Raw genomic sequence first — 57,671 nt, 5'->3', positions numbered from 1 at the left:
TTCCGCACCGATGATGGCGGCCTGAATTGGTCACGCACCAGTGAAGACCGCAACCTCAGGCAACGAGCCTGGTATTACACCCGCATCTATGCACATCCCAAAAATCTGGATGAAGTCTTTGTCGTCAATGTAGACTTTTTGCGATCTACCGACGGAGGCAGAACTTTCAAAGGAATACCAACGCCACACGGAGATCATCACGATCTGTGGATCGATCCGCAGGAGCCGAGTCGCATGATCGTGGCAGATGATGGCGGCGCTCAGGTCACCACCAATGCTGGTGCCGCCTGGAGTACTTATCAGAATCAGCCCACGGCACAGTTTTATCGAGTGACAACGGACAATCACTTCCCCTACCGCATTTATGGTGCACAGCAGGATAACTCGACGGTTCGCATTGCCAGCCGGAGTGATGGATTCAGCATCACCGACAATGATTGGGAATCAACCGCGGGTGGCGAAAGCGGGCACATCGCAGTCAATCCAGATAACCCTGATATCGTGTATGGCGGTTCTTACGGCGGATTTCTGACTCGGGTGAATCACAAAACCAAGGAAGTCCGCATGATCAACGTCTGGCCTGACAATCCCATCGGGCATGGCGCTGCCGATTTGAAATACCGGTTCCAGTGGAATTTCCCAATATTCTTCTCCCCTCACGATTCCAAGACTCTTTATGCAGCAGGCAATGTGCTGTTTAAGACGACCAACGAAGGACAGACCTGGCAGGCCATCAGCCCTGATCTCACTCGCAACGATAAATCGAAGCAAGGCCCCTCGGGTGGACCCATCACCAAAGATAACACCTCAGTTGAATACTACTGCACCATTTTTGCAGCATTGGAATCACCACATGAGAAAGGCGTTCTGTGGGCAGGCACCGATGATGGCGTGCTGCAACTTTCTCGCGATGCTGGCAAATCGTGGAGCAAGGTAACTCCTCCTGATCTTCCCGAATGGAGCCAGATCAACAGCATTGAAATACATCCCACCGAAAAAGGTGGTTTGTATGTGGCTGCCACCCGTTACAAACTCGATGATTTCAAACCGTATCTCTACAAGACAACTGATTATGGCAAAACCTGGACTCGTATCGTCAATGGGATCAAGGATGATCATTTCACGCGAGTCATTCGTGCTGACAGCAAGCGTGCTGGGCTTCTCTATGCAGGCACAGAATCAGGCATGTATGTTTCCTTTGATGATGGTGCAAGCTGGCAGTCGTTTCAGTTAAACCTGCCTATTGTGCCGATTACCGATCTGGCTCTTAAGAATGATGACCTTGTTGTCGCAACACAAGGGCGTTCATTCTGGGTGCTCGATGATCTGACTCCACTGCATCAGCATTCCAATGATATCGCTGACAAGGGAATTCATCTGCTTAAGCCCCGCCCTGCCCTGCGTTTACCCGGTGGTGGTGGGTTTGGTGGTGATGACGGTCCACCCCAGGCTCGGCTGGCTGGTCAGAATCCACCTTCCGGTGCTGTCATCTATTACTATCTCAAAGACAAACCTGATGAAAAGAAGGCCGTCACCGTTGAAATCCTTGATCAGTCTGGCGCACTGATCCGGAAGTACAGCACCACTGCAGAAAAGCCAGCAGAGAAAATACAGGTAAAGGCAGGCATGAATCGCTTTGTCTGGAATCTGCGCTATGCTGATGCAGAAGGGTTTACCGGAATGATCATCTGGGGAAGTTTAACTGGCCCCAAAGCGCCGCCTGGCAAGTATCAGGTTCGCATCAAGACCGGCGATCTCGAACAAACCACTGCGTTCGAGGTGAAGCCTGATCCACGCAGTTCTGCCAGTCAGGAAGATTACCTGGCACAGTTCCAATATCTACTGGAAGTGCGTGACAAGCTGACAGAAACACATACCGGTATCAAGCAACTGCGTGATATCCGCGAGCAGATTTCCGGCATCAACAAACGCATCAAGGATAAGCCTGATGTCAGCAACATTCTCGAACTGGGCAAAGTCATTGAAAAGCGTTTGACTGCCATTGAAGAAACGCTTTATCAGACCAAAGCGAAAAGCTCGCAGGACTTGCTCAATTTCCCTATTCGTCTGAACAACAAGCTGGCAGCCCTCGCCGGTAATGCGGGGTTCGGCGACAATCGACCAACTGACTCCACCATCGAGTATAAAAAGGAAATCGTTCGACAGATTGATGCCGAACTCTCATCGCTGAAGCAGGTCATCACCGATGACGTCAAACGGTACAATGAACTGCTGGAGCAGAAGAAAATCCCCGGAATCTTTTCAGATTCGGCTGACAAGAAACCCGCAGGTAAGTAATTTCCAACCGCATTCATTCGACGGAGTTCCACCATGAACATGTTACGACGCAGATTACTTCAAACCAGCCTGGCTGGTGTCCTCGCTGGTTCGATCAACTTACCGCTGATGTCGGCACCAACAAGAAAAGTGCGTCTGAAGAAAGCTGTAAAATTCAGCATGATCAAAGCCCCAAGCATTATGGAGCGTTTTGAACTGGCCAAAAAATGCGGGTTCATGGGTGTCGAGATTGATTCTCCCAATGAACTGGATCGCACGGAAATGGTGCAGGCGCGGGATAAAACCGGCATTGTCATTCATGGCACCATCGATTCGGTTCACTGGAACAAGCGACTGTCTGACCCCAATCCTGAGGTAAGAGCCCAGGGCTTGGAAGCTCTCAAAATAGCGATGAATGATGCAAAATTTTATGAAGCTGACACCTGTCTGCTCGTTCCGGGTGCAGTGAAGAACAAGGAAACGGAAAACTTTGATCAGTGCTGGGAGCGCTCGACGGCGGAAATCAAAAAAGTGCTCCCCCTGGCGGAAAAGCTGAACATCAAAATAGCCATCGAAGTGGTATGGAACGACTTCCTGACAACCCCGGAAATGCTTATCAAATACGTGGATCAATTCCAGTCTCCCTGGGTGGGAGCTTACTTTGATGCATCCAACATGATGAAGTATGGCGTGCCATCTGAAGAATGGATTCGCAAACTAGGCAAGCGCATGCTGAAGCTCGATTTCAAAGGTTATCACCATGATCGCAAATGGGTCAAGATCGGTGAGGGCAGTGAGAACTGGCCAGCCATCCTCCAGGCCTGCGAAGAAGTAGGCTACAACAGTTGGGCCACGGCAGAAGTTCCAGGTGGCGGTAAAAAAGAGCTGATGGATATCAGCCGAAGGATGGACAAGATTCTCGAACTGACTTAGCGCTGTTTAAGCCAGGCTATGATCAGCGATGCGCCGATGAGAATGACTATCACGGCCAGCATGATGTAGTGAATGATACCAGCCTGAGCAGAATCGAGTGGATGGTAGGGGCGATCATTAGCGATCAGTGCCTTCAGATCTGCATCCTTGCAAAAAGGCTTCAGGTATTCCAGCAAATCTGATGTAGAATTAATGCGCTTATCACGTTGCAATTCGAGCATGCGGATGAGAATTTTTCGCAACGGACTTTTCGTATCAGCCCGAATGGCGCTGACGGTCACATCGGGTCGTTGTAGCCACTGGTAAGCAACAACATTACCCGTTCGCCAGTCTCGGGGGGCTTTGCCTGTCAGAAGGGTAAACAACGTTCCGCCTAAACTGTAAATGTCGGCACGGGCATCAACCGTTCTGCTGTCTTCCAGTTGTTCCGGTGCAATGTAATCGGGTGTGCCTACAGTCTGGTGAGCAACGGTAATGTTAATATCCTGGTGACTACTCTGCACACCATCCCAGATACGTGCCAGCCCCCAGTCGAGCAGTTTCACCTGCCCGGTAGGTGTGACCATGATGTTGGATGGCTTAATATCCCGGTGAATGACATTCTTGCTGTGTGCGTGCTCCAGGCCTGATGCCACCTGGTAGACGATTTCACAGGCATCGGGTACACGGAAAATACCCTGCCGGGTAATCAACCTGTCCAGGCTGATGCCTTCCACGCATTCCATCACCAGGTAAGGTGTCTCACCCGCCAGGTCAGCATCATACAAAGAGACAAGATTGGGATGATTGAGCTTGGTGAGAAGTTCCATCTCACGCCTGAATCTCTGGAAACTCTGAGCATCCATGGCCTGCAGTACTTTGATGGCGACAAATTGCCCAGTCACTTGATCCATAGCCCGGTAGACAGTTCCCATACTGCCGGAACCGAGCATATTGATGATGTTAAACCGCGGATGATTGGCCAGCACCAGGGGCAATTCAGCCAGTGCCGCCGTCGCATCCAACGGAATGATCGGTTTACTTCCGGTATCGAGGGTGTCCTGTGCGATATTGTAAGTATCGGAAACCGGATCACTCTCGACATTCATTCGTTGCAAGATGTCCTGACAGCCATGGCAGATGCGCAGGTGATTCCTGATCAGAGCCATTTCTGCCTGATCCAGCTTGTTCGCAACAAACGAACGAAGTTGGTCGCGACTGGGATGAGTGAGATCAGCGAACATGGCCTGCATGGAAAAGACCAAAGGCGACAGGTCTGCCTTAGTTTAGCTCCGAAACTGCTGTTTGTAGCGAAAAGCTGGAAAAACACATGCGGGTTTAGAGAACAGTAACCACTTTTATCACTCTGTGGCTTGAAAGTAATCGGAATTCCAGACTTAATGAAGCGGCCATTTAGCTATAAACATTCGCAAATTTATAAATATGTACACTATTTAACTGTATTTTGTTCATTTTCGAAAAATTCCTTTAACTGTACACTTGTACCGTTTCGATAGGTGCTGGTAGAGTAGATTCTCTGTGCTAAGAGTTCGTGAGGATCATTCGCATCAGGGGAGCTTCCTCATGTCGCTGCGTTACCTGTTCATTGATATGAACGCCTATTTTGCTTCAGTGGAGCAGCATGATAACCCTTCGCTGCGTGGCAAGCCAGTAGCTGTTGCTCCGGTTCTGGCTGAAACGAGTTGCTGCATAGCTGCCAGTTACGAAGCCAAGAAGCGGGGTGTGAAAACCGGAACCGGAATACGTGAAGCCAGACAGTTGTGTCCGGAAATCATCGTCGTACAGGCCCAACCACGACGGTATGTTGAGCTTCACCATCAGATTGTGGATGCTGTAGAGAAGGTTGTGCATGTCGATAAGGTCATGTCGATAGATGAGATGGCGTGTCGACTTCTGGGAGAAGAGCGTGAACCAGGCAAAGCCCGCAACCTGGCCCTGGAAATCAAGGGAACCATTCGGCAAACCCTGGGAGAGACGCTGCGTTGTTCCATCGGGATCGGGCCCAATGTCATGCTGGCCAAAGTCGCTGCTGACATGCAGAAGCCCGACGGTTTGACCATGATCGAAAAACAGGAACTTCCCGGCATGCTGGAGTCACTGCACCTGGAAGATTTACCCGGCATCGGCAGACGGATGCGTAAGCGGCTGAACAAGCAGGGGCTGGTTTCCATTCGGCAACTCTGCCAGTTATCCAAGCGGGAGTTGTGCCTGCTGTGGGGAAGCAGCGTGCTGGGCAGTCGATGGTATTATGCACTCCGAGGCGAAGATATTGAAGAGGTACCGACACGACGAAGTTCGGTAGGCCATTCCCATGTGCTGCCTCCGCAACTTCGGTGCGACACCGATGCTTGGGCGGTTCTGCAGCGCATGTTGTACAAGGCAGCGATGCGGCTACGGCATGATCATCTCAAAGCCCAGTCAATTACCGTTCATCTCGATTTCCTGGGACAGGATGGTTGGGGGTTGCGTCGCCGCATTGATCCCACGGCTGATACCCCTACTCTGCTCAAGCTACTGCATCATCTTTACTGGCGCAAGCCTGCTGGAAAAATTCTGAAAGTAGGCGTGGTTCTGGGTGATGTAGTTGATGCACGACAGATTCCCGAACACCTGTTCCCGCAGGATCGCAATCTGCTGGCTCTTTCCAAAACCATGGACGAAGTGAATCAGAAATTTGGCATTCAAGGTGCTTACTTTGGTGGCCTGCACAACGTGTTGCAACGAGCACCGATGCGGATTGCGTTTAACCGTATTCCCAATGTAGCCCTGGAAGCACTCAGTGAAGATTCCCCTGCTCCACCACCGGTGAAGTCGCTGTTTCCCTACAGCAGTGGCGGAGCCTGGGGAAGCCCGCCCGGAGGAGTTCCGAATCGAAAATAGTACTCAGCATATAGAATGAGAAAGTTATCCATACGGCTAGATATTTGATCATGAGTGCATCCGTACCTCCTGCTTCTCCCTATTCATCTCGCCAACGTAAAAAGCCCGTTCATGTACTCTGGAAACTGCTGTTTTCGATCTTGTTCGGATTACTGCTGCTGGAAATCGGATTGCGTTTGCAGCAGAAACTGGGGCCCTGGTTTGATCTGAACATGGCTGAGATACATCCGGGCATTGTTTCTGAAGAATTGAATCATCGTCCCGAACATCTGGCCACCTGGCCTTACGATGAAAATGGAATCATCCAGTATAGTTTTGATCGCATTCCGAAATCGGCCCAGGATGATCGTCGTGCCTGGAGAATGCTGTTCATGGGTGATTCGTTCATGCAGGGCTATGGCAAGGAAGCAGAGATACCCTGGCAAATCTGGTCACGTTATCGGGATGCTGGCATTCCCATGATTCCCTTTAATGCCGGGTACTATTCCTATTCGCCCAGTATCTTTGTGGTGCAGGCCAGGAAGATTCTTCCCGTGGTGAAGCCTGATATGGTGGTGGTCGTAATTGACAACACCGATATGGGAGATGATGCCTTCCGCTATCGCAACCTGGTCGAGCGTGATGAACAGGGAAAAATAGTCCGAGTGCGTTCCACACCCGGCTATGCTTTCTTCATCCAGGGATTTCTGGATGCCAAGCAGCACTGGCTCTACACCTGCCGACTGGTGCATAAACTGTATCACACCCGTTTTGCATATCCCAAAATGGATGCAGGCAAAACCAATCGCATTTCCGACCAGGTCTGTGAATCCATCAGCGATCAATCTGAAAATGTGAACGAAAAATACCGCGATGCAGTTCTGCTGTTTGAAAACAATCTGCGAGAATTGGCAGATGTCTTGATCCAGCAGGTTGGAACAGGGCAGCGCGTGCTGTGGGTGTGTCATCCTAATCCGTTTCATCTACAGGGTACCAAAGAAAAACCGACACCTAATCAACTGGTATTTCATGCAGTTGAGAAAATTGCCAGGGAAAAGAATCTGCACTACTACAATGCAACCGATGATTTGCGGAAGGCATTAGGCAACAATTATGAACAGTATTATTTGAAAGGCGATCCTGTCTATCACTTCAATCAACAGGGCGTACCGCTGTATGCTCAACAGATTTTCGAGCATCTTCCGGCGGATTGGAAAGTGCAAAAGAAGGAATGATGATACCTGCAAGAGTTCTGCCACACAGGTCAAGATCATTATTCTTCATTTTCATAGCCAGACTCGTTTCCTCATCGAGCTATCGACGATGTTTTGTAAGAAGCACCTGCTGTAAAAGGAAGGATTTACAAAATCCCCAGCAGGAACAGTTTACCTGACCGAAAAGGTTTCACCAGTCTAGTTTGTCGTAACTACCGTACAGGTCTGACACTACGGCAAATAAATCGGTGCGCCTGGCAGCAACTGAAGTAGCTTGGCCTTCCGTTTGCGGGAAGAATGGTGTTGACTGTGTGCCTTGCGCACTCCAGGGATTGGAACAGCTCATGATTCTTCGCCAGTTTAACATCATTCTCGGCCTGTTGGTGGTGTGGAACGTCTTTGTTCAACCCGCCTATGGTGCTGGTGAATTTGTCACAGCCAATTTTGTGGTCAACGCGCCGAATCAGCAGATCGCCCAGAAAGTGGGCGAGTATGCAGAACGCTGGCGACGAGAAAAAGCCATGGAGTGGCTGGGCCGCGAGATGCCACCCTGGGGCAAGAAATGCCCACTAACAGTTCAAGTTACCCCCAGTGGCTCCTCAGGCGAAACGACATTTGCTTTTGATAACGGCGCGATTCTCGATCAACGTATGCTGGTTTCAGGTTCGCTGGAGCGCATTGTCAACAGTGTGCTGCCTCACGAAATCACACATACCGTCTTTGCCTACAAGTTCCGCCAGCCTCTGCCCCGCTGGGCCGATGAAGGTGGTTCGGTGCTTTCGGAAGATGATCATGAACGCAAAAAACATGATGATCTGATTCGTCGTTACCTGGCACAGGGAAATCAGGCATATCGCCTGCGAACCCTGATGACCATGATGACCTATCCGCGAACCGGTGAAGATGTCATTACGCTGTATGCCGAAGGATACTCGGTGGTTCGATTCCTGGTCGAGTCAAGTAACAAAAGAGCTTTTCTTGATTTCCTTGCCGATGGCATCCAGCCACAGATAGGTTGGGACCGCGCATTAAATAAGCATTATGGGTTACGCAATATCGAACAACTCGAACAAGTCTGGCTGAAATGGATGCTCTCCTGGTGCAACCCGCAAGCACTGCTCCAGGATCATCCTGGCAAGTCCACCACACTGGTTGCCAGCAACAACAGCAATAATTCCAGCCAATCCCAGGCTGCCCGTGTTGATACGCGAAATAATGTGTCAGCAGTCAGCGGCACTCGAACAGGTACCAGCGCAGTCATTCGTGGCAATAATCCAGGTGACGAGTTGAGCAGCAGCACACCAGCACAAACAGCAGTTTCACTGGATCGTCCGTGGTCACCTGTTGACGCAACACCGTCAATGCCAACTTCTGCCCCCCCTGGCTGGAAACCACTGCGTGCCAATCTAGGTCAGCCGATACCTCATTAAACTGCGCTGCTATGCGACAAGATGCAGTTCAATGAACTTCGAGCTTTTATGATTCTCAATGAAAAGTTTCAGTAGTGGTGGTAACCTCGCGTGCCTTGAGCTAAAGTAAGAACATCTCAGGCTTCACGATTTGGAAGTTGCCATGCAACAGAAACCAGTACCCCGCGGCCCGATGGCCGGACCATCCTACCAGCCTCCTTCGGCCCCCCCCACGCCAGGGGGTGTTCGAGTAGGTGGAGGCGAACAACCGCGTCTGCAGACATCACAGCAATATCTGCGAACTCCCATCGTCCGATATTCAAGCCGGATGCGAGTTGGAAAACTGCATCCACTGAAAATTACACTGACTTCCGTCAGTGGTGAAGCAGAAGCTTTCAAACCGCAAACACTTTCAGGCGGATTTGATCCACCTATCGTGGTACAGTTAACAGTCCCTGGAGCACTTGTCACTCCGCCCCATGTCATCATGGCTATTTCAGGTGGAGAAGCACATTTCGTTGTTCAGCCTCTCATGACAGGTAAGCTGCTTGGCGCCAAGGTGGAGTTTCTTTCACAAGGCCGCAAGGTAAGTGAAATCGCACTGCCGATGAAAGCCAATCGTGGCACATTGGCTAAGCTTCTGGTTGTTTTTGCATTACTGTTGCCATTCCTGATCCATTATCTTCCCGTTCCGACCTTCACGGATAAGCCAGAAATCAAAGCCCCGCCACTTCAGTCAATCTTGCGTGGCAGACGTCCGCCACCATCCACAGCACCTGTGAAGACTGCTCCCGAAAAGAATACAAACGAAAGCCCTGAGAAGAATAAGTCACCCGAAAAACAACCGGCAAAGAACGATAAGGAAAAAACTGCTTTTCAGTTTCCCTCTGCAGCCTATCTAACCATGCTGCTCATAAATCAGGAGTCTGAAAAAAATGCAGATAAAAAGGAACAACCCCCTCCTGAAAAAAATGCTCCAACCGAAACTGCCGGAACGCGACCAACTTCGAGCAGTGGAACAACTCTCAGCGGAGGGAGTCAAAACCTTCCAGAATCTGAAGCAAAGCCAAACGCTGAAGCTCCTGCCGGTATCGTGCGAAGGGGTGAAGACGCCATCTGGGCCTGGACTCGCAACCTGCTGGAGCAAGCAGGCTATCCCACCAAGCTGGTAAAAACAGAATCTCTCAATGCTTTCGGAACCATGCTGACCGCCCAGCGGGAATATGAGATAACGGGCGATTGCAGACAGGAGTGGGGCACTCAGCGTTTGATGGCTATTGCCATGTACTACCTGGAACCTGTCAACCGGTTACTCTACCGCTTTTTCATCGACTTTCCCAAAGGCTGGGCGTTTGGAGATCTCATTCTGCCACTGTTCTTTCTAGCCCTGGCAGCGATCATCTGGATGTTCACGAGTCCAAATAAACGGAAACTCAAAGGCCCTGTAATGGATATCCGCCTGGCAGGATGATGTCATGTCTTTTTCAATCAACACCAGCCTGCGGGCTGGTGTTTTCGTTTTACTTTCAACTCATACGTTAGATAGCTTCCAGTATTACAGACACCTGTTACCATTTTTGATTGCTAGAATAGTGAAATGAGTATTCACCACGATGAACGCATCCTGATTTTTGATTTCGGAGCCCAATATGTGCAGTTAATTGCACGACGGGTAAGGGAACTTCATGTCTTCGCTCAGATTGTTCGTGCTGACCTGCCTGCATCACGCGTAAAAGAACTGGCGCCGACGGGAATCATTCTCTCTGGTAGCCCCCATAGTGTTTACGATCAAGGTGCACCGACGTGCGATCCAGCCATCTTTGATCTGGGCATTCCCATTCTCGGATTGTGCTATGGGATGCAATTAACCTGTCATTTGCTGGGTGGACAGGTCAAGCCAGCCAAAGAACGGGAGTTTGGGCGAGCTCATCTGCAGATACAGAAAACTGATCATCCACTGATGGCCGGCCTGCCCCAGGAAACTACCGTCTGGATGAGTCATGGCGATCAGGTGATTGATGCCGGTGGGTTGTTCACTCCACTGGCCTCCACCTCCACGTGCCCGATTGCAGCAGTGCAACACCAAACCAAACCGGTCTATGGTTTGCAATTTCATCCCGAAGTAAGTCACACACCACTGGGCAGCATCCTGCTGAAGAACTTCTTATATCAGATATGTGGATGCACCGGTCAATGGAAAATGCAGTCATTTGTCCGTGAAACCATTGATGAATTGAAAACACGCATTGGAAATGACCGAGTCATCTGCGGGTTATCAGGTGGTGTTGATTCTGCAGTAGTCGCTGCACTCTTGATCAAGGCTGCCGGCACACAGGTGGCTTGCATCTTTGTGAACAACGGCCTGCTGCGTGCCGGTGAAGTGGAATCCGTTCGCGAGACTTTTGAAAATCATTTCAAAGCTGATCTGCATGTTGTCGATGCCAGAGAACAATTCTTGAATGCCTTGAAAGGTGTGACCGATCCGCAACAGAAACGTAAGCTGATCGGACATATCTTTATCGATGTCTTCCAAAAGGAAGCTAAAAATATACAAGGCGCCAGATTCCTGGCACAGGGCACCCTTTACCCGGATGTCATCGAAAGTGGTGCAGCAGCAGACGGTCCAGCAGCTACCATAAAAACCCACCACAATGTAGGCGGATTGCCTGAACAATTAGGGTTTGAACTGATTGAACCACTTCGCGATTTGTTCAAGGATGAAGTCCGTGCCATGGGACTTGAACTTGGATTGCCTGAATCCATGGTCTGGAGGCATCCATTCCCTGGTCCAGGGCTGGCGGTTCGCTGCCTGGGCGCAGTCGAAGAAGCAAAGTTGAATATCCTTCGCCAGGCAGATGCCATCTTTCTGGATGAACTGCACAAGGCCCACTTGTATCGTGAAGTCTCACAGGCCTTTGCGGTACTGCTGCCGGTACAAACCGTTGGTGTGATGGGAGATGGACGAACGTATGACAGCGTCGTTGCCTTGCGTGCGGTCAAAACAGATGATTTCATGACAGCAGACTGGGCACATTTACCGCATGAATTTCTCAGCAAAGTATCTACACGCATCATCAACGAAGTACGCGGAGTGAACCGCGTGGCTTACGATATCAGCAGCAAGCCACCGGCCACCATTGAATGGGAATAACATGGATTTTGGATCGTGGGCAGCCTGGGCTAATGCTCTTGTCGCCATTGTCGGGTTGGGCGGCATCTTCTACCAGACGCGCCGCGCCCGGCAACTGAATTCTGCCAATCTCCTGCTGGCCCTGGAATCGAAGTTTGGTGAGCCAGGCATGATCCTGGCTCGCAAGGAATTTGCCATTCGGATCAATGAGCATCTGCATTCCACTGAAAATGCCTTGTCGGGCTATCACCCGGTACTCGCCTTTTACGATATGCTTGCTTCACAAGTGAACCGGGGAGTTCTCGACGAAAAACTGATCTGGCATCGTTTCGGCTGGCGCGTCATTCGCTGCTGGCTCGCCATCTCCATGAATCCCCGGCATCAGCATCAACAGTTACCTGCGCCGGGCAGCCTGATGGATCGCATGCGATCCATGGAAAATGAACCTACCATTTACGATATGTTCGAATGGCTGGGCAACCGGTTTGTAGCGAAAGATACTAAAATCAACCGAGGTGGCAAAAAACCTGATAAAGAGCTGCAATTGCAGATGGTCATGCAATACATCAAGCAGGAATCATCCCTGGTCGTTGGATATCATCCGTGATGCAGACATCAGGAATCCCCGTGTTGTCTCCACTGCAGGTATTGGCCAAGTATACCAATATCTGCCGAACTGCTCTGATTGAAAGACTGGCATATCGGGGCGATTTTTTCTTCGGCACCCTGCTCCGTTTCCTGCCGATGTTAACCACGATTCTGCTGTGGACAGCCATTTACAGGGGAGCAGGCACCGAGAAATTATCTGACTTTCGCTTCAATGAAATGATTGCCTACCTGCTGCTGGTGCATGTCAGCAGGATGTTCTCCTCCATGCCTGGCCTCTCGAATGGCATCGCGAGAGACATCAGACAGGGTGACCTCAAGAAATATCTCGTTCAGCCTCTGGATATGATTGGCTGGTTGCTGGCATACCGCATTGCTCACAAAATTGCCTACATCATTACTGCGGTTCCACCGTATGCCATCATCTTTGGATTAGCGTACAGCTACTTCGATACTGGTCCGTGGGGCTGGCAGTTGTGTGCCTACGTGTTTGCACTCCTCCTGGGATTTGCCATTGGGTTCTTCTTTGAAATCTGCATGGGTTGCATCGGTTTCTGGATGCTGGAAGTTTCCTCTCTGCTTTACATCATCAACACCATCAATTTCTTCGTTTCGGGACATATGTTCCCACTCGATTTGTTACCCACGGGTTGGGCTGAAGGATTAAAACTGTTGCCTTTCCAATACCTGGCATACTTTCCAGCCATGGTTTTCCTCAACAAAATTGAAGGTTGGGACCTGATTCGAGGATTACTCATCGGCACGGGTTGGGCCGTTGGCTGCATGATTTTCGCCCGCATTTTCTACCTACGAGGCTTGAAGAGATACAGTGCTTTTGGTGGGTAATCGCCGTTCAATTTCGACGAACATGTGTTTAAATGGCAGTGTCAATGCAAGCGATAGACCACGGTTAACGTCAGAATCGCAAGTCTTTAATTATCAATGACTTATGTATTCAATAAACGCAGGAATTATCTTCGTTTATCATCGTCTAATCAGCTTGTTTGGATAGAATATGGTGTGCTTCAATGAAGCTGCTAGTAACTCAAATATGCGACCAGAAAAGGGTGAGTAATGGCTGAAGTGCCTCCAGTTTCTAACGGTCAAGTTTACGATGAAAGCAATATTCAAGTTCTGAAGAATGCAGCCCATATCCGGCAGAATCCGGGTATGTACATTGGGGCTTCATCTGAAGCAGGCATGCACCATCTCTTTTATGAAGTCATTCATAATTCCATTGATGAAGCTATGGCGGGATATTGCAAGAACATCAGCGTATCCATCCATGTCGATGGCAGCATCAGCATTGAAGACGATGGCCGAGGCATCCCTGTTAACATTCACCCGGAGTACAACAGGCCAACGCTTGAACTGGTCATGTGCGAAGTAGGCGCGGGTGGCAAGTTCAACAAGGACAGCTACAAGATTTCGGGTGGCTTGCATGGAATGGGCATCAAAGCCGTCAATGCACTTTCCGAATGGACCACAGTTCAAGTCCGCCGTAACGACAAATTGTATCAGCAGGATTACGAACGCGGTGTACCCAGCACTCCCATTCAGGAACTGGGCGCTACACAGGGAACTGGTACGAAAATCACCTTCCGTCCTGATCCTGAACCACCTTTCTTCCCGAATTGCGAATTCAACTACGATACGATCGAAAGCCGCCTGCGAGAACTGGCATTTCTCAACCCCGGGCTTTGCATCAAGCTGAAAGATGAACGGGTGGAAGGGCGTGAAGAATCATTCCTCTATGAAGGTGGCATCGTTGATTATCTCGCCTGGATGAACCGTACGGATGACGCTCTGCATCCGGCAGTATACGTCAATGATTCACGCGATGGCGTAGATGTACAGGCTGCGCTGCAGTACATCACCGCTGAAGCAGAACGTATTCGAGGCTATTCCAACAACATCCATAACTCTGGCGGTGGCACACATGTCTCAGGCTTGCGTACGGCGCTAACACGTACTATTGGCAACTATGCTTCCAAGCAGGGTATGGTTAAGGAAAGCATGAACCTTCAAGGTGATGATTTTCGCGAAGGGCTGACCGCCATCATCAACCTCCGTGCCCCTCATCCGCAGTACAACAACCAGGCAAAGGAAAAACTGACCACAGCAGAAATTGAAGGAATCGTGGCCAGCGTGGTAGGAGAAAAACTGGGCAGGTTCCTGGAAGAAAACCCCGCCATCGCCAAGAAGATCGTACAAAAAGTAATCCTGGCTGCTGAGGCACGTGAAGCTGCAGCCAAAGCCCGGCAGTTGGTTCGCAAAACCAAAAACATTCTGAACAGTGGCGGCCTGCCTGGCAAGCTGATGGATTGTCGCAGCAAAAACCGCGATGAATGTGAGATATTCCTCGTGGAAGGTGACTCGGCAGGTGGCTCAGCAGATGGTGGTCGCGACAGTTATTACCAGGCTGTACTTCCACTTCGTGGAAAAATTCTCAACGTTGAAAAAGCCCGTATCGACAAAATGCTGGCCAACGAAGAAATCTGCAACATTATTGCCGCTGTCGGTACCGACATTGGCCAGGCGGAAGACACCTCCAAACGCAACTATGGCAAGATTATCCTGCTCACCGATGCCGATGTTGACGGCAGCCACATTCGCACCCTGATACTGACGTTTCTGTACCGCCAGATGCCCCTCATGGTGAGCGAAGGACATATTTATCTTGCCCAGCCACCACTCTATCGCGTGATTCAGAAAAAACAGACACGCTACGTTCAAACCAAGGAAATGATGGATAGAGAGTTATTGGATCGAGGTGTTAATGGTACCTCGCTGAAAATCGAAAACAGCAAATCACTGGCGGGCGAACAGTTGAAACCGCTCCTTAGCGTGCTTCATGCACTGGAAACTCCCGTCAACACGCTGGAACGCAAAGGCGTAACGCTTCCCCAATTGCTGAAACATGCACAACAAGGTGTTCTGCCTTCGTGTCGGGTGTTCTTCGGCGGCAAGGAAAGCTGGTTCAAGACTTTACCAGAGGCAGAAGCCTATATCCAGGCCGAGACAGCTGCGAAGCCTGACCTTCCCGCTGCTGAACTCCAGGAACTGCATGAAGTGAAAGCATTGATGCGACATGCCGAAAAGTTGAAAGATTTTGGTCTGGGCATTGATTGTCTGATTACCCCGCCAGCGGTTGCCGGCGTTGAGCCTCCTCCACGATATTCTCTGGAAAATGGCGACATTACACGCTCGCTGACCGATCTGCGATTCATGCCGGAACAGATTCGCCTGTTTGGTGAAAAAGGCATGTCGATCACGCGGTTCAAGGGATTGGGAGAAATGAACCCAGAAGAACTCTGGGATACCACGCTTGATCCGGAAAAGCGAACGCTACTGAAGGTCAAGCTGGAAGATGCCATCAAGGCGGATGAAATGTTCCGCATTCTGATGGGCGACAAGGTGGAACCCCGACGGGAGTTCATCGAACGGCATGCTTTAGAGGTTCGTAATCTGGATGTGTAACGTTCTGATGCAACTTTAGCAGCAATTGAAATTCAACTCAAACAACGGTATGATTTTGTATCAGCTTACTCGGAATTGGCGTATGCAGCAGCTTATCCGCTTTCCCAATCAATATGACGTCATCCGTGAAGAAATGGCAAGGTTCAACCAGTTTTCGGTGGATCGCAAGTTTGAAATACTGGCCGACATGATTCAAACGGGACTTGAGCTTATTGAATTGTCGCCAAACAAGCACATCGAAGAACAAGCCCGTGAAAAGAACGAACTGGCATGGCAACAGGCGCATCAACGCCTGTTCAACAGCAAGAAGAGCCATTGGCATGACGATTTCAGCCAAACTGTTTGATGCACTGGATATCCAGTGTGCAGCCTTTGAGAAACGAAAGATAAAATATGCACTGATTGGCGGGGTCGCCCTCAGTTACCTTGGACACGCACGTTTCACCAAGGATATTGATTTCATTGTGCAGATCCCGCAGATTTCACTCCCGGGTTTGCTTGATGAATTGAATCAGCAAGGTTTTGAACTTGATCAATCCCAAGCCATCCGAGCCTGGACACAGGACAAAGTGTTAGTGCTCCATTTTGATGGTTATCGAATCGATTGGCTGAACCCTCCTTTGGCGTTGTACCAACATGTAATCGAAACTGCCAAGGAAGTGATATGGAAGAGCAAGCCCATCTCTGTGGCAACGCCGGAATCCATGGTCCTGCTCAAACTCATTGCATTTCGGGATAATGATAAATCTGATATTCAGGCACTGATTGCCGGTTTCAGCGAAAAACTCAACCTTTCCTACATAGAATCTGAATGGCAAACAATAGGCGATCTCTCCGACCCGCCAATGCAGTGGTTCAAAGAACACTACCAACAGATCACCACGCGTTCCAAATAGACTCGCGTTGACCCTTTTTACCATTCACGGTATCTTCCCCACGTTACTTGAACGTGAGGGATCACACCATGCGCGGATTACGGAAAACGGCTGCACTGCTGCTGTTATTGAGTATCACTTCTCTGAATTATGCCCAGGATAAAGTCCTGCTGAAAAACGAAATGAAGCCAGGTGATGGCTGGCATCTGGCCCTCGACATGAAACTCACTGGCAAGATCAAACTGCGCGATGGCGACAAGGTAGTAGGGCTTGACCTCAAGGCTGGCGCCAAGCACGAATTTGAAGAACGAGTGCTGACCGTCAGTGAAGGCAAGCCCACCAGTGTTGGCCGGTTTTATAATACTGCCAAAGCCGATATCACCCTGCAAGACAAATCGCTGACCAAAACGCTACGCAGCGATCGCCGCTTCATCGCTGCCCATACCAGTGTAGACAGCCCCACCATAACCTACTCACCGGTTGGGCCACTGACCGATGAAGAACTGGAAATTACTGCTGAGCATCTCGATGTGCTGGCTCTGCATGGCCTGTTACCCAATAAGGAAGTAGCAATTGGCGAGAAGTGGGATGTTTCCATCCCTGTTGCCCAGTCGCTGGCTGGTGTGGATGCGGTGATTTCCAGCAAGTTGGAATGCAAACTGGAAAAGATCGAACGAAACCATGCTGTCGTAACATTGACTGGCGAACTCGAAGGAATCCTGAAAGGTGCAACTCTGAAGGCATCACTGGCTGCAGGACTGGTTTACAGTCTGGAAACCAAAAAGTTCACTGGATGCACCTGGCGATACCGTGAAAACAAGGATCAGGGGCCTCTCAATCCCGCTTGCGAAATCGAAACCGAAGTGACAGCCACCTGGAAGCATGGTCTGGCTCTCACGGAAGTGACGGATGGCAAGGCAGCCACCATTGCTGCTCAGCCACCAGCAGCGCTCTTGATGCTGGAGTTCCGCGATGCCAACAATCGGTTTGCGTTCCACTATGATCGCCAGTGGGGCGTTGTCTCCAAGAATGAGAAACAAGTTGTCATGCGTCTGCTGGATCGTGGCGAATTGATCGCTCAGATGAACTTGAATCCCTATCAGCAGATGAAACCGGGTGAGCACATGAGTCTCGATGAAATCGAGAAACTCATCCAGCAGGCTCCGGGATACCAGCTTGAGAAAGTCATTGAGAAGGCCAACGTGGATGCTGCCCCAGGCTTCTGGATTGGCAAGGTCTCCACCACGGGAACTGCCAGTGATCTGCCGATGCAGCAAGTGGTGTATGCAGTAGCTGGGCCGCGAGGCGACCAGGTATTGTTGTCCTTTACAGTGGAAACCGAGCAGGCAGCAAAACTGGCTGGTCGTGATCTGTCGCTGGTGAAGACGGTCAGCCTGCCCACGCTACAGACAACGGGCGGCACTAAGTGATCGACGCAAATTCATTCAAACACGAACAAGGCTCATCGAACCATGATGAGCCTTGTTTCTTTTTATTTCGCCAGCGAGTAGCAGACGATTTCCTTGTCGTTTCTGACAAAGATGCAGCGGTAGGCAAATGCAGGATGCGTCCAGACGATATCTCTGCCATTAGCTACCTGCGTAGGTTCGAGCAGGTTGCATTTGCCGATTTCTTCGTATCCGTTTGGTGACAACCGTGCAATGATCAGGTTGCCTTTCTCGTTGAAGATGAAGAACTGCTTTGATTCCTCGTGAAAAACCAGGAAAGCATTGGCCCAACGAGCCATGCGTCCTGCTTCAGCAGCTTTCATCGATTCCCAAACCCTTTCACCGGTATCGACCTTGAGACAACGCAACTGGCCATGACTGCAGATGCCGTAAATGTGACCATCCATGATAAAGGGCGTTGGCATGATGGAATGCAAGCCATCGGTGCGAACTTCACTGTTGCTCTTGCCCTTCCAGAGTAGTGATGCTTTCGGCTTTTCCCCCGGTTCAATTTTCAGCATCATCGGGCCGTTGTAGAATGCCGTAATAAACAGGCGGTCTCCGGGTAAGGCTTTTGGCATCGGCACGCTTAATCCAGCTTGAATCTTGAAAGGCTGAGTCCAATAGACATCGCCGGTCTCCGGATTCATGCCATTCACCGATTCCGGATGCCAGATGATGAGTTGCCTGACTCCACCCAGGGTGTAAATCACCGGCGGGCAATACCCTGGTTCTGCAGCGGTCAACGCTCGCCAGAGTTCCTTACCGGTATCATTATTGAAAGCAACTGCGACACTATCCTTGCCACCCACGATACAGATGAGCTTATTGCCATCGAGCAAAGGTGATGCAGACCAACCCCACATCGGACTTTTCACGCCGTACTCTTTCGGGAATGATTTTGACCAGAGTACTGTGCCCTTTTCGGCATCCAGGCAGAGCAGATCACCCATGGCTCCGAGTGAGTATACCTTCTTATCCTTTACGATCGGCGTGCAACGAGGCCCGGCAGCATAGCTGATATCGTACGTGCAATCATACTCGTGCTTCCAAAGCTCTTTGCCAGTGGCAGCATCCAAGCAGCGAATGGCTTCCTTGCCGGGTAAACCAACTCGTGAAAAATCACTCTTAGGCTTAGTGGTACCAGACTTGAGCGAACGATCATTGATGTAGACTTTGCCATCGGTAACAGCTGGACCGGCGTAGCCACTACCGACAGGAACACGCCACCTGGCTTTCAAGCCTGACTCAGGGAACCGTTCGATGATTCCAGTATCACGCCAGATGGCATCACGCTGTGGCCCCAGCCATTGGGGCCAATCCTGGCCTTCCAGCGTGCCAACCAGCATTATGGAGCAAAGCAATGTAAACATGTTGCCTCTCGTTAGATATCGAATTGCAGATTGTCGTTGGGTTGATTCTTCGTGCGAATGCGAAGCGATGGCTCGCCGATGATCACGCTGGAATAAGGCGCCACGGAATGGGACAACCGGACATTGGAACCGATGATGCTGTGATGCCCCACTGTCGTATCGCCACCCAGGACTGAAGCATTTGCATAAACTATGACATGGTCTTCGAGCGTTGGATGCCGCTTGGTAGTGCGAATCAGATTGCCCGCATCATCACGGGGGAAGTTGTAGGCACCCAGGGTTACACCCTGATAGAGCGTAACGTTCTGGCCTATGATGCAGGTGGCGCCAATGACAACACCGGTACCATGATCGATGAAAAACCGGGGACCTATCGAGGCTGCAGGATGGATGTCAATGCCCGTCTGGCTGTGGGAGTATTCTGCCATCATGCGGGGGATCAGAGGTACTTTCAACTGCAGTAGCGCATGCGAAAGACGGTATACCGTAATCGCATAGAGGCCCGGATAACAGAAGACAATCTCAGCGGTACTCGTTGCAGCCGGGTCACCATCCATAGCTGCCTGCACATCCTGCTCCAGTGATTTTCGAATAGCAGGCAATTTGCTCAGATACTGGTGTGCCCGCTGTTTGGCAATCTGTTCCACATCCTCTGAAGACTCCGGGCAATGAGGATCGTGCCGCAGTGCCCGACTGATTTGCCTGGATAAACGATCATGAAGGCCATCCAGCAAATCACCAACGTGATATGTGATATTGCCGAGGTGCAGGTTCTGTCGACGCGTATAGCCTGGATACACCAGTTCGAACAAGTCGTCGAGTACGCCACGAATCGCCTCCCGGCTGGGCATGGGATGCTGCCCCAGATGGCTGGCAATACCTGATGCGGAATAGGTTTCCACCAGCTTGGCGGTCAGCAGCGGCAACGGGTCCGGCGTGGTCATAGTGTTACTCCCGGGATTACTCTCTTCATTCTATGTGACTCTTCCTTCGATTGATATCATGAGGGAAAGTTGCCTCCACAGGAATTGGATATGCAGGTACTCCTTACTGCTGAGCAAATTCAGAAACGCATTGAGCAGATGGCACAGGAAATCGCCCTCGATTTCGGATCAGAACCCATCACCCTCATTGGAATACTTAACGGCAGCCTGATGTTCATGGCAGACCTGCTGCGAGCGTTAAAAGTACCCACCCGTATCGGGTTCCTGCGAGCTTCCAGCTATCGAGGCTCCACTACCAGGCCGGGACATCTGGAAATCCTTCCTGGATTAGTTCCCGATGTCAATGGGCGACATGTTATCCTGCTTGATGATATTCTGGATACCGCACGGACGTTGTCTGGCGTCGTCTCATTCCTGCGTGGCCAGGAGCCTGCTTCGTTGAAAGTCGCTGTGCTGCTCCGCAAACGGGGCAGGCAGGAAATCCCGTTTGAACCCGATTACACCGGCTTCGAAATACCTGATGCTTTCGTGATTGGCTACGGCCTCGATTTCAATGATGATTATCGCCAGTTGCCTTACATCGGTATTCTGGATGAGACCAAATTGCATCTAGCTCATCATCCTGAAGTAATCACCGAAGCGGTGATGGAAAATGCATTCAAAAGCTGAAAGGTAACCATGCCTGCTGCATTGGCTAATCTTCATGGTGTTATTCAACCACTTGCGGAAGCAAAAGTTTCCGTCCTTGATCGAGGCTTTCTCTTTGGTGATGCGGTATATGAAGGCCTGCACGTTGTTGATGGTAAACCTCGCTTTCTTGATCTGCACATGGCAAGGCTGGAACGAAGTCTATCGGAATTGAGGATCGGCCCAATAGATTTATCGCGATTGCGACAACGCATCAAAGATACCATTGCCGCGGGGCCATTCGACGAAGCGTTTCTTTATATTCAGATTACACGTGGCGCTGGCCCTACACGGTCACATGCCTTTCCGCCTTCTGGTACAGTGCCTACCGAGTTTCTGTTTGTTGAATCGTTCAAAGATCCCTACGGCGAGTTGCGACACACGGGTATTGCAGTAGTCACTCAGCCTGACTTGCGCTGGCACCGTTGTGATGTGAAGAGTACGAATCTGCTTGGCAACGTGCTGGCATTTCAGGCAGGTAAAGAACAAGGGGCCTCAGAAGCTATTTTGGTAAGGCCTGATGGCACTATAACAGAAGGCACCCGGTCCAGTCTGTTTGGAGTGGTGGATGGCATTATTCGCACCGGTCCGTTATCGCCCGACATTCTCCCCGGTGTCACACGCATGGTTACCGTGCAGCTTATTCACCAACTCAAGTTGCCTGTAACAGAAAAACACCTGCATATTACGGAAGTGGACAGATTGCAGGAGCTGTTTTTGACGGGAACTACTGCGGAAATATTGCCCATCAGTTCCATCAATGGAAAACAGGTTGGAAATGGTAAGCCTGGTGCCTTTACTTTGGCCCTGCAAAGAGCATTCATAGACTTCGTTAACCGGCAAAGTTAATCCAGAGGTCTCTATTTCACTCCGGCTTGCAGAAAATGGCAAATTCGGCTATCCAGATAATGTGATTCGTCACAGGAGATAGCGAATGCCCCGGGAGAATGGCTCAACCTACCCACCTGGATGGGTGATGGTGATCGGCAGCCTGCTGATTATTTTCCATTTGTTTTGTGCTTTGCACACTTCGTTGTTTACTTCCAGTGGCCCCTGGCCTACTCCCAATGGCAATATGCAGGCATTACCACCCCAGTTTGCAATCAGCATTGGGCGTTTCAGTGTGAATGGCATCAATCTACTGGAACAATATCAGCGTTTGTTGAGGATTTACAGCAGTTTTCGTTTCAGTTCCATTCGGCAGGAAACGCTCGAAATCAGTTTTGAAGGCATATTCAGAGATGCTGCTGGTAATGTCATCAGCAAGAAGAGTTTTCCCGATCCTGAAGCACCGTCCTCCATTCGATATCGACAAGTTCAGCTTGCACAGCAACTGGGTAATGATGAGCCTTTGCCACCACCACAAAGTGTTGTCATCGCAGCACCTGGAAAGACTCTGGAGAATGTTCGCTGGTGGCACCCGGATGGGGATAACCGCATGGTGCTGAAATCTGACAACCCCAATGCGGTTCCTCGCAATCAGAATTTCATGACGCCTTCAGCCTCACAGTATCTGATTGCCAAATCGTTTGCACGGTTCCTGGGACGGCAATATGAACAACCCAAAGTAGAGCTGGTGCGTTACTGGTACGAACCGGTGCTGCCCATGGTGCTGGTAGAGGATGAAGCACCTACTGCAGATGTTCTCAGAAGGTTTCAATCGAGCTATGGAGTGCTCCCCCAGTGAACGAATCAACAGCTTGGTATTCAGCCTGGGTCAGATTCTGGTTTGCCCGACGCGAACTGCTGGGGCTTCATGCTCTGCGCGTCTTCTTTGGAATTCTCGTTCTGTGCTGGTTGCTTCCCTTTTCGGGCTACCTCACCGACTTTTTCAGCTATCACGGATGGTTTGATCAGCAGGCCTTCACCGAGGCAGGCAGAACTGCTTCAGACATGGTTGACAGACAGAACTGGTCGCTGCTCTACGTACTTCCAGACAGTCCCGGAGCCTTATCGGCTTTCTATTGGGGCAGCATTGTCGTGGTCGCCTTGTTCACACTCGGATTCTTTACCAGGATCACCAGTGTGCTCACGTGGCTTATCGTCGTTTCGTTTACTGCCAATCCGCTCATCGAAATTGATACGGATGTGTTATTCCGCATCGTCTCCTTTTATCTGATGATTGGATACCTCCTGCTGCATATCACTGATACGAATGGTTCCTGGCTGGAAAAACTGCTTGCTCCCACCACGTACTGGATCGGCCGTTCGCTGAAAGATTCAAAGTCTAACTGTAATGCAGCCAATCTGGCGCTGCGACTGATGCAGGTGCATTTCGCACTCGCCATCTGCATCATGGGTCTGCACAAACTGCAGATGGCAGAATGGTGGGCTGGCGTGGCATTCTGGTATCCGGCACATCGACCTTCCACGCTGACACTCGAAGCCATCAACGACCTGAGGAGCCGGGCATCAAGCTATCTAAGCATGATCTCGTTAGCGGCGTATGTGGTACTGGCGTGGCAGATTTTCTTTCCGACTTTTGCCTGGAAAACGGGAGTATTTCGTTGGCTTTTGTTGGGCGGTGCAGTTGTCGGATGCGTAGGACTCATGATCATCTACCCGATTCCATTGTTGGGACCGATTTTTCTACTTATTTGCCTTTGTTATCTGACCGATGCAGAATGGAATCGGCTGCTTTCACCCTTGCTGCGTTTGGTGAAATGAACATTATGGTCAATAATACTGTTAGAGTGTAATTCACGAATGAAACAAAACTTGTCCAGGAGCGGATTCGCCATGCGACAGGCTGGCTACGTGCTTACGGTTCTACTGGTCGTTCTGGCATTCAGTTCAACGGGATGCCCCCCTGCTCCACCACCGGTGAATACCGCAACTGCCCCCACCACTACCGGGCCGGTGACTGATCCTCTGGAAAAACGCATGTATGAAGCGATCCAGATGATCGCCAAGCGGGAGCTTGATCCCTCCCATGGTTTCTGGACAGTTTTCCACGGTATTCTGGGTCTGGGGCCTGACCTGATGCTGAATGACAAGAAAGCAGGCAAGAAGGTCAAGGCGCTTGATTACATCCGCATGGGTGGCGAGATGCCTGGCTTACGTTTTGATATCCGTTCCCAGGGGCTTGATGTTTATACTGCAGCAGCACCCGACATGTTTTTCGCCCAAGGCCACCAGGACCAGTTTGTGGCGGAGATGGCACAGTGGGGAGTACCATTGTCGCTTCCCTTCAAGGTGTACGATAAAGACTACAAGTTTTCAGACTTTGTCAATTACTCCAAGTTCCGTGCCAGTGTCACACGCAAACAGGAACTAGCCTGGGCCATTCTAATAGTCTCTGAATATGAAGGAACACAGGTATCATGGACCAATCAGTTCAATGAATCACTGACGCTGGAAGATATGGTTCGCTACGAACTCGATTCACCCATGGATCCTGATGAAGCAGTCAAGATTGGACAACTGCCTCTGGCGTGCGGCGGCACCCATCGCCTGTTTGGTCTGTCGTGGGCGTTGAATGTCCATCTGCAAAACGGCGGTAAGCTCACTGGCATCTGGAAACGCATAGACGACAAACTCAACACTTACAAGACTACTGTTAAGAACATCCGCAACGAAGATGGTTCTTTTTCTACCAATTATCTGGTAAAGAAGGGCAATGTGTCGGATATCGGCACGCGCATGTCAACCACAGGCCATACCTTCGAATGGCTTGCGCTGGCTGCCAGAGATTCGGAACTTCGAGAACCCTGGATGGAAGATGCGGCCAGCTACCTGACGAAACTGGTCTATGATGTTCAGCTTGATCCAGTGGAAGGTGGAGCGCTTTATCACGCAGTGCATGGACTTCTCATGTACTATGCACGGGTATATGGAACAGAAAAACTGGGCCCCTACGCTCCCTATATGCGACTGGCGCCAGGCAATAAACCTGTCGTTCGCAAAACATCCTGATCATGGTGCCGTTTTATTTTCAGGTGGTGTAGCCAGGCTGGTGGGATGCTTGAAATTCCAGCGATTATAGGCCAGCCAGATGGCTGATAAGATAACCACCGGAATGATGATCATCACAATCCATTTCCCGCTGACACCTTGTGGTGGCTTCACTTGGTTTTCCATTTCGTTCCTCGGCGGTTACTTCCGTTATCTTATTGTTTCTGCAGGCACAACAGCAGTATCGGGTTGCCTGGTGAATGCACCAATCTCGCTTCGGAGTGCTCCGAAAACCCATGCAGCAGCATGGTGGCAATGATAGCTTCTGTTGCCGGGTTGTAATTGATGTACAACTTTCCTCCCGATTTCATCACACGAATCACCTCGTCTGCATTGATTAGTTTCATTGCCAATGCTTCTGTCTCCATCATCACAACAACATCAAAGCGATTATCTGGAAGTGGCAGGGGCGATAGCTCATCACTGTAAAGTTCGACCTTCTCAGCAACACCTTCTCGCCTGACATTCTCTTCGGCATTGGTAATAGCCATGTCATTTTGGCTTGATGCATATCGTGGATCGATGCCTACTACCCGGCCTGTTGTTATTTTCTGTGCCAGACTGGAAACTATGAAGCCAAGACCCGAATACAGCACAAGAACCTGCTCTTCGCCTTTCAGCAAGACTGCATCAACGACCTCTTTTCTCATCCGGAAGAGTTTTAGTTGATAACGCTGCTTCAGGAATTCGAACATGGCAATTACGATTAAAGATGCAATGCATATGTACGGACAAACGATGGCAAACGATTCTGGTAATGAAGCTGAAACGCGCCAGCAAACTACGGAGATAATCCCGATGGCAAATGATGACCAGATAACCACTCTATGCCTGCGAGGGGTCGCCTGGCCATAATCGGGTATAAGATGTCGAGGGGAAGGAAGCATCATGAACTCTATTATGGCATCCAACTGTCTTATGGCTTACAATGGCATCGAACATCATAACGGAGAGCGACTGACATGATCCGCATATTCGCCTCGGTTTCCGCACTGACACTTATCACCTTGGCAGTTTATTGCTCTAGGCTTTTGATTGAATCTGAAGCAAGTCCAGTTGCAGAAAATAAGGTAAGTGGTGTACTTAAAGTCGGTTTCGCCAAGCGCGATATCACACCCAAGGTTGGCCCTGGTGAACCACCGGTCTACATGGCTGGGTTTGGGCAGAATAGAGTAGCGACAGGCATACAAGACCCTCTGTTTGCCCGTGCGGTTGTGCTAGATGATGGCACTTCCAAACTTGCCCTGGTCTCAGTTGATATCGTGGGCTTCTTTTATCCCAATGCCCTGAATGTTCGCGGCGCCCTACCTGGCTATGCCCACGTCGTTGTCAGCAGCACCCATAACCACGAAGGGCCAGATACGCTTGGCTTGTGGGGGCCTTCGCCTGTTAAGAATGGCATCAATCCTGCGTATCTGAAACTGGTTGAGCAGGAAGTAATTCAGGCTGTGAAGGAAGCTGAGAAATCGCTGGCTGAATCCCAAGCCCGTTTTGGTGTCTGCAAAGCGCCGGAACTACTGGTTGATAAACGTGAACCGTATTTGTTTCACGAAGATCTCTATGTACTCAAATTCGAAAATACCCAGGGACAGATCAACGGCTTGCTCGTCAACTGGCATTGCCATCCTGAAACCCTGGCTGACAAGAACACCAAAATCAGCGCCGATTACGTTGGCTACTGCTGTGAAGCCTTGCAAAAGAAGTATGGCTGCCCCGTGGCATACTTCACCGGCACCGTTGGTGGCTTGATGACTACGCTGGGCCTTAAGGTGCGTGATGAACAGGGAACACTGCTGCCTGCCAACTCGCTGGAGATGACCATCGAGTATGGCAAGCAATTGGCGAAAGTAGCTGAACGTGCTGTAGATGCTTCTGTGCCGGTATCTTTAACGCCATTGAAAATCGACCGTCAGGAGTTTTACATACCTCTCGCGAATCCGCTTTACAAGATGGGACGCACCCTGGGAGTCCTGGATCGCGACGCGTTCCGCTGGAACGATAATCCGCTGCAGGCGGGAGAAAAATTGCCTGCTCGTAACTCTACAGGCAACATTTGCATGGTGACCGAAACCAGCCTGATTACGCTAGGCGATGTGCAGATAGCTTGCATCCCTGGCGAAATCTATCCGGAACTGGTGTTTGGCAAAGTGCAGGATCCTGTTGATCCTGGTGCAGATTTCCCGCAGGCACCCGTCGAGCCATCAATCTATGGTAGCATGCAGGCCAGGCACAAAATGCTCTTCGGACTGGCAAATGACGAGCTTGGCTACATCATTCCCAAAAGGCAGTGGGATAGCAAGCCACCGTTCTGTTATGGCAGAAAGAAAGATCAGTACGGCGAAGAAAACAGTTGTGGCCCGGAAATGGCCCCCATTATCTGCGATATGTTTCGTCAATTATCTGCAGATAAAAAATAACAGGCAGCCTGAAGGCTGCCTGTATCTATTGTGAGTTAAACACTTTTTACCCAGGAATAGTACTCAACTCGTCTTCTGGCTCTGTGACTAATTCCTTGTAGGCACCCAGGAGTTTTTTTGTAACCGGGCCAGCTTTTCCAGTGCCAATGGTGCGACCATCAACGGTAGCTACTGGAACAATCTCTGCAGCGGTTCCAGTCAGGAAGCATTCGTCGGCAATGTAGACATCAAACCGGGACAAAGCACAGATGTGGACGGTAATGCCATGATGCCTGGCGAGTTTGATAACGCACCGGCGCGTAATGCCATCCAGGATGCCTGCATCAATCGATGGTGTATACAGCTCGCCGTCCTTTACGAGGAAGATGTTATCACCAGAACATTCTGATACTTCACCCTTATGGTTCAGCATCAAGGCTTCCTGGCAATTGCTGAGCGTTGCTTCCATGCGTGCCATGACGTTGTTCAGGTAATTCAACGATTTGACACGAGCATTCGTGGCAGCTGGATGATTCCGCATGGTTCCCACAGTAGCAACGTTCAAACCAATGTCGTAGCATTCCTTGGGATACAGGCTGATAGTATCAGCAATCACAATCAGGCATGGCTTTTCGCATTTGCGTGGATCAAGCCCCAAACCACCTTCGCCACGGGTGATAATGGGACGAAGGTATTCACATCCCGGGCTGTTCTTGACCGTATCGAGAATGGCTTTCGCGATATCACGTTGTGACCAGGGCAATTTAATGCCAATGGCTTTCGCGCTGTCGCAAAGTCGTTCCACGTGTGCTCGTAGTTTGAACACTTTTCCATGGTAGACGCGGATGCCTTCAAAAACTCCGTCGCCGTAGAGTAAGCCGTGATCATACACGGAAATCTTGGCATCTTTCTTGTCGTAGAATTTGCCGTCGATGTAGACCTTCATGGTGTCGCCCTTGCTTGTCAGTGAGTTCGATTCAGACTCTTCACTGACAGGCCTTCAGGCACTCATCAGTTTAAGTCTTTCTATTCCTGAAGAGGCATGATGTCCCCCCTCAGGTTCACTCTTGAGCTGACCTCGTATCATGTGCAACACTTTACCGCTCTGCTGGGCCATATCGCGGTTATGGGTCACCATGATGATGGTCAGCCCTTCCTCGCGATTGAGTTCCTGAAGAAGTCGCAAAACTTCTCCACCGGTATCCGCATCGAGATTGCCTGTTGGTTCATCCGCCAGGAGAATCTGCGGCTGGGAAATCAAGGCACGGGCAATGGCTGCACGCTGCATCTCGCCACCAGAAAGTTCGCGTGGTTTATGACGCAGGCGATGCCCCAGGCCAACACGCTCGAGCATGGCTTGGGCAGCTTTTTTCAGTGTCTTGCTTCGTCCCAGCCAACCCAATGCTGAATGCCTGATCATGGCAGGGATTGAGACGTTTTCGAGCACCGTCAATTCTGGCAGCAGGTGATAAAACTGGAAAATAAATCCAAACGTCGTGTTGCGAAGATGATCTCGATCATGCAATGACAGATTATCAATTCGTCTGCCTTCCAGCCTGATTTCACCAGCGTCCGGCTTATCGAGAGTTCCCAGGAGATGCAACAGAGTGCTCTTACCGGAACCGGATGTTCCCACAATGCTGACAAAGGAACCTTTCTCCACCGCCAGGTCAACACCCTGCAATACCGGAATATCGATCCGGTACTTGTGATAGCTTTTCTTCAATCCAACTGTTGAAAGATGTTCCACAGTTTCGCCTTCTCAAAAATTGTCTGGGTAGTCCGCAGTCTATTCAAACCGCAACGCCCGTACGGGATGCAGCATGGCAGCACGAATCGCAGGCAGCACGCTGGCAGCGGTTGCAATGGCAATGGCGCCGATGTTTACACCCAGCAGCATCCACGGGCTGATTTGCACGGGAATCTTGTCAAAGAAATAAAGATCGCGTGGAAACACTTCCTGGCCACTGAGCTTGGAAATGACACCTTCGATTTCATTGATGTAATTGGTGAACGCGATTCCACCAAGTGTGCCCAGCCCCGAGCCAACGATACCAAGTAGCAACCCGTAACTGACAAATATACCCATGATGCCCCAGTTGGAGGCGCCAAGCGATTTCAAAATGCCGATGTCGCGAGTCTTTTCCACGACGATCATGTAAAAGATCGCCAGGATGCCAAAGCCTGCCACAGCAATGATGAGGAACAATAACACGTTCAAAATCGACCGTTCCACTGCTATGGCCGAGATGACCGGGCCGCCGATTTCTTTCCAAGTCTTTACTTCGTAAAAGGTCTCAGGAAACAGCGTATGCAACTCTGCAAGAACCTGATTGATATCCCGATCATAATCAGTCAGTTTGATTTCGAGTGATGTTGCCCTGTTGTGCATGGTCTGCAGTTGCTGCAAATCTTCGAGCGTGACGAAAATGACCATGGAATCGATCATGCTCATGTCGCTGCGAAACAGATCGGTCACGACGAAGTCTGCTGTATGGAAAGTCTGCATCCGCGTTCCACCATCATGACCTTCAATATCATCTCTTGTCGAAAACGTGAGTTTGACGAGATCGCCTGGATGAAGAATGATCCTATCGGCAGCAGTGGGGTTATTGGGATCAGCGTTAACCGATTTGGGTGAACGAATGGTTGCCAACCCCCAGCCTGCCACTGCTCCGAACATCTTTGCAGGAGGGAGCTCTGGTGGCTTGCCTGCTGCTGGCGCCGGTGGCAACTGATTCTGCGGCTTATTCTCACCCTGAACCTGAATGATGCTCGATCCATTTGAAGTTTGTTCAGGAGGCATCATGCCGGGAGGCAAGGTTGGCGTTCGCCAGAAGTTCTGATGAAAATTCTGAAAGTCTTTGAGTGCATCGCCACGCAGATCAAAGCACTTTGACGGATCTTGCTTGTTATCAGGATGCATCAGCCAGTTGGCAAAGTCGCTGGTTGCCGCCCGCGTGATGGGATCAATGCCGATCACCTTGATTGGCTTCTTAATAACTATGTCGCTTCGATCCAGCTTGTACTGAGCTAACGCAAAGGCTTCAATCACTGGAGCGATTTCAGCAATTTTAGGTCCCATCCGTTGCCTGATCGTATTCATCTTGGCTTGGAGATCATGGAATCCGTAAATCGATCTGGATTTGACGACCAGATCAGACTGCAAGCCTCGAAATCGATTCAACAGTTTGGACGAAAAACCAGCCATGACACTGTTAACAACCACCAGGGTTCCAACCCCCAGCATCACGCTGATAATGCTGGCTAACGCTAAATACCGTGTCCATAGATACCGCCAGCAAAGTACATATTTGTACATGATTGAACCTGAATAGCTGTTTCGATGCTCAGTAATAACTGTTTTGCACAAGGAAGTCATCGCCAACTGAGCAATGCAATTAAAGTGTAAGCAAATTAATGATAAAATAATGAAACATGAGTTAAACTGGATCAAATGATAATAATATTATGCTTATTCCTGCAAATATGGTAATATAAAAAAATGGATGATTGCCCACTTATCGAACAGAATCGATGACGCATCCCAAAGAAGAGCCTCAGGAAACCACTACCAAGATGTCTGTTGAAGGAACAGCACATCAGGAAAAGCCAAAGACTATGGTAATTAATGATATGGAAGTTGCCAATCGTCCACCTTCCACGACTGATGTTACTGATGATCTCAAGCAAATTGGCCCTTATCGCATTATCAAGGTTATCGGCTTTGGTGGTGTAGGTACTGTTTATGAAGCCGTCGATCATATTATCAATCGCCCGGTAGCACTGAAAGTTCTTAACAAGAAATGGCTTCAGGACGACATCGTTAAAGAACGATTCATGCGGGAAGCTCGCCTGTGTGCCATGATCAAAAGCCCGCACGTTCCGCTGGTACATGCGGTTGGTGAGGATAAAGGCATTCCTTACCTGGCCATGGAACTGCTCAATGGCTTTACTCTTGATCATCTGCTCAAGACCAATCATCAGTTTTCCATTATGCAGATCACTCGGTTAGGACGGGAAATAGCCAAAGGGCTGTCTGCTGCCCATGCCATGAAGTTGATTCATCGGGATATCAAGCCCAGCAACATCTGGCTGGAAACACTTGCTGACCCTACCGGGGGCGACCGGAAAATGTTCCGTGTGAAGATTCTTGATTTCGGTATGGCCCGCCTACAGGAACAAACACAGGGTTTGACTCGTCACGGTGTAATAGTAGGAACACCGCTTTACATGTCGCCAGAACAGGCAACCAGCGGCAAAGTGGATGCCCGTTCCGATCTCTTCAGTCTGGGCATTGTGCTCTATCGTTTATGCACGGGCAAGTTGCCCTTCCCCGGGGAAACCGTTGCCGATGTGATTTCCAAGCTGGCAACACAGGATGCGCCTACGGTCAAGGAAGTCAGTCCGCATACGCCGACGAAACTTTCGCGGCTTATTGAACGGATGATGAAGAAAGATCCGAAAGACAGGCCGCCCGACGCCATGAACGTGGCACGACTTCTGGAAATCATTGAAGCAGAAGAACAGGCTTCACCAACTCCTGCACCCAAGCCGATCAAGGAAGAACTCAGCAGCCCGACTGTAGTTTTGCCTCAGTTAGTCAATCCTCTGAAACCCTGGCTGATTGCCTCGGTAGTTCTGAATGTGGTGCTGCTCATGGCCCTGGTGTTCATGCTGGGCTTTTTGCTGAAATAGCAATTAAGCCGTTGCTCAACAATCAATGAGCAGCCTTGGCTGCTGTACGAGGTCTGGCTGCATGGACTGCCATTCCATGTACCGCTTCAGTTGCTTCCAGGAAGGTCTCGGCCAGCGTAGGATGCGCGTGAATGGTAGCTGTAATATCCTCCACGGTTAACGCGTTTTCCACGGCTATCGTGGCTGTTGCCAGCATTTCAGAAACGTGTGGACCAACCATTCTCACACCCAGGATCACATCGGTCTTCTTATCAGCAATCACTTTGACAAAGCCATCCTGTGCATCCATCGATTTGGCTCGGCCACTGGCGGCAAAAAACATTTTGCCAACGGATACTTCATACCCGGCGGCCTTGGCATCCTCTTCCGACAATCCACAGTACGCAATTTCCGGATCGGTGAAGATGACCGCTGGGATAGTACGGTTGTCAAATGCAGATTTCTTTCCAGCAAGAACCTCTGCGGCAACGGCACCCATACGATGTGCCCGATGTGCCAGCATCGGCTGACCAGTGCAATCACCAATGGCAAAAATATGTGGTACTGAAGTCTGGCACTGTTCATTGACCTTGATAAAACCTTTTTCCACTTTGACACCTACAGCTTCCAGACCAAAATCATCGGTATTGGGTGATCGGCCGACACACACCAGTACGCGATCATATTCTGATACCGTGGCAGTTCCATCTTTAGCCTGGACTGTCACCTTCACGCTGTTCTTGCCTGGAGTAACTTCCGTTACCTTGCTTTCGAGCTGGAATTGTACACCCTTGGCTTCCATGTGCTTTCGAACGATACGGGTCATATCTGCATCGGTGCCTGGTAGCAGATGGTCGAGCATTTCAACAATTGTAACCTTGCTTCCCAGTGAGGCAAAGCAGCCACCGAGTTCCATGCCAATGTATCCACCGCCCACAACCAGAACGCTGTCTGGCAGATAGTCGATGTTGGTAGCTTCATCCGAAGTGATGACGCGTTCGGAACGCACAAAAGGCTTGGGCATCAAAACCCGACTGCCCAGGGCCAGGATTGCCCGATTGAACTGGATTTTGAGAGACGATCCAGAAGCTGCAATCTTGAGTTCATTCGGACCCGAAAGGTATCCCCTGCCCTCGAAACGTCGAATGTTGCGTGCCTTGGATAAACCATCGAGGCCGCCGGTCAATTCCTTGAGTACGTTATCTCGCCATGCTGCCATCTTCTTGATGTCGAAACTGGCTTTGCCCGAAATGGAGATGCCCATTTTTTCCAGGCTGGCTAACTGGTGATACTTTTCCGCTGCAGTGATCATGGCTTTAGAGGGTATGCAGCCTCGCAACAGGCAGGTGCCCCCCAGGCGTGCATCTTCTTCCACCAGGGCTACATCGAGGCCGAGATCGGCAGCATGAAAGGCAGCTGCATACCCGCCAGGCCCACCGCCTACCACAACCACATCGACCTGTTCCTTGAAATCACCGATAACCATGAATCGTTCCCTTTGACAGAATCACCCTGTTCGCTGCGCAGCATCATCCCGATTGTGATTATTCCACTTGAACACTTCAAGAGATCAGGCATCCATCAGCAACAACAGCGGGTTTTCCAGATACTCTTTAATGGCGTTGACAAAGCGAGCAGCAGCAGCGCCGTCGATCAAGCGATGATCAAACGTAAGACACAATGGCATCATTTTCTTCGCTATGATGGTTTTGCCATCAGTATCGAATGCCAGGCGTTCCTGCGTACGACCAAGCCCCAGAATAGCTACTTCAGGCCAGTTAATGACAGGCGTAAAACTCAACCCGCCAATGACGCCGATGTTGGTGATGGTAAAGGTGCCACCCTGCATCTGCTCCCGCTGGATCTTGCCGGTGCGTGCGGCTTCCGCCAATGAAACTATTTCACCAGCCAGTTCGCTGATGGGTCGGCTGTCAGCATTTCGCAACACTGGAACCAGGAGCCCTGCGGGTGAATCAACGGCAATTCCGATGTGATAATACTTCTTGTAGACCACTTCCTGCTTGTCGTCATCGTAGCTGGCGTTGAAATCAGGAAACCGCTGCAAGGCAGCAGCGCAAGCCTTGGCCACTACTGCCAGACTGGTCAGCTTGATGCCTCGTTCCTTGGTGATGTCTTTGGCATCGCTTCGAAACTTTTCCAAGGCAGAGATGTCTGCTTCATCAGTATAGGTAACCGCAGCGGTGACCTGAGATGAAATGGTCATTGCCTGCACGATACGACGGCGAATGGGTGAAGCGGGCTTGCGTTCTGATTCGCCAAACCTTGAAAAGTCAGGCAGCATGGGTCGGGGGAATGTCAGGCCACCACCTTCGCCATGCGTTGCGATAGGAGCCATCAGATCATCCATGGCCCGCCCGCCACCACTGACAAACGAGAGGACATCCTCCTGAGTGATTCTACCGCCAGGGCCGGTGCCTCGAACATTTTTCAGATCAACACCTTTTTCACGTGCGAGTTTACGTGTAGCCGGTGCCGCCAGAATGGTGGATGGATTGAGTACAGCGGAACTTTCTGGCAAAGTCTTTTGTGCGACAACTGGAGCTGCGGGCGCAGAAGCAGCCTTGGGTGTTGCAGGAACCGCAGGAGCTGGTGATTTTATTTCTGCTGCGGCAGGTTTGGTAGCGACTGGAGATTTGGCTGGTGCTGCTTTGGCTGCAGGTTTGGCTGGTGTCTTGGCAGCAGGCGCCGTACTGCCAGCAACTTCAACTGTAAGAATGACCTGGCCTACCGGAATTACATCACCGGGCTTGTAGTGTAGCTTGACTACCTTACCTGCAAAAGGACTTGGAAGCTCTGTGGTTGCCTTATCGGTTTCCACTTCGGCAATCGCCTGTTCCGAGGCTATAGTCTCCCCTTCTTTGACCTTCCATCCCACGAGTGTGCCTTCTTTGAGACCTTCACCCAAGTCGGGCAACTTGAACTCTTTTTGAGCCATGTGTAAATTCCTGCTGGTAAGCCATGCACTGATAGTGTTTTGATAGGAACCAGACGCACTGGTTCAAGTAGATGTGCTGGGCAACGTGCAGCAATGTGCCCATAAGGTTAGATTTGTAATGGGTTCATTCACTTTGCACTGCTGGAAAAGCTTCAGGCCACATGCAATGATCATGTGGCCTGTTGATGATGTCACCGGTCGAATGGAAACTTACTTGGCTTTTTTCAGGACAAACAGCAAGTGACCGTCTTTGCCAGCAAATTCCTTCGGCAGTTCTCCACCTTTGTCACTGACACACATGTGCAGAGTGTCGCCATCCCATTTGTAGATACCCTTTCGGGTCTCGCCGTTAGCTGTGAAGGAGGCAGTTGCATGTGGCTTGGCAGCGCTATCCAGTTTGAATTCACCTTCTTCACCAGAACCGTCAGCCAGCTTGGCTTCAAACTTTCCCTTGGTGAACGTCAGGGAAAATCCTTTCACAAAATCTTCGGGCAGGCTTTCGCCATTCATTTCGCCCTTGGTCATTTCCCATTTACCCTGAATCTTGTCTTCGTCTTTCTTTTTATCATCCTGGGCAATGGAAAAACCAAGTGCAAACAGCGCCAATGACAATGTAGCGATCCACTTCACTTGACAATCTCCTATTGAATGTACGCTGCACTATCTGGGCAGACCAGCCCGATACATGCAGCAAAGTTGTGGACATTATATGTTCACCAGACGCGAGTCAAATAACTTCTTGAAGAACATTGAGCCTCATTAATCCTCTTCGTCTTCCTCTTCTTCATCGTCTTCAACTTCTTCATCCTCCTCGTCTTCATCGTCCTCATCGAATTCTTCTTCGTAGAGCTCTTCACCTGATTTACCTTCCGAACGACGCTTGGAAACCCTGAATTCGTATTGAACGTCTTTGTTCAATAACGTCAGTAGTCCCCATATGCCAAAGAGGTTTAGCGAAAGCGTACCGACAATCATGGAGAACATTGAAAGCCGATAGTTTTCCAGTTTCTTCATCGATTCTGCACCTGCTAACTGCAGGCCATAGACCAGCAACGCAACGACTAACCCACCAGTGATAATGCCCCAGAATGGCAGTGGAGGCAGTCTCTGCGGTGTCAGCATGGGAATCACGTCCTGAACGAACAGATATCGCGGAAGTGATTTAATTCCACCGGTATTTATGAAGCCTTCCGTTTTTTCCGCTGCTTCCATGTTGTGGTTGGCTAGTACAATCACCATAGTAAGAAACAGATACAAAAATACCCAGAAAATACAGGCACTTAACGCTGCTCGTTTGATGAATTTAGCAGGTAACCCAACCAGTTCCCAAGCTTTATTTCGATGTCTGACACGATTGGCATCTACCACCATCTGATCGACTGCTTCGCCCTGTGCTGATTTTTTTATCTGCTCCGGTGAAGGCTTATCTTCCTGAATGAGATAAGGCGTCGCTTCATCAATCTCCGCAGCTGTTTTTCCAACTGCAACAGTCGCTGTGCTCGACAATGGCGCCTGGAAAACCTGCTGGCACTTGGGGCATTTCACTTTTTTACCCGAAGCATTATCTGGTAATCCCAAGGGTTTGGCACATTTTGGGCAAGCGACTCGAATCATGGGAACCTCAATGGTTGATGGAAGTATCGTAACTTATTGGCATTCCTCAGGCTAGAGTCTTGCTGGATAACCATGAAATTAGACTGGCTACCTGCTAAGAACCAGTTACGGTCGTGCGGACTTTTCGTACACAGCACGTATTATTCATGAAGTCTTGTCAAGTACCTGCTTTAGGATTGACGACAGAATGTACCGGCAAGAGTTGCTCTTCTGTGCTGGTTAGGATAAAAAGCATTTCTGTGAGATAAAAAGTAGTCTCTTGAATACTGTCTGACGTATACTTACATGAGTGCAGGTATACCTGTCAGATATTGTAGAGATGGCGTAACAGCCGAACCTCTCCCAGGGTCGAGAAGGGAACAGTGAACCTATGCCACGCACCGCTCTGAAGCAATTCACCATAGAGCATTTGCAAATCATGGATCAAGACGGGAATGTTGACCCGGCACTCGATCCAAAAATTCCTGATCAGGATTTGAAAGAACTCTATCGCACCATGCTGAAAGCCCGCATGGTGGATGACCGCATGTATAAGTTGCAGGCTCAGGGCCGTATGGGAACATTCCCGGGTGTGAAAGGGCAAGAAGGTTGCCTGGGTTACGGATATGCACTTGGCAAAGATGACTCGATCGTTCCCGCTTTCCGTGAAACTGCTGCATTGTTCTATCGCGGTGCCCCGATCAAGAATATTTTGCAATACTTCATGGGAATGGAAGAAGCGAATGTCTTCCCGCCTGAAGTCAAAATTCTGCCAATCCCCATTGCTATTGGCAGCCAGACGCTGCATGGTGCTGGTTTGGCCTGGGCTAATCAGATTCAGAACAAGCCCGGAGTGGTCCTGACATTTTTTGGGGATGGTGGCTCCTCCGAGGGCGACTTCCACGAAGCCTGTAACATGGCCGGCATCTTCAAGTTGCCGGTCATCTTCGTTTGTATCAACAACGGCTGGGCCATTTCGGTCCCTCGCACCACGCAATGTGCCTCGGAAACACTGGCCCAAAAAGCAGTCGGCTACGGCTTCCCCGGCATACAGGTCGATGGCAATGATTTCATGGCCACTTATGTTGCCTGCAAGGAAGCACTCGATCGCGCACGGAAGGGTGAAGGTCCCACGCTGATTGAAAGTGTTACTTACCGCCTGGGAGCTCATACCACCGCTGACGATCCCAAACGCTACCGCAGTGAAAAAGAGGTGGAAGTCTGGAAGCCTCGCGACCCCATGATCCGTTTCAAGGCTTACATGGAAAAGAAAAAACTCTGGTCAGAAGCCTGGCAGACCAAGCTGGAACAGGAAATTGCTGTCGAAATTGAGGAAGCTGTTCGTGAAGCAGAAGCAGAGTTCCAGGCCATCAATCCTTATGAAATGTTCGACCATGTTTACAGTGAGATGACACCGGATCTGGTCGCGCAAAAGGAACATGCACTCGAGTTCGCCGAGGAAGTTGCAGCTCTGCACCACTAGAAAACTTCCATACCATGCCGGTTACTGTCATCAGCAACCGGCCTGTTCATTATCCCCTTGAAATTGATCGAATAATCGCAACGCGTCAGATACCACACGGAATTGCATCATGCCTGTCATCAATATGGTTAAAGCCCTGAATCAAGCACTCCACGAAGAAATGGAGCGTGATGACAAGGTGGTTATTCTGGGTGAAGATGTTGCCCAGGTGGGTGGAGTTTTTCGTGTCACCGAAGGACTTCTTGATCGCTTCGGCAACAAGCGTGTGATTGATACACCTGTTTCCGAGGCAGGCATCCTGGGTTGTGCACTGGGCATGGCATTGGGAGGCCTCAAGCCCATTGCAGAAATCCAGTTCTCCGGCTTCATGCACAACGGTTTTCATCAACTCAACTGCCATGCAGCCCGCTATCGCACCCGATCCTGGGGACATTACCATGTTCCCATGGTCATGCGTGCTCCGATTGGTGGCGGTATCAGGGCACTCGAACATCATAACGATTCCGAAGAAGCACTCTATGTTCAGTCGCCTGGACTGAAAGTGGTGTTCCCCTCCGGGCCACGCAATGCACATGGCCTACTGCTGAGTGCCATTCGCGATCCTGATCCTGTCATGTACCTGGAACCAAAACGGGTTTATCGTGCGATTCGCGAAGAAGTGCCTGAAGGCGCTGAAGCGATTCCCTTTGGCCAGGCCCAGCTGGTTCACGAAGGCAAGGATATCACCCTCATCAGCTACGGTGCCATGCTGCAGGAAAGTCTGGAGGCGGCTGACAAGGCAGCATCCGAATTGAAAGTTTCCGTTGAAGTGATTGATCTCTTGTCCATTGTGCCGATGGATACCGAGACGATTATCAATTCTGTCAAAAAGACAGGTCGCTGTGTTATTGTGCATGAAGCGCCGCAAAGCTGTGGCGTTGGTTCTGAGATTATTTCCCGTATCAACGATCATGCATTGCTTCATCTGGAAGCGCCGATTGCACGGGTCTGTGGTTACGACATTCCCTATCCGTTCTTTGCACGTGAATCAGGTTATCTGCCCAGCGTCCCGCGCATTCTTGCTGCCATTCGCAAGACGGTAGAATTCTAGGTTGCGATTTTTCTAAACTTCATGGTGAGTAAGAAAATATCTCAAAATCATAGCTTTATCAGGTGGCACAGTCGTCTTGTTTGTGCGCACAGAAAGGAATGTCTGTGCCACCGATACTCCTCTTTGAAAACTTAACTAATTTTTGCGTTTCTTCATGATTTCACTGGCATCTTTTAGAATCTTTTTCTCATTATCCGAGAGGCTCTGCATGCCACTTTGACTGACCTTTTCAAGAACTGCATCCAGCTTGGCTTCCAATTGTTCATCGATTTTCATGTTTCCAGTGTTGTTACGTTCTGAGGCAGACTGCATTTCGCGTGTTAACACTCTTCTCTTTTCCTGCAGATTCCGAGTTTCCGAATGAGCAACAGCTTTCCGCGACGATCTGGCTGAACTTGAAAATGTCTGGTACCACTCGGTCAGTTTCAAATCGAACTGAGCATAGATGAGTGCCAGCAGCATGGGTGGAACCAATGCTGCCAGGCGAAGGGCAACAGGTTGAAACTGCATGAAGAAAAATGCTTCCAGCAGTATCAGCAACAGAAACAGAATCCAACGCGGGATATGAATAAATGCCAGGTTGACGGTATGATAAGGCGAAGCCCACGTTGCCCAAGTCCACAGACCGACACAGAAACCCGTCAGTCCAAAGGCAGGCAAATGCCTTACTGGATGGATGTACCAGGAAACCATCAGCAACGTCAGGTTGCTGATTACGAGACAAACTAATGCAAAACTGATGAATTCACGTGAACCAGCCTGAACTTCCAGATCATGACCGATGAGCCAGATCAACAGTAGCGTAATCGCCAGGTGCCAGGGTTGATCATCCACAAAACCGGCAGTGAACAGGCGATACCATTGCCAGGGGCTCACCATGGCCTGGGAATCAAGCTGAAGGTACTCATCTACCGGCTGCGAACTGTCAGCGCTGAAGGCAATCAGCAGATAAAAGAGTGCTGCAACGACAATGATGACCCAACATGTTCTGGAGGAACGAATCAAATCCAGAAAGGGCCGACGTTCATCTCTAAAGTAATCGCGATCCTGGTAACCCATGAATACACAAACCAGACTGAACAATTCCAAGTGCTACACTATACAGAAGTTGATCGCTCTGCGAAAGCACGCAGTTTATTTTATCGTGTCCACCGAATTTTTCTGATGCACAGGTCTCTATGGCGCCTTTAAATCCAGAGTTATTTCATTCCGCCCATCCTTGATGGTGGTTTTGAGTGGTGACGTCGCCGGTTTGGTATAGATAGCAGGGATCTCAGGTGCATTGACCGGCAGACCTGTTCTGGATTTAAATGGCAACACAGTGATGATGTATTCTCCACGTGGCGCACCATCGTACAGCTTGTAAGTACTTAACGTAAATTCACCCTGAGCATTGGTGACCGCATCGCTGGCCCTGATCTGCTTCTGCCCTTTGACTTTGGCCTGTTCTTCGGGTGGAACCTGGTAGTAATAGACTACTTCTGCATTTTCAATGGGCTGACCGTTCAGAAGCACTTTGCCTGATGCTGCAACGAGTTCCCTACGATCTCGAATCGGCGCTCCCTTTTCCTCAGCAACAGGCTGTATCGCACTCAGGTCTTCAGGCAGAATGCCATTGAGAAGCACATTGGCGAGCACCGGACCATCTTTTTTCATGGTCACCCAGGTGATGTGATCGAATTCACCGTACTGAATGCCACGCAGCTTGCTGCCACCACCGGTCGTCGCGAGTTGATAATAATTGCGTCCATGCCTGACCACTTTCTGGTAATGGTGAATGTGGCCTGCAAACATCGTATAGGGCCTGTCCTGGAGTAGTTTTTCAAACGCAATGAAACCAATCTCATCTGCATTCGTCGCATTCCAGACAGGCTTATGCATACAGACAATCGTCCATCGCACGTTCTTGTTCTCTTCCAGTACTTTGGCAAAATACGCAGTCTGCTCTGGTGAAATGCGTGTAGCCTGCTTTTGTCCTTCTGGAAAATCTTCCGTGTTCAAGCAGAGAAACAGCACGTTTTTGTAGACGAAGTGATAGTAGATTTTGCCAAACTTGGATTTCCAGTGCTTGATCATGGGCAGATTAGGTACATCATGGTTGCCTGGCACATGAAAGAATGGCATCTGCAATTTGCTGATGTAGCTGTCAAATTCATTCCACATGCCGGCGATGGCTTGCTGATCGGTGCTGTATCCTTCAATCAGATCACCTACCGATAAGACAAACTCAGGCTGCATCAAATTCAATTGTGCCACGGCTTTGGAGAATATCTCGGCACGGTGTCCGCCCGTGCGGTCGCTGACTACCGCAAATCGAAAGGTCTCATCGGAATTGTTGTAATTCAGTGATGTCCAGGGAGTTCTGGTACCGGTATCAGATGGGGCAGATGGTTCCTGTCGCAAAGCCCCGGCAGAATAGGCGATGGTTCCAATGATGAGTGCTGCTATTAACGGCAAGAATACGCGTCGCATGCAAGATACCTTCCGAAATTAGTATGCCAGAGTAAACCACTTTCGAGGACGGTTGGCAAGTAAAGATTTCAAGAGGGTTTTATTTCTGAATATGAATGCTGAATGATAGAAATAACATCAGAACTTGAAGTAAGGTCACCTGCTTCGATAAATTAGCAATTACTCGCCGGTATCCGTGGTACATCCTACCCTCAAGACACATCACCGAGAGCACTATGGTTTCTCTACGTCTGTTTATGTTGTTAGGACTGATAGCGATCACAGGTACTGTTGCAGGCACTGATCAATGGCCGCAATGGCGTGGTCCAGCAGGAAACGGAATCAGCCAGGCTGTCAAGGTGCCTGCTTCCTGGAATGCCACTGAGAATATGCTTTGGTCTGTTCCTTTGCCTGGAATGGGTGGAGCCACGCCGGTTCTCTGGGAAAACAAACTCTATGTCGTGAGTGAAAACAAGGATCGAACTTCTTCGCTGCTTTGCATTGATGCCGACACCGGCAAATCCATCTGGGAGAAACCGGTGTCAACCAAAAAGGGATCGCGAGCACGAGGTGACGAGGGTAATTCCGTTTCGGCATCCCCTTCTACCAACGGCAAACATATCTATGTTTTTGTTGGCACTGGCGAGTTCACCTGTTTCGACATGAATGGGAATGTTGTCTGGCAATTCGATGCCCAGGAACGCTACGGGAAATTCAACATTCAGTTTGGCATCAGTTCAACACCGGTGCTCCATCAGGACAAACTCTATTGGCAACTGATTCACACCGATGGGCAGTTTGTTATCTGCCTGAATGCAGCTGATGGCAAGGATGTCTGGAAGGTCCAACGACCCAGTGATGGCCATACTGAAAATGAACATTCCTATGCATCGGCAGTCATGTGGAACAAGGGGGACAATGCCTACCTGGTGGTTCATGGCAACGATTACACCACCGCTCATGATCTGAAGGATGGCAGAGAAATCTGGCGATTAGGTGGCTTAAATCCGAAGGAGAAATACAACCCCTACCTTCGTTTCGTTGCTTCGCCTGCCTGTTCCGAAGATCTCATTGTGGTGCCTACCGCCAAAAATGGTCCGGTGGTTGGTTTGAAGCCTGGTGCTCAGGGAAATGTAGGCCCAGGCAGCCCCTATGAACAATGGCGACGTACGCGTGAAACACCCGATGTGCCTAGTCCGCTCATTCACGAAGGCCTTGTTTACCTCTGTCGTGAAAACGGCGTGTTGATCTGCATTGATGCAGAAACAGGGAAAGAATACTACAACCAGCGAATCCATTCTGCGCGTTACCGTGCCTCACCGGTGTTTGCTGATGGAAAGATTTTCTGCACCGCACGTGATGGCACCGTAACAGTAACTAAAGCCGGGAAGACATTTGAATCACTGAGTGTCAACAAACTGAGCGATCAGATTTCAGCATCGCCTGTTATTGCGAATGGAAAAATCTACCTGCGGGGATATGAGAAACTTTATTGCATTGGTAATAAGCAGTAAACGTGCATCACTTCTGCACGGTTTCATCCTCGGGGTCCAGTTCATTCGATGGGCTGTCGAGGATGTGATCAAACGGTGCTTCAAGAATAGGGATCGGGTAATCACATGAAACGAGCGGATCACCTACCCTGATGCTCAAAGGCTGAATGGTTACTTTGAAACGAAAAGCACCAATCGTCAGCTCATCGTCTTCCTTCAGCCTGCCTTCCTGAACCAGGTTGCCGTTGATACGCGTGCCGTTGGTGCTATCGAGATCGCGAACACAGAGCATCGAGGAGCCATCGACTTCGACTTCAGCGACGCAGCAATGTTTTCGAGATACCTTCGATGACCGAATCTGAACATCGCATTCCGGATGTCGACCGATCAGAATGACGGGCCTGTCAACAATAATGGTTGGCAGCGAATCTGCTTCATCCAGAGGTACCAGGCGTATCAGCATGGGCGGCTCGATTGATACTGATGGTTATGGCAAATCCCACGGCTGCCGTTGTCGGCTGGTATTCGAACTGGCTGTCCAGGCGTCTTTGAAGAACTGATACAACCCAGCTCCTACGATAGCGATCCCTATCCCACCGAAGAACAGCATCTTGTTTTGTTGTCTTTGTTGCATTTCTTCGGGTGAAACAACTGTTTCACATTGGCCATCCCGTCAACCTGCGGCCTTGACACTCGACTGACAGAGTGCAAGGTTGATGCAAAGTGTTACGATGAATAGGGATAAGTACTTCATAGAACCGCTGCTTCGAGTTGTTGTAGTCTAGCATACACCTTCCGTGATGCCAAAAACCATTTTCGCTACTCCTTGAAAAATCTCTTGGGAATCGAGTTCTTCTGAGTTAGTCTTAATGCATGCTTCGGCTCAAACGAATGAATGGAAAAACGGAATTGCCGGGTGCAGGTGAGGCTAAACCTACCGGACATATATCTGCATTGAGAGCTTGGCGGTTACCCACCTGGCTTACCTGGCCACGTTCCTGGGAATATGCGTTGGCATTTGTGCTTGGTATTTGCGCTTTGATTGTTGTTCAGTCGGCGTGGAAGCTGAGCCAGCCCCCCATGCCCATTTTACAAGCTTCGCCAAGTATCGATCTCAACCAGGCAGACAGCGCGACGCTTCAGCAACTCTCTGGCATTGGCCCACATCTGGCTGCAAGGATCGTAAACCATCGTGAAAAGTATGGACCGTTTTCCCACTTCGAAGATTTGAAACACGTTCATGGAATTGGCCCGGCAACGCTGGAGCGATTGCGCGTTGTTGCTACGGTGGTAGCAGATAAACCACCATCTGTAAGTAAAGCAAACACTTCATCAGCAGTTGAGCAGTACATTCCTAAACCTCCACCCAATAAACAGATTGATCTGAACCGAGCGACGAAAGAAGACCTGATGACACTGCCCGGCATTGGCCCAGCTCTGGCGGAACGTATTCTGGAAAATCGCGAATCGAAGGGACCTTTCCAATCTGTTGAAGACTTGATGCGAATACGGGGCATCAAGGAAAAAACACTGGAGAAGTTAAGGCCGTTTCTGATTGTGGCGAAAAACACGAATGGGGCCTGAACTCTTCGCAGTATATTCGTTCGGTACAAGTCTTATGAATTTGCATTTGTTCACTTGAACCAGCATCCATGCCTATCAACAATAACCTGATGCAAACCCCCTATCAGGTTGTTGCCCCGTATGCGCCTGCAGGCGATCAGCCGCAGGCTATTGAAAAACTCGTTCAGAACTTCCAAAACGGCCAGCGAGCACAGGTGCTCCTGGGCGTCACTGGTTCGGGCAAAACCTTCACGATGGCCAACGTCATCAAGGCTCTCAACAAGCCTACCCTGGTGATGTCGCACAACAAAACACTGGCGGCACAACTTTACGGCGAATTCAAGGAGTTCTTCCCCAACAACGCTGTTCGCTATTTCGTCAGCTATTACGATTACTATCAGCCTGAAGCATACATACCACAGCGCGACATCTACATTGAAAAAGATGCCAGCATCAATGAAGAAATTGATCGTCTGCGATTGGCCGCTACGAGTTCACTGGTAAGCCGGCAGGATACCGTCGTAGTAGCCAGTGTTTCGTGTATCTATGGCCTGGGTTCTCCCAAAGATTATCTCGCGATGATGGTGCCCTTGCGAGTCGGCCAGGTGACCGATCGAGATGAAGCGCTTCGCAAGTTTGTCGACATTCAGTACGACCGCAACGATACCGCATTTACTCGAGGCAAATTCCGTGTTCGGGGCGATACGATTGAAGTGTGGCCGGCCTATGAAGAGTTCGCTTACCGTATCGAGTTCTTTGGCGACGAAGTGGAACGCATCAGCGTGATCCATCCCACCAGCGGCGACACGCTGCGGACGATTGATGAAGCGTATGTTTACCCTGCCAAACACTTTGTCACGCCGGATGATCGTATACGTGCAGCGGTTGAAAAGATTCGTAACGAACTCGATGATCGACTGAAAGTGTTTCAACTACAAGGGAAATTGCTGGAAGCCCAGCGGCTGGCAGCGCGTACCAGATACGACATTGAAATGCTGCTTGAAACAGGCCATTGCCCAGGCATTGAAAATTACTCACGTCACCTTGCAGGCAGACAAGCCGGTGAACCACCCGATACGCTGATCAGCTTCTTTCCCAAAGATTTTCTTCTGATTGTTGATGAATCGCATGTCACGGTGCCGCAAATTCGAGCGATGTTTGCTGGGGACTTTAGCCGCAAGACTACATTAGTAGAGCACGGATTTCGACTGCCCAGCGCGCTGGATAATCGGCCCCTGCGCTTCGATGAATGGGAGAAATTTGAAGCCAATATTCTGTTTGTCTCTGCAACGCCTGCTGATTATGAACTCGCCAGAGCTGGTGGTGAGATTGTTGAACAGATCATTCGGCCTACCGGCCTGGTTGACCCGGTGCTGCATATCCGCTCAGCTATGGGCCAGGTAGCTGACCTGGTGAAAGAATGCAAAATCCGGGCGGAAAAAAGTGAAAGGGTTCTGGTTACGACACTTACCAAGCGGCTCGCTGAAGACCTGGCGAATTACCTGCGTGATGCCAAGCTGAGAACCAAGTGGCTTCACTCGGAACTGGATGCGATCGAACGCTGGCAGATTCTTCGTGAACTCCGTGAAGGTGCTTTTGATGTACTCGTTGGCGTGAATCTACTTCGTGAAGGTCTCGATCTTCCCGAGGTTTCACTGGTCTGCATTATGGATGCTGACAAGGAAGGCTTCCTCCGTAGCACAACATCTCTCATTCAGACTATTGGTCGATCAGCCCGAAATGTGAATGCGGAAGTCATTCTGTACGCGGACAAAGTCACTGATTCAATGCAGCGTGCTATTGACGAAACTAATCGCAGGCGAGATGCACAGCTCAAATATAATCAGGAAAACAATATCACACCTGAGACGATCAAGAAAGCCATTCGTGCAGGCATTGAGGAAGAAATCCAGGCACGCAAAATGGCTGAAAGCCTGGCAACCGGTGGCGATGAAGATGAATCCGTGGTTGATAAGCAGTCATTGCTCGAACAGTTGCAAGCCGAGATGCTGGCCGCTGCGGAATCGCTGGAGTTTGAGAAAGCAGCAGCCCTTCGCGACCGCATGGCCAAGCTGCGTGGCGAGAAAGTCGCGAGTCCGCAGGTGAAGAAAAACAAACGGGGCGGCAATCGAAAAGGATTCAGAGGTTAGTCCCTCTGATACCCTTCTCATGAAATTTGCCACTAGCCTTTGGGATGTAACTGTCTTAGTTTGAAACCAACCCACCGGTTCTGATTTACCCCAGAGTTGCCATCATGTTCCTACTTGCTTTTCTGGCGTTGATATTTCTTGTTGCTCAGCCCTGCGATATTCCTGGTGCACCATTGCCTCCAGGTATCACACCTAAGAAGGCCGAGGAAGGCTGGATTGCCCTTTTTGATGGTAAGTCCACTTACGGATGGAAGACAGTGGGCCATGCAAAACTGAATAATGGCGTGCTGACAATGGGAGGCGAACAAGAAGCCAGCCTCACCTCGACAACACATTTTGCATCTTTTGAATTTGTCATGAGCTATCGATTGGAAGGCAAGGAGGGTGGATTTCAGTTTACCTGTGGCGATAAACAGGTCGGCAAAAAAGAAACTACCATAGCACCCAGCAATGAGTTCAAAGACTTCACCCTGGGCATGCCCAACAACAGTAAAACCGGGTCGATTACCATCACTACCAATCCCGGCACCACGCTGCATATTAAGAGCATCACCCTCAAGCCGCTCGGCGCCAAGTCGATCTTCAATGGCAAAGACTTGTCCGGTTGGAAAGAAATCCCCGGCAGGAAATCCAAGTTCTCAGTCACCAGTAATGGTGAACTGAATGTCAAAGATGGTAACGGCGATCTTCAGACTATTGACCAATGGGACGATTTCGTACTGCAGATGGACATCATTTCCAATGGTGATCATCTCAACAGCGGCGTTTTCTTCCGCTCTCTCCCCGGCGAATTCTGGTCCGGATATGAAGCTCAGGTACGCAACGAGTGGAATACCACCGTCAAGCTCAAAGATGGTACGAGCATCACTGGCAGTCTCACTTTCAAGGGCGATGATGCTGAGGTCAAAGCAGGTCGTCAGTCTAAAAAGTTTAAACGCAGCGATATCGAAAGTATGATGGATCATCGTGACAAGCCCATCGATTTCGGTTCAGGTGGCATCTACCACCACTGCCCTGCCCGCACTGTTGTCACCACGGACCGCCAATGGTACACCATGACCGTAATCGCGCACGGCAACCACATCGCAGTGTGGGTAAATGGTTACCAGACTGCTGAATTCACCGACAATCGCCCTGTCAATAAAAGTGCCCGACGAGGCCGCAAAGACGATGCTGGCTGTTTGAGCATTCAGGGTCACGACCCCACCACCGATTTAAGCTTCCGCAATATCCGCATTGCTGCATTGCCCAAGTAATTGAATATTTGCTTTCCTGCTACGCACTGGCTATGCTGGTGCATGCATGAGCCAGGTCACCCGCATTCTTTCTGATATTGAACATGGCAACCAGCTTGCTTCCGAGCAACTGTTGCCTTTGATTTATCAGGAACTCAGGCAACTTGCTGCTGCACAACTGGCCCAGGAAAAGCCTGGACACACCCTGCAAGCCACGGCCCTGGTGCATGAAGCCTATCTTCGCTTGGTAGATGTCAAGCAAGTTCAGAATTGGAACAGTCGTGGTCACTTCTTTATTGCAGCGGCAGAAGCCATGCGGCGGATACTGATCGAAAACGCCAGGCAGAAAAAGAGCCTCAAGCGCGGTGGCCACTTTCACCAGGTCGATCTTGATAACAAGCAGCTTTTCTCATCTCAACAAAATCTCGATCTGCTCGATCTTAACGAAGCACTTGATGAATTAACTGCCCGGCACCCAAGACAAGCCGAGGTCGTCAAGCTTCGTTATTTTGCAGGCTTAACGATCGCAGAAACCGCTTCTGCCCTCGGTATTGCAGAATCCACAGCCGATGCAGATTGGGCCTATGCCAAATCATGGCTCTATGTTCGATTGCAGGAAAGCAACACCGTTTCGCCCTGACAGAAATTCTGGAATTATTTCCGCTTTCATCGGGGAATTCTGAAATAGATTTCGCACTGATATCTGAAATGTGGAATCTACCTCAGATTTTTTACAGGTGATCCCATGACAGTGAGCGTTGATGATCAGGCCATTTTTGAAGCTGCCAGGCGAATAACCTCACCCGAGGATCGGCAGGCTTTTCTTCGGGAAAAGTGTGGCGATGATCACGCACTTCTCCAACATCTCCAGGCTTTGATCAAAGCCTTTGATGAACATCAGAGTTTTCTTGAAACCCCTCCTTCAGAATTGGTCAGAACCGTTGATTCCGATGCCGCCAATGAACATGCAGGCACCATCATAGGCCCTTACAAACTCCTGCAGCAGATTGGTGAAGGAGGCATGGGCGTTGTCTACATGGCTGAGCAAACGAAGCCGGTTCAACGCAAAGTAGCCTTGAAGATCATCAAACCGGGCATGGACAGTCGCCAGGTCATCGCCCGCTTCGAAGCAGAACGCCAAGCACTCGCGATGATGGATCATGTCAACATTGCGCGGGTGATTGATGGCGGGACAACTGATTCAGGCCGCCCCTACTTCGTCATGGAACTGATCAACGGCGTACCCATCACTAAGTACTGTGATGACAACCACCTGACACCACGTGAACGGCTGGAGTTATTCGTGCAGGTGTGCCAGGCGATTCAGCATGCACACCAGAAAGGCATCTTCCATCGGGACATCAAGCCGTCGAATGTGCTGGTCACCCTCTACGATGGCAAGCCGGTGCCGAAAGTCATCGACTTCGGTGTCGCCAAGGCGATTGATCAGAAACTGTCCGAGCACACGTTGTTCACCAATTTTGGAACCATGGTCGGCACCCTGGAATACATGAGTCCCGAGCAGGCAGAGATGAATGCTCTGGGAGTCGATACCCGAAGCGATATCTATTCGCTGGGAGTGTTGCGCGCGGCTCCTTGTATGCTGCAATGGGATTGATGGATGTCGCCAACGCTTCTTACACTGAAGCCATTCGACTTAATCCCAAAAATCCGATGGTTCTCAACAACTTGGCCTGGTACTTGGCCACATGGCCTGACACAAAATTCCGTAATCCAAACCGGGCAGTCGAACTGGCCAGGAAGGTAGTTGAAATAGCACCAAATGACGGAATAGTCTTGAATACTCTTGGCACAGCACTCTACCGGACGGGGGACTGGAAAGGGTCTGTCACCGCACTGGAGAAGTCACTTGATCTCATGTCTAGTCACAAGAGCTTTAATTGGTTTTTCCTCGCTATGGCCAACTGGCAACTAGGGCACAAAGACGAAGCCCGGAAGTGGTACGACAAGGCGGTACTTTGGATGGACAAGAACATGCCCAAGGACGAAGAACTTCGCCGTTTCCGTGCCGAAGCAGCTGAGTTAATGAACATCAAGGAGGAAATCACCAAGTCGAAGTGATTCGTTTCTTATTCCAGAATGTGTAAGCTCAGAGTTAACAAACACGGCCAGTGAGACCCAGCCGCCAAGCAAGAATCTCACCAGCCGGCGCCTGCTCCGGATGATCGGTTTGCGCACCCGGAACGTCTGGCGTTTCTATCGTATCGCAAGCCAGGCTCTCTCACAAGGATACGATCATGAAGTTCTTTTCTCGACAAGCATATCGGCAAGCACTGGCTCGCTCCCGTCGTCGTTCGCTATCGCTACAGCTGGAAATGCTGGAAGATCGCTGGGTGCCAGCGCAATCCACCAACATCCAACTGCTGGCGGACCACGTTGATCCATCGGAGCAGTTGAGCGTGAGCGGATCGCCGGAGGACGATCATGCACGACACCTTCCTGTAACCAGCCGCATGGAAAACATGGGTGGCAGGTTGTACGAATTGACCTGGGATCCTGCGCCGGCAGCAGGCGATGGCACAGGGGGCAGCTCAGGTTCCGGCTCGGGCGGCGCCCTCAATCCACTGAGCAGCATCCCCGTGTTGAATAGTTTCCCCAGCGCAACCGCTTCAATCTATCTCGACTTCAATGGCCATTTTGACGCGGCCTGGGGAAGCTATCGGAATATCACCACGCCGGTCTTCGATCAGGACAATGATCCGAGTACTTTTAGCGACAGCGAACTCGACACCATTCGTAATATCTGGACCATCGTGGCTGAGGATTATGCACCATTTAAGATCAATGTAACCACGGTTGAACCACCCAGCTTTGCCAATGGCGTTGCGCTTCGCGTTGCAATCGGTGGAGATGGAGCCTGGACGGGAGGATCGTATGGTGGCATTGCCTACATCCGAAGTTTCACCAGTTCGATTGTGAACACAGCCTATGTCTTTCCGGACAATCTGAGCAATGGTGCGGCAAAGTACACTGCCGATGCCAGTTCCCATGAAGCAGGCCATAGTTTTGGTCTGCAACATCAGAGTCAATACGATGCTTCGGGGAACAAGATCAGCGAATACTACTATGGACCGGGAGACGGTCGGGCGCCGATCATGGGTACCAGCTACTATGCCACACGTGGCCTGTGGTGGTACGGCACGTCATCCACCGGCGCGAATATTTATCAGGATGATATGGCGATCATCTCCAATGCGACGAACGCTTTTGGGTACCGTGCCGACGATATCCCGGGCAGCACTCCGCTTACCGTGACAGGCCGCGAAGTGACTGGCGCTGGCAATATCGAACGGCTCACTGATCAAGATTCCTTTACCTTGACAGTTGCAGCTACTGGTGAGATGAATCTCTCAGCTGATGTTATCAACGACGTAGGCAATCTTAACACTCGCCTGGAGTTGCGCAGCTCTCAAGGTGCCCTACTGGCCTCCAGTGATCCTGTCAGCTTCGGATTTAAGCGCACCGTCACCTACAATGTAACGCCAGGCAACTATGTATTAGTCGCAGCCAGCCATGGCAGCTACGGCGATGTCGGCAAGTATTCCATCAGCGGCACTATTCCGGTTCCTTCAACGATTGCCACCCCCACGAATCTAGTAGCTAGTGCCATGACCCCGAACCAGGTCAATCTAAGCTGGATTGATAACGCTAACAACGAAGATAACTACCTTGTGGAACGAAGCACAACGGGCGGCCCTGAATGGACTACGTTGGCGACTCTGGCAGCCGATAGCAACAGCTATTCGGACATCACAGCGATTTCAGGGACCACCTACTATTATCGTGTCAGCGCCTTCAATGCAGGTGAAGTTTCTTCGTATTCTAACCAGGCCAGTGTCACGACTGTTCCCGATGCCCCCGGGAATCTGGCAGCAACAGCTACCTGGTCGAATAGCATTTCCGTTGCCTGGAATAGCGTGACGAATGCTACCGGATATAAGCTGGAACGATCATTCGATGGCGGCTCGAACTGGACACTAATAGCGAATCCTACAAACACAAGTTATTCAGATTCCGGACTGCAAGCATCGACGACCTATGCCTATCGAGTCAAAGCCACTGGTCTCGGTGGTGATTCCAACTACAGCAATACTGCTAGTGCCACCACGTATGTTGCCCCGCCGACGCAGTTTGGGCCACAGGATGGGGCCTATGTCGCAGATAACTGGCTCGGAAGTCACAGTGATGTCAAAATTCAGTCATCTGATCAAAAAATCGTTGCCATGGGATCAGCTAACAATGCAGTTGTCATCGGTCGTTACGATACCCAAGGCCGTGTGGATACAACCTATGGGAACGGTGGAATATTGAACCCGTCACTCAGTACGTTGAATGAACGGGGCACAGGACTCGTGCTGCAAACTGATGGAAAAGCGGTGATTTCTTTTATTGCGACGTACGGTCTAGATAATACGCAACATGGGGTTGCTCGATTTACGACAAATGGCTTGCTTGATTCCAGTTTTGGCAGCGGGGGATGGAATACGGTTGATGTTCGACCTGATGATGAATTCTTGGTGACGAAAAATGCCGTAGGACTGCAGTCTACAGGGAAAGTTGTGATTGCAAGTCAATCCAATCTCCCAACACCCAACATAGATCCTGCCCTGGTCGCGCGATTTACAGCTGCTGGTGCATTAGATAGTGGAAAGAATGGATTTGGCACTGTCTCGCAGGGTAAAGCCATCGGTTACACCATGTCCACCTTTGGTGGGAGTAGTAATTATTTTAATGATCTCGTCGTTCAGCCAGACGACAAGATCGTGGCTGTGGGATTCTCTTTGAACGATAGTACCGGTGGCTTCCTGGTGGCACGCTACACAGCGAGCGGCGCTTTGGACACTTCGTTCAATGGTAGCGGTTACGGATCGTTCCTTCCTGCCGGAGCTACTACTGCGCGTGTCTTCGGAGTAACACGTCAGTCGGATGGAAAGATTATTGTGGTGGGTAATTGCACAGGAATTGATGGTGCTGCTGATATGCTCGTGGCACGGTTGAATACGAATGGAACCCTGGATACTACTTTTGGTATCGCCGGGTATGCCAAATTGGATATTGATGGCACTGCTTCGCAAACAACCGAAACAAGTGTTGATGTTGTCATTCAGCCTGATGGTAAAATTGTCGTCGTCGGCAGTGAAACCCCCTACAGCGCTACCACGAGTTATCCCAGTAATGTTCTGGTTGCTCGATTCAATACCAATGGCTCACCTGATACCACGTTTGGCAGTGGTGGTTTCAGACTAGGTGTTAGTCCGCCAGAACTGGGATCTCCCAGCATGTCAACAAACAGTGTCGCGCTGCGATCCAATGGCGACATCATTGTTGCCGGCAGCCTTTCGGGACACCCATATCTCATGCGGTTCTTTAGTACTCCAACACCACTTCTCGCTGCAGCAACTCCAACTACCAACGACAACACTCAATCAATCACCCAGTCCCAAGCCCAACCCCTGCTCACCGAAGCCATCGCCCGCTGGCGATTAGCTGGCTTCAATGTCTCATCGCTTAGCAACATCAACTTCCGCATCGCCGAGCTTCCCGGCACTACTCTCGGACAGGTCCAGGGAAATACCATTACCCTCGATAGCAACGCCGCCGGCTGGGGATGGTTCGTGGACAAAACACCAGGGAGCGATTCCGAATTCCGTATGCGTGGCAACCAGGGGGAACAAAACCGCATGGATCTGGTTTCCGTACTGATGCACGAAACAGGGCACATGCTGGGTATGGATCATCAGCATTCAGGTGTGATGGCGGACACTCTGTTCGCAGGGGTTCGTTTATCTCCGCCCATTTCTTCGAACCATTCTGCTTGGTCCGGTGTCAACTGGTCATCTCTCCTATCAGAATTGCTGGAACTGAGTCATTACCAGAGACGGTAATCGGCTCGATTTCACTCTCCCAACGCCTTCCCTATGCCGTGCTGAATTGCTGCACGGCATACCGAGGAAGGTACGCCATCGTTCAATCGGGGTGCAATCATGAGCCTGCTCTTCAAATGGATAATACTGCTGCTGACAGTGTCGATATTTGCTGTGCTGTATCTAGGAATATCCTGGGCAACAACCCTCACTCCAACCGATATCAAAACCTGCAAGATGTTGATCAGAATCGCGATCGATGGCTATGCCGAACCATTACGCGTCAAGCCACCTGAAAAGAAATCCTCGTGGCACTTGTATCCAATTACTCAAGAGTAAACTGCGGTTTCACGCGAAGCAGATAATCACGATTCCACTCTTTGAAAAATCTAGTTGATTGCTTTCACTCACCACAGCGGCTATGCTGAAGCCTTCATGAGTGATGTAACCAGAATTCTTTCTGCTATCGAACAAGGCGACCAGGGCGCTTCGGAACAATTGTTGCCTTTGGTTTATGATGAGTTACGCCGGCTGGCGACGCAGCGATTGGTTAAGGAAAACCCGGGGCAAACTCTTCAGGCTACTGAACTGGTACACGAAGCGTACCTTCGGCTGGTGGATGTAAAGCAAGCGCCACACTGGAACAGTCGCGGGCATTTCTTTGGTGCAGCGGCAGAGGCGATGCGGCGAATACTGGTCGAACAGGCCCGTCGCAAGAAAAGCTTGCGGCATGGTGGTGGACACCAGCGCAAAGACCTTGAACATGTGGACATCGTTACCAAAGAACCCTCACTCGATGTCTTGGCTGTACACGAAGCTCTCGAACGGTTCGAGCAAATCGATCCCATCAAGGCGAACCTCGTCAAGCTGCTTTACTTTGCCGGGCTGACGATTCCACAAGCCTCGGAAGCACTTGGTATCTCCTCTACTACTGCAGATCGTTACTGGTCATACGCACGGGCCTGGATTCATAATCAAATCGGGCAGGAAAGTCCTGCATAATAAAAATCCTCCTTTGCTTGTGCGATAGGTGGGGTGATTCGCCACTGGATTTCGCACTGTGGTTAGAACAACAACAGGATGAGGCCATGACCGAGCAAGTCCAAAACGCCGAGGCTGTCTTTCTGGCAGCCATGGACAAGGCGAATGAGGCTGAACGAAACGCCTATGTCGAAGAGGCTTGTGCAGGCAACGTTGAGCTTCTTCGTCAAGTTCGTGAGTTGCTGGCCAGCCACGATGCGACTCATGGCCCGTTGGATGCGCCACCACCGGGATTGGGTGGCTCTGTTCTCAAGGCACATTCAGGTGAAGCCCCTGGCACGCTCATTGGTCCTTACAAGTTATTACAGCAGATTGGCGAAGGAGGCATGGGTGTTGTCTTCATGGCTGAACAGACACAACCCGTACAGCGGAAAGTTGCTCTGAAGATTATCAAACAAGGGATGGACAGTCGGCAGGTTATCGCTCGATTTGAAGCAGAACGCCAGGCACTGGCCATGATGGATCATGTCAATATCGCACGTGTTATTGACGGAGGTAAAACACAATCAGGCCGCCCCTACTTTGTCATGGACCTGATTCATGGCGTACCCATCACCAGGTATTGCGATGACAATCACCTGACACCGCAGCAACGGCTTGAACTGTTTACACCGGTTTGTCAGGCCATTCAACATGCTCATCAAAAAGGGATTATCCATCGCGACATCAAACCATCCAATGTGCTGATTACGCTTTATGATGGCAAACCCGTTCCGAAAGTGATCGACTTTGGCGTAGCCAAGGCGACTGAGCAAAAGCTGACCGAGCGTACACTCTTCACGAATTACGGCACAATGGTCGGCACGCTGGAATATATGAGCCCGGAGCAGGCAGAGATGAGTGGCCTGGGGGTTGATACACGAAGCGATATCTACTCGCTGGGAGTGTTGCTTTACGAACTGCTGACAGGCAGCACGCCGTTGGACAGAAAGAGAGTTCGCGATGAAGCGTATGCCGAGATACTGCGGATCATCAAAGAGGAAGAGCCGCCTCGTCCGAGCACCAGGCTCAGCGATTCGGGCGATGCACTGGCTTCGATATCAGCCCAGAGGCAAATGGAGCCTGCCAAACTCACCAAATTGGTACGAGGCGAACTCGACTGGATCGTGATGAAAAGTCTGGAGAAGGACCGTAACCGGCGGTATGAATCTGCCAGCGGATTAGCCCAGGATATTCAGCGCTACCTGGCAGATGAACCGGTGCACGCCTCTCCGCCTTCGGTAACCTACAGGCTGCGGAAGTTTGTACGACGGAACAAGGTTGCACTGCTCACGATCAGCGTGGTCGCCCTGGCTCTGATCGCAGGCACTGTCATAAGCATCTGGCAAGCGTATAGAGCGACCCAAGCTGAGGAAGCTGCGAAGACTGATCGCGACACAGCTTTGGCAGAAAAAACGCGTGCAGATGAGGAAGCGACGATTGCCCAGACTGTCAACGACTTTCTTTTGAATGATTTACTGGCTGAAGCTGCACCGAGCAAGAACGCCCGTAACAAAAAGGTCTCCGTCGAAGAATTGCTGGGACGCGCTGCTACACGCATCGACGGCAAATTCGAAAAACAACCTCGTATCGAAGCAGCAATCCGAATGACCATTGGGTACACCTACCATGCACTCAGCAATTATGCCGCGGCGCTGCCACAGTTGGAGCGTGCAATGGAAATTCGCCGCCGTGTTCTGGGAGACGAACATCCTGATACACTTGCAGCCATGGGTAGCGTTGTGCTCGTTGACATAGCTCAAGGGCAATATCAAAAAGCCGAATTACTGAACAACAAGGTACAGGAACTCCGACAACGTGTTTTCGGGGAGGAACACCCTGAAACTCTCACATCCATGCATAACCTCGTGTTGATTAATTATTACCTCGGGCAATACTCCAAAGCGATGCCCCTATGCATTAAAACACTCGAGACTCGGCAACGTGTTCTTGGAGAACAGCATACCCATACCCTGGAAACAATGCAGATTCTAGCGGCACTCTACAAAAAAATGGGGCAGCATGAGAAGGCCGTACCACTTTTTGGCACCGTTCTCGATGTCCGTCGCAGAACACGTGGTGAGGAACACCCTGAAACGCTCTATGCCATGAACAACCTGGCCTTGATATACCACCAGCCTTTAGGGCGTTATGCCGAAGCTGAATCTCTCTACATCAAAGTGTTGGACGCTCGAAGCAGAATTCTTGGGCCGGAGCATTCCGACACACTAACTTCCATGAATAACCTGGCTGTTCTTTACAAGGATCAGGAACTATACGACAAGGCAGAACCACTTTACCTGGCTGCAGTGGATGGTTTCCGCAAATTTCTGGGAGATGATCACCCCCAAACCGTGTTAGCCCGCAATAACCTCGCCGTAGTCTATAAAGGTCAGGGTAAGTATGGCCAAGCCGAATCGATGTATGAGACCATACTCGAAATACAGCGACGAACGTTAAGGCTTGATCATCCCGATACGCTTATCTTCA

Annotated in this window: 49 protein-coding genes (2 of these 49 cut by a window edge); 34 read left to right on the top strand and 15 right to left on the bottom strand. The window is 50.3% G+C overall.

Annotated elements, in window-relative coordinates; genetic code table 11:
- Positions 1 to 2,298 carry the 3' portion of a glycosyl hydrolase gene (locus JNJ77_14075; GenBank protein MBL8823713.1) on the top strand. Its footprint begins 861 nt before the window's first position, so the window shows 2,298 of its 3,159 coding nt (coding positions 862-3,159); its start codon lies beyond the left edge, outside the window; it ends in the stop codon at positions 2,296 to 2,298.
- Positions 2,299 to 2,331: 33 nt separating this feature from the next.
- Positions 2,332 to 3,210, top strand: coding sequence for a sugar phosphate isomerase/epimerase (locus JNJ77_14070; protein ID MBL8823712.1), 879 nt, complete (start codon positions 2,332 to 2,334; stop codon positions 3,208 to 3,210).
- Here the strand turns inward: JNJ77_14070 and JNJ77_14065 are convergent.
- Positions 3,207 to 4,442: a serine/threonine protein kinase gene (locus JNJ77_14065; protein MBL8823711.1), complete on the bottom strand. Its 1,236-nt coding sequence runs from the start codon at positions 4,440 to 4,442 to the stop codon at positions 3,207 to 3,209. The genes JNJ77_14070 and JNJ77_14065 overlap by 4 nt on opposite strands.
- Before the next feature lie 331 nt (positions 4,443 to 4,773).
- Here JNJ77_14065 and JNJ77_14060 point away from each other — a divergent pair, with 331 nt between their 5' ends.
- From JNJ77_14060 to JNJ77_14010, 11 genes are all read left to right on the top strand, one after another.
- Positions 4,774 to 6,090 carry a DNA polymerase gene (locus tag JNJ77_14060; GenBank protein MBL8823710.1) on the top strand — a complete coding sequence of 439 codons (1,317 nt, stop codon included), beginning with the start codon at positions 4,774 to 4,776 and terminating at the stop codon, positions 6,088 to 6,090.
- A 50-nt stretch (positions 6,091 to 6,140) separates the two neighbouring features.
- Positions 6,141 to 7,304, top strand: coding sequence for a hypothetical protein (locus JNJ77_14055; GenBank protein MBL8823709.1), 1,164 nt, complete (start codon positions 6,141 to 6,143; stop codon positions 7,302 to 7,304).
- Positions 7,305 to 7,627: 323 nt separating this feature from the next.
- Positions 7,628 to 8,713, top strand: a complete 1,086-nt coding sequence (locus JNJ77_14050) for a hypothetical protein (GenBank protein ID MBL8823708.1) — start codon at positions 7,628 to 7,630, stop codon at positions 8,711 to 8,713.
- A gap of 142 nt (positions 8,714 to 8,855) precedes the next feature.
- Complete coding sequence (locus tag JNJ77_14045; protein ID MBL8823707.1) at positions 8,856 to 10,163, top strand: hypothetical protein; 1,308 nt, start codon at positions 8,856 to 8,858, stop codon at positions 10,161 to 10,163.
- A gap of 126 nt (positions 10,164 to 10,289) precedes the next feature.
- The gene (gene guaA / locus JNJ77_14040) at positions 10,290 to 11,843 is read left to right on the top strand and encodes a glutamine-hydrolyzing GMP synthase (GenBank protein MBL8823706.1); all 1,554 of its coding nucleotides are present in this window, start codon (positions 10,290 to 10,292) and stop codon (positions 11,841 to 11,843) included.
- A gap of 1 nt (position 11,844) precedes the next feature.
- Positions 11,845 to 12,429 carry a hypothetical protein gene (locus JNJ77_14035; protein MBL8823705.1) on the top strand — a complete coding sequence of 195 codons (585 nt, stop codon included), beginning with the start codon at positions 11,845 to 11,847 and terminating at the stop codon, positions 12,427 to 12,429.
- Positions 12,429 to 13,274, top strand: coding sequence for an ABC-2 family transporter protein (locus JNJ77_14030; GenBank protein MBL8823704.1), 846 nt, complete (start codon positions 12,429 to 12,431; stop codon positions 13,272 to 13,274). The genes JNJ77_14035 and JNJ77_14030 overlap by 1 nt, the downstream gene beginning before the upstream one ends.
- Before the next feature lie 228 nt (positions 13,275 to 13,502).
- A complete protein-coding gene (locus tag JNJ77_14025; protein ID MBL8823703.1) occupies positions 13,503 to 15,908 on the top strand; it encodes a DNA gyrase subunit B in 2,406 nt (801 codons plus the stop codon).
- An 82-nt stretch (positions 15,909 to 15,990) separates the two neighbouring features.
- The gene (locus JNJ77_14020; protein MBL8823702.1) at positions 15,991 to 16,254 is read left to right on the top strand and encodes a hypothetical protein; all 264 of its coding nucleotides are present in this window, start codon (positions 15,991 to 15,993) and stop codon (positions 16,252 to 16,254) included.
- Positions 16,229 to 16,804, top strand: a complete 576-nt coding sequence (locus JNJ77_14015; protein ID MBL8823701.1) for a nucleotidyl transferase AbiEii/AbiGii toxin family protein — start codon at positions 16,229 to 16,231, stop codon at positions 16,802 to 16,804. Before JNJ77_14020 ends, JNJ77_14015 begins: the two co-directional genes overlap by 26 nt.
- A 68-nt stretch (positions 16,805 to 16,872) precedes the next feature.
- Positions 16,873 to 18,213: a hypothetical protein gene (locus tag JNJ77_14010; protein ID MBL8823700.1), complete on the top strand. Its 1,341-nt coding sequence runs from the start codon at positions 16,873 to 16,875 to the stop codon at positions 18,211 to 18,213.
- Positions 18,214 to 18,275: 62 nt separating this feature from the next.
- Here the strand turns inward: JNJ77_14010 and JNJ77_14005 are convergent, their stop codons facing one another.
- On the bottom strand, positions 18,276 to 19,604 hold the full coding sequence (locus tag JNJ77_14005) for a PQQ-like beta-propeller repeat protein (protein ID MBL8823699.1): 1,329 nt from the start codon (positions 19,602 to 19,604) through the stop codon (positions 18,276 to 18,278).
- A gap of 11 nt (positions 19,605 to 19,615) precedes the next feature.
- Positions 19,616 to 20,548, bottom strand: coding sequence for a serine acetyltransferase (locus tag JNJ77_14000; protein ID MBL8823698.1), 933 nt, complete (start codon positions 20,546 to 20,548; stop codon positions 19,616 to 19,618).
- Positions 20,549 to 20,638: 90 nt separating this feature from the next.
- Here JNJ77_14000 and hpt point away from each other — a divergent pair, with 90 nt between their 5' ends.
- The 5 genes from hpt to JNJ77_13975 all read left to right on the top strand — a co-directional run bounded on the left by hpt (position 20,639) and on the right by JNJ77_13975 (position 25,150).
- Complete coding sequence (gene hpt, locus JNJ77_13995) at positions 20,639 to 21,217, top strand: hypoxanthine phosphoribosyltransferase (GenBank protein ID MBL8823697.1); 579 nt, start codon at positions 20,639 to 20,641, stop codon at positions 21,215 to 21,217.
- A gap of 9 nt (positions 21,218 to 21,226) precedes the next feature.
- Entirely contained in the window at positions 21,227 to 22,084 is an 858-nt protein-coding gene (locus JNJ77_13990) for an aminotransferase class IV (protein ID MBL8823696.1), read from the top strand.
- An 85-nt stretch (positions 22,085 to 22,169) separates the two neighbouring features.
- Complete coding sequence (locus JNJ77_13985) at positions 22,170 to 22,922, top strand: hypothetical protein (GenBank protein ID MBL8823695.1); 753 nt, start codon at positions 22,170 to 22,172, stop codon at positions 22,920 to 22,922.
- Entirely contained in the window at positions 22,919 to 23,902 is a 984-nt protein-coding gene (locus JNJ77_13980) for a hypothetical protein (protein ID MBL8823694.1), read from the top strand. The genes JNJ77_13985 and JNJ77_13980 overlap by 4 nt, the downstream gene beginning before the upstream one ends.
- A 72-nt stretch (positions 23,903 to 23,974) precedes the next feature.
- Positions 23,975 to 25,150: a hypothetical protein gene (locus JNJ77_13975; protein MBL8823693.1), complete on the top strand. Its 1,176-nt coding sequence runs from the start codon at positions 23,975 to 23,977 to the stop codon at positions 25,148 to 25,150.
- Here the strand turns inward: JNJ77_13975 and JNJ77_13970 are convergent, their stop codons facing one another.
- Positions 25,151 to 25,315 (bottom strand): hypothetical protein, encoded by a 165-nt coding sequence (locus JNJ77_13970; GenBank protein ID MBL8823692.1) that lies wholly within the window; start codon positions 25,313 to 25,315, stop codon positions 25,151 to 25,153.
- Positions 25,316 to 25,344: 29 nt separating this feature from the next.
- Positions 25,345 to 25,884, bottom strand: a complete 540-nt coding sequence (locus JNJ77_13965; GenBank protein MBL8823691.1) for a methyltransferase domain-containing protein — start codon at positions 25,882 to 25,884, stop codon at positions 25,345 to 25,347.
- On the opposite strand from JNJ77_13965, the gene JNJ77_13960 reads away from it, so the two are divergent.
- Entirely contained in the window at positions 25,883 to 26,044 is a 162-nt protein-coding gene (locus JNJ77_13960) for a hypothetical protein (GenBank protein ID MBL8823690.1), read from the top strand. The genes JNJ77_13965 and JNJ77_13960 overlap by 2 nt on opposite strands.
- 107 nt (positions 26,045 to 26,151) lie before the next feature.
- A complete protein-coding gene (locus JNJ77_13955; GenBank protein ID MBL8823689.1) occupies positions 26,152 to 27,606 on the top strand; it encodes a neutral/alkaline non-lysosomal ceramidase N-terminal domain-containing protein in 1,455 nt (484 codons plus the stop codon).
- A 46-nt stretch (positions 27,607 to 27,652) separates the two neighbouring features.
- Here the strand turns inward: JNJ77_13955 and ilvE are convergent, their stop codons facing one another.
- From ilvE to JNJ77_13940, 3 genes are read right to left on the bottom strand one after another with little or no spacing between them, the layout of a single operon-like run.
- Positions 27,653 to 28,531, bottom strand: coding sequence for a branched-chain-amino-acid transaminase (gene ilvE / locus JNJ77_13950; protein MBL8823688.1), 879 nt, complete (start codon positions 28,529 to 28,531; stop codon positions 27,653 to 27,655).
- Positions 28,532 to 28,585: 54 nt separating this feature from the next.
- Positions 28,586 to 29,335 (bottom strand): ABC transporter ATP-binding protein, encoded by a 750-nt coding sequence (locus JNJ77_13945; GenBank protein ID MBL8823687.1) that lies wholly within the window; start codon positions 29,333 to 29,335, stop codon positions 28,586 to 28,588.
- Between the two features lie 39 nt (positions 29,336 to 29,374).
- Positions 29,375 to 30,907: an FtsX-like permease family protein gene (locus JNJ77_13940; GenBank protein ID MBL8823686.1), complete on the bottom strand. Its 1,533-nt coding sequence runs from the start codon at positions 30,905 to 30,907 to the stop codon at positions 29,375 to 29,377.
- 215 nt (positions 30,908 to 31,122) lie between these two features.
- On the opposite strand from JNJ77_13940, the gene JNJ77_13935 reads away from it, so the two are divergent.
- Complete coding sequence (locus tag JNJ77_13935) at positions 31,123 to 32,283, top strand: serine/threonine protein kinase (GenBank protein MBL8823685.1); 1,161 nt, start codon at positions 31,123 to 31,125, stop codon at positions 32,281 to 32,283.
- A gap of 22 nt (positions 32,284 to 32,305) precedes the next feature.
- Here the strand turns inward: JNJ77_13935 and lpdA are convergent, their stop codons facing one another.
- From lpdA to JNJ77_13915, 4 genes are all read right to left on the bottom strand, one after another.
- Positions 32,306 to 33,748: a dihydrolipoyl dehydrogenase gene (gene lpdA, locus JNJ77_13930; protein ID MBL8823684.1), complete on the bottom strand. Its 1,443-nt coding sequence runs from the start codon at positions 33,746 to 33,748 to the stop codon at positions 32,306 to 32,308.
- 84 nt (positions 33,749 to 33,832) lie between these two features.
- Positions 33,833 to 35,218, bottom strand: a complete 1,386-nt coding sequence (locus JNJ77_13925) for a 2-oxo acid dehydrogenase subunit E2 (protein ID MBL8823683.1) — start codon at positions 35,216 to 35,218, stop codon at positions 33,833 to 33,835.
- Positions 35,219 to 35,428: 210 nt separating this feature from the next.
- Positions 35,429 to 35,848, bottom strand: a complete 420-nt coding sequence (locus JNJ77_13920; protein MBL8823682.1) for a TIGR03067 domain-containing protein — start codon at positions 35,846 to 35,848, stop codon at positions 35,429 to 35,431.
- 129 nt (positions 35,849 to 35,977) lie between these two features.
- Positions 35,978 to 36,832, bottom strand: a complete 855-nt coding sequence (locus JNJ77_13915; protein MBL8823681.1) for a hypothetical protein — start codon at positions 36,830 to 36,832, stop codon at positions 35,978 to 35,980.
- Positions 36,833 to 37,202: 370 nt separating this feature from the next.
- Between JNJ77_13915 and pdhA the strand changes: the two genes are divergently transcribed.
- Positions 37,203 to 38,294: a pyruvate dehydrogenase (acetyl-transferring) E1 component subunit alpha gene (gene pdhA / locus JNJ77_13910; protein MBL8823680.1), complete on the top strand. Its 1,092-nt coding sequence runs from the start codon at positions 37,203 to 37,205 to the stop codon at positions 38,292 to 38,294.
- A gap of 109 nt (positions 38,295 to 38,403) precedes the next feature.
- Positions 38,404 to 39,384: an alpha-ketoacid dehydrogenase subunit beta gene (locus tag JNJ77_13905; GenBank protein ID MBL8823679.1), complete on the top strand. Its 981-nt coding sequence runs from the start codon at positions 38,404 to 38,406 to the stop codon at positions 39,382 to 39,384.
- A 135-nt stretch (positions 39,385 to 39,519) separates the two neighbouring features.
- On the opposite strand, the gene JNJ77_13900 is transcribed toward JNJ77_13905, so the two are convergent.
- Both JNJ77_13900 and JNJ77_13895 read right to left on the bottom strand, forming a co-directional pair.
- Complete coding sequence (locus tag JNJ77_13900) at positions 39,520 to 40,443, bottom strand: rhomboid family intramembrane serine protease (GenBank protein ID MBL8823678.1); 924 nt, start codon at positions 40,441 to 40,443, stop codon at positions 39,520 to 39,522.
- Positions 40,444 to 40,560: 117 nt separating this feature from the next.
- Entirely contained in the window at positions 40,561 to 41,856 is a 1,296-nt protein-coding gene (locus tag JNJ77_13895) for a metallophosphoesterase (protein ID MBL8823677.1), read from the bottom strand.
- A gap of 215 nt (positions 41,857 to 42,071) precedes the next feature.
- Here JNJ77_13895 and JNJ77_13890 point away from each other — a divergent pair, with 215 nt between their 5' ends.
- Entirely contained in the window at positions 42,072 to 43,349 is a 1,278-nt protein-coding gene (locus JNJ77_13890) for a PQQ-binding-like beta-propeller repeat protein (protein MBL8823676.1), read from the top strand.
- A 7-nt stretch (positions 43,350 to 43,356) separates the two neighbouring features.
- Here the strand turns inward: JNJ77_13890 and JNJ77_13885 are convergent, their stop codons facing one another.
- Entirely contained in the window at positions 43,357 to 43,791 is a 435-nt protein-coding gene (locus tag JNJ77_13885) for an FHA domain-containing protein (GenBank protein MBL8823675.1), read from the bottom strand.
- A 410-nt stretch (positions 43,792 to 44,201) separates the two neighbouring features.
- On the opposite strand from JNJ77_13885, the gene JNJ77_13880 reads away from it, so the two are divergent.
- The 10 genes from JNJ77_13880 to JNJ77_13835 all read left to right on the top strand — a co-directional run.
- Positions 44,202 to 44,912, top strand: coding sequence for a ComEA family DNA-binding protein (locus JNJ77_13880; protein MBL8823674.1), 711 nt, complete (start codon positions 44,202 to 44,204; stop codon positions 44,910 to 44,912).
- A gap of 89 nt (positions 44,913 to 45,001) precedes the next feature.
- The gene (uvrB, locus tag JNJ77_13875; protein ID MBL8823673.1) at positions 45,002 to 47,041 is read left to right on the top strand and encodes an excinuclease ABC subunit UvrB; all 2,040 of its coding nucleotides are present in this window, start codon (positions 45,002 to 45,004) and stop codon (positions 47,039 to 47,041) included.
- Between the two features lie 104 nt (positions 47,042 to 47,145).
- Complete coding sequence (locus tag JNJ77_13870; GenBank protein ID MBL8823672.1) at positions 47,146 to 48,297, top strand: DUF1080 domain-containing protein; 1,152 nt, start codon at positions 47,146 to 47,148, stop codon at positions 48,295 to 48,297.
- Positions 48,298 to 48,343: 46 nt separating this feature from the next.
- A complete protein-coding gene (locus JNJ77_13865; GenBank protein MBL8823671.1) occupies positions 48,344 to 48,916 on the top strand; it encodes a sigma-70 family RNA polymerase sigma factor in 573 nt (190 codons plus the stop codon).
- Between the two features lie 105 nt (positions 48,917 to 49,021).
- Positions 49,022 to 49,894 carry a serine/threonine protein kinase gene (locus JNJ77_13860; GenBank protein ID MBL8823670.1) on the top strand — a complete coding sequence of 291 codons (873 nt, stop codon included), beginning with the start codon at positions 49,022 to 49,024 and terminating at the stop codon, positions 49,892 to 49,894.
- Positions 49,885 to 50,358, top strand: a complete 474-nt coding sequence (locus tag JNJ77_13855) for a tetratricopeptide repeat protein (GenBank protein MBL8823669.1) — start codon at positions 49,885 to 49,887, stop codon at positions 50,356 to 50,358. Before JNJ77_13860 ends, JNJ77_13855 begins: the two co-directional genes overlap by 10 nt.
- A 176-nt stretch (positions 50,359 to 50,534) precedes the next feature.
- Positions 50,535 to 54,182, top strand: a complete 3,648-nt coding sequence (locus tag JNJ77_13850; GenBank protein MBL8823668.1) for a fibronectin type III domain-containing protein — start codon at positions 50,535 to 50,537, stop codon at positions 54,180 to 54,182.
- 99 nt (positions 54,183 to 54,281) lie between these two features.
- Positions 54,282 to 54,500, top strand: a complete 219-nt coding sequence (locus JNJ77_13845; protein ID MBL8823667.1) for a hypothetical protein — start codon at positions 54,282 to 54,284, stop codon at positions 54,498 to 54,500.
- Between the two features lie 96 nt (positions 54,501 to 54,596).
- Positions 54,597 to 55,163 carry a sigma-70 family RNA polymerase sigma factor gene (locus JNJ77_13840; GenBank protein ID MBL8823666.1) on the top strand — a complete coding sequence of 189 codons (567 nt, stop codon included), beginning with the start codon at positions 54,597 to 54,599 and terminating at the stop codon, positions 55,161 to 55,163.
- Positions 55,164 to 55,249: 86 nt separating this feature from the next.
- A protein-coding gene (locus JNJ77_13835; GenBank protein MBL8823665.1) for a serine/threonine protein kinase crosses the window boundary here: on the top strand, positions 55,250 to 57,671 show its 5' portion. Its footprint extends 779 nt past the window's final position; the window shows 2,422 of its 3,201 coding nt (coding positions 1-2,422); it begins with the start codon at positions 55,250 to 55,252; the stop codon falls past the right edge of the window.

It is taken from the genome of Planctomycetia bacterium (assembly GCA_016795155.1).
Taxonomy (GTDB): domain Bacteria; phylum Planctomycetota; class Planctomycetia; order Gemmatales; family HRBIN36; genus JAEUIE01.
Note: the sequence above shows the minus strand (reverse complement) of the source record. Positions and strands in the feature narration are given on the sequence as shown.

Excerpts from the sequence above, each read along its gene's own strand:
- JNJ77_13855 (MBL8823669.1), top strand. The coding sequence starts at position 49,885 with ATGGGATTGATGGATGTCGCCAACGCTTCTTACACTGAAGCCATTCGA.
- JNJ77_14035 (MBL8823705.1), top strand. The coding sequence starts at position 11,845 with ATGGATTTTGGATCGTGGGCAGCCTGGGCTAATGCTCTTGTCGCCATT.
- JNJ77_13935 (MBL8823685.1), top strand. The coding sequence starts at position 31,123 with ATGACGCATCCCAAAGAAGAGCCTCAGGAAACCACTACCAAGATGTCT.
- JNJ77_14065 (MBL8823711.1), bottom strand. The coding sequence starts at position 4,442 with ATGCAGGCCATGTTCGCTGATCTCACTCATCCCAGTCGCGACCAACTT.
- pdhA (MBL8823680.1), top strand. The coding sequence starts at position 37,203 with ATGCCACGCACCGCTCTGAAGCAATTCACCATAGAGCATTTGCAAATC.
- JNJ77_13985 (MBL8823695.1), top strand. The coding sequence starts at position 22,170 with ATGCCCCGGGAGAATGGCTCAACCTACCCACCTGGATGGGTGATGGTG.
- JNJ77_13860 (MBL8823670.1), top strand. The coding sequence starts at position 49,022 with ATGACAGTGAGCGTTGATGATCAGGCCATTTTTGAAGCTGCCAGGCGA.
- ilvE (MBL8823688.1), bottom strand. The coding sequence starts at position 28,531 with ATGAAGGTCTACATCGACGGCAAATTCTACGACAAGAAAGATGCCAAG.
- JNJ77_14015 (MBL8823701.1), top strand. The coding sequence starts at position 16,229 with ATGACGATTTCAGCCAAACTGTTTGATGCACTGGATATCCAGTGTGCA.
- JNJ77_13865 (MBL8823671.1), top strand. The coding sequence starts at position 48,344 with ATGAGCCAGGTCACCCGCATTCTTTCTGATATTGAACATGGCAACCAG.
- JNJ77_13885 (MBL8823675.1), bottom strand. The coding sequence starts at position 43,791 with ATGCTGATACGCCTGGTACCTCTGGATGAAGCAGATTCGCTGCCAACC.
- JNJ77_13905 (MBL8823679.1), top strand. The coding sequence starts at position 38,404 with ATGCCTGTCATCAATATGGTTAAAGCCCTGAATCAAGCACTCCACGAA.
- JNJ77_13940 (MBL8823686.1), bottom strand. The coding sequence starts at position 30,907 with ATGTACAAATATGTACTTTGCTGGCGGTATCTATGGACACGGTATTTA.
- JNJ77_14030 (MBL8823704.1), top strand. The coding sequence starts at position 12,429 with ATGCAGACATCAGGAATCCCCGTGTTGTCTCCACTGCAGGTATTGGCC.
- JNJ77_13895 (MBL8823677.1), bottom strand. The coding sequence starts at position 41,856 with ATGCGACGCGTATTCTTGCCGTTAATAGCAGCACTCATCATTGGAACC.
- JNJ77_13975 (MBL8823693.1), top strand. The coding sequence starts at position 23,975 with ATGCGACAGGCTGGCTACGTGCTTACGGTTCTACTGGTCGTTCTGGCA.
- JNJ77_14045 (MBL8823707.1), top strand. The coding sequence starts at position 8,856 with ATGCAACAGAAACCAGTACCCCGCGGCCCGATGGCCGGACCATCCTAC.
- JNJ77_13965 (MBL8823691.1), bottom strand. The coding sequence starts at position 25,884 with ATGTTCGAATTCCTGAAGCAGCGTTATCAACTAAAACTCTTCCGGATG.
- JNJ77_13990 (MBL8823696.1), top strand. The coding sequence starts at position 21,227 with ATGCCTGCTGCATTGGCTAATCTTCATGGTGTTATTCAACCACTTGCG.
- JNJ77_13850 (MBL8823668.1), top strand. The coding sequence starts at position 50,535 with ATGAAGTTCTTTTCTCGACAAGCATATCGGCAAGCACTGGCTCGCTCC.
- JNJ77_13840 (MBL8823666.1), top strand. The coding sequence starts at position 54,597 with ATGAGTGATGTAACCAGAATTCTTTCTGCTATCGAACAAGGCGACCAG.
- JNJ77_14060 (MBL8823710.1), top strand. The coding sequence starts at position 4,774 with ATGTCGCTGCGTTACCTGTTCATTGATATGAACGCCTATTTTGCTTCA.
- JNJ77_13925 (MBL8823683.1), bottom strand. The coding sequence starts at position 35,218 with ATGGCTCAAAAAGAGTTCAAGTTGCCCGACTTGGGTGAAGGTCTCAAA.
- JNJ77_14025 (MBL8823703.1), top strand. The coding sequence starts at position 13,503 with ATGGCTGAAGTGCCTCCAGTTTCTAACGGTCAAGTTTACGATGAAAGC.
- JNJ77_13960 (MBL8823690.1), top strand. The coding sequence starts at position 25,883 with ATGGCAATTACGATTAAAGATGCAATGCATATGTACGGACAAACGATG.
- guaA (MBL8823706.1), top strand. The coding sequence starts at position 10,290 with ATGAGTATTCACCACGATGAACGCATCCTGATTTTTGATTTCGGAGCC.
- JNJ77_13845 (MBL8823667.1), top strand. The coding sequence starts at position 54,282 with ATGAGCCTGCTCTTCAAATGGATAATACTGCTGCTGACAGTGTCGATA.
- JNJ77_14070 (MBL8823712.1), top strand. The coding sequence starts at position 2,332 with ATGAACATGTTACGACGCAGATTACTTCAAACCAGCCTGGCTGGTGTC.
- JNJ77_14005 (MBL8823699.1), bottom strand. The coding sequence starts at position 19,604 with ATGTTTACATTGCTTTGCTCCATAATGCTGGTTGGCACGCTGGAAGGC.
- uvrB (MBL8823673.1), top strand. The coding sequence starts at position 45,002 with ATGCAAACCCCCTATCAGGTTGTTGCCCCGTATGCGCCTGCAGGCGAT.
- JNJ77_14050 (MBL8823708.1), top strand. The coding sequence starts at position 7,628 with ATGATTCTTCGCCAGTTTAACATCATTCTCGGCCTGTTGGTGGTGTGG.
- JNJ77_13900 (MBL8823678.1), bottom strand. The coding sequence starts at position 40,443 with ATGGGTTACCAGGATCGCGATTACTTTAGAGATGAACGTCGGCCCTTT.
- JNJ77_13915 (MBL8823681.1), bottom strand. The coding sequence starts at position 36,832 with ATGATTCGAGTCGCTTGCCCAAAATGTGCCAAACCCTTGGGATTACCA.
- JNJ77_13955 (MBL8823689.1), top strand. The coding sequence starts at position 26,152 with ATGATCCGCATATTCGCCTCGGTTTCCGCACTGACACTTATCACCTTG.
- JNJ77_14055 (MBL8823709.1), top strand. The coding sequence starts at position 6,141 with ATGAGTGCATCCGTACCTCCTGCTTCTCCCTATTCATCTCGCCAACGT.
- JNJ77_14010 (MBL8823700.1), top strand. The coding sequence starts at position 16,873 with ATGCGCGGATTACGGAAAACGGCTGCACTGCTGCTGTTATTGAGTATC.
- hpt (MBL8823697.1), top strand. The coding sequence starts at position 20,639 with ATGCAGGTACTCCTTACTGCTGAGCAAATTCAGAAACGCATTGAGCAG.
- JNJ77_13890 (MBL8823676.1), top strand. The coding sequence starts at position 42,072 with ATGGTTTCTCTACGTCTGTTTATGTTGTTAGGACTGATAGCGATCACA.
- JNJ77_13970 (MBL8823692.1), bottom strand. The coding sequence starts at position 25,315 with ATGGAAAACCAAGTGAAGCCACCACAAGGTGTCAGCGGGAAATGGATT.
- lpdA (MBL8823684.1), bottom strand. The coding sequence starts at position 33,748 with ATGGTTATCGGTGATTTCAAGGAACAGGTCGATGTGGTTGTGGTAGGC.
- JNJ77_14020 (MBL8823702.1), top strand. The coding sequence starts at position 15,991 with ATGCAGCAGCTTATCCGCTTTCCCAATCAATATGACGTCATCCGTGAA.
- JNJ77_13870 (MBL8823672.1), top strand. The coding sequence starts at position 47,146 with ATGTTCCTACTTGCTTTTCTGGCGTTGATATTTCTTGTTGCTCAGCCC.
- JNJ77_13880 (MBL8823674.1), top strand. The coding sequence starts at position 44,202 with ATGCTTCGGCTCAAACGAATGAATGGAAAAACGGAATTGCCGGGTGCA.
- JNJ77_14000 (MBL8823698.1), bottom strand. The coding sequence starts at position 20,548 with ATGACCACGCCGGACCCGTTGCCGCTGCTGACCGCCAAGCTGGTGGAA.